Genomic DNA, 55,791 nt, shown 5'->3' with positions numbered 1-55,791 from the left:
GCCTGATGGGCAACCACGACTGGTACCTGTCGAGCAACACGCCCTGCCCACGCTCCAACAGTGCCAACGCCTGCCTGGACTACCAGAAGGGCATCCTCACGGCCGCCAACGCGGCATGGCTCGCGGCACTGCCCGCACGCGGCCGGCAACACGGCATCGAGCTGGTGCACGGCGGCTGGAACGACCCCATCGAAGAGTACCTGCGCCCCTCGCAGGCGTATTTCGAGGCGCTGCCGGGCACGCACTTCGCCTCGGGCCACACCCATGTGCAGATGCTCTGGCAGGGTCGCGGCAAGGTCTACTGCAACCCCGGATCGGTCGGCCAGCCACGCGACGGCGACCCGCGTGCGGCCTTCGCCACCTGGCACGCCGGCCAGTTCACCCTGCACCGTGTGGCCTACGACATCCCGCGCATGCAGCAGGCGATGAGCGACGCCGGGTTCACCGCGTACTTTTCCGACAACCTGCCCCTCGGCGCGCAGATCGGCGGCAGGATCAGCCACTATTAACTACGCGGGCATCCGGCCGATAGCCTGACGTCGGCCAGCGCTGCGTTGCCCTTGCACCGGCCGGCGCCTGGCGACAAGCTACGAGCCACCTGAACACCACCCGCTGCACCAAAGGCCATTCGACATGCGCATACTCATCACCGGCGGTGCCGGCTTCATCGGTTCGGCGCTGGTCCGCCACCTGATCGAGCACACCGACCACCACGTGCTCAACCTGGACAAGCTGACCTACGCCGGCAACCTGGAGTCGCTGCACAGCATCGCCAGCAACACCCGCTACGAGTTCGTGCAGGCCGATATCGTCGACCAGGCCACGGTGCGCGCGGTGCTGGAGCGCTTCCGGCCCCAGGCGATCATGCACCTGGCAGCCGAGTCGCATGTCGACCGCTCCATCGACGGGCCGGCGGCGTTCATCCAGACCAACATCGTCGGCACCTACAGCCTGCTCGAAGCCACCCGCGCCTACTGGGGCACGCTGCCGGCCGCCGAGCGCGAGGCGTTTCGCTTCCATCACGTGTCCACCGACGAGGTGTATGGCGACCTGCATGGGGTCGACGACCTGTTCACCGAAACCACCCCCTACGCACCCAGTTCGCCCTACTCGGCGAGCAAGGCCGCGTCCGACCACCTGGTGCGCGCCTGGCAGCGCACCTACGGGCTGCCGGTGCTGCTGACCAACTGCTCGAACAACTACGGGCCGTACCACTTCCCGGAAAAACTCATCCCGCTGGTGATCCTCAACGCCCTGGCGGGCAAGCCGCTGCCGGTGTACGGCAATGGCCAGCAGGTGCGCGACTGGCTGTTCGTCGAGGACCATGCCCGCGCCCTGCTCAAGGTGGTCACCGCAGGTGAGGTGGGCCAGACCTACAACATCGGCGGGCACAACGAGCAGACCAACCTCGAGGTGGTGCACGCCATCTGCGCACTGCTCGAAGAGCTGGCCCCCGCACACCCGGCGGGCGTGGCGCGCTATGCCGACCTGATCACCTTCGTGCAGGACCGCCCCGGCCACGACCTGCGCTACGCCATCGACGCCGGCAAGATCGAGCGCGAGCTGGGCTGGCGCCCTGAAGAAACCTTCGCCACCGGCCTGCGCAAGACCGTGCAGTGGTACCTGGATAACCTGGAATGGTGCCGCCATGTGCAGGACGGCAGCTACCAGGGCCAGCGCCTGGGCAACAGCGATTTCAAGGACCTGATTGCATGACCAAAGGCATCGTACTGGCAGGCGGCTCCGGCACGCGCCTGCACCCCATCACCCTGGGCATTTCCAAACAGCTGCTGCCGGTATACGACAAGCCGATGATCTACTACCCGATCTCGGTGCTGATGCTGGCCGGCATCCGCGAGATCCTGATCATCTCCACCCCTCACGACCTGCCACACTTTCGCCAGCTGCTGGGCGACGGCAGCCAGTTCGGGGTGCACTTCGAGTATGCAGAGCAGCCCTCGCCCGACGGCCTGGCCCAGGCGTTCCTGATCGGCGAATCGTTCATCTGTGACGACTCGGTGTGCCTGATCCTGGGCGACAACGTGTTCCACGGCCAGCGTTTCACCGAGCAACTGCTGCGCGCCGCCGCCCACTCCAGCGGCGCAACGGTGTTCGGCTACTGGGTCAAGGACCCGGAGCGTTTCGGCGTGATCGAGTTCGACGCGGCAGGCAACGCCCTGTCGATCGAAGAAAAGCCCGCGCAGCCCAGGTCCAGCTACGCGGTCACCGGCCTGTACTTCTACGACAACGACGTGGTGCGCATCGCCCGCGACATCAAGCCTTCGCCGCGTGGGGAGCTTGAGATCACCGATGTCAACAATGCCTACCTGCGCCGTGGCGACCTGCGCGTGGAGCGCTTCGGGCGTGGCTTCGCCTGGCTCGACACCGGCACCCACGACAGCCTGCTGGAGGCCTCGCAGTACGTGCAGACCATCGAGCATCGCCAGGGCCTGAAGGTCGCCTGCCTTGAAGAGATCGCCTTCCAGCAGGGCTGGATCTGCCAGGAGCGTCTGCTGGAGCGGGCCAAGGCCTTCGGCAAGACCGGCTACGGCCAGTACCTGTACGGCCTGACCGGAGACCAGCAATGGAAGTGATCGCCACCGCGCTACCGGACGTGCTGATCCTCGAACCCAGGGTGTTCGGCGATGACCGCGGGTTCTTCTACGAGAGCTTCAACGCCCAGGCCTTCAGGGCCGCAACCGGCATCGATGCACAGTTCGTGCAGGACAATCATTCGCGCTCGCTGCGCGGCGTGCTGCGCGGCCTGCACTATCAGGTGCACAACCCCCAGGGCAAGCTGGTGCGCGTGACCCAGGGCGAGGTGCTGGACGTGGCGGTGGATATCCGCCGCAGCTCGCCGACCTTCGGGCAATGGGTGGCGGTACACCTGTCGGCCGCCAACCACCGGCAGGTGTGGATCCCCCAGGGGTTTGCCCACGGTTTCCGGGTGCTCAGCGACAGCGCCGAGTTCCTGTACAAGACCACCGACTACTACAACCCGAGCGCCGAGCGCTGCATTCGCTGGGACGACCCGCAGCTGGCCATCGACTGGCAACTGGACGCACCGCCGCAGCTGTCGGCCAAGGATCAGGTCGGCCAGTTGCTCAAGGACGCCGACCTGTTCCCATGAAAATCCTCATCACCGGGCGCAATGGCCAGCTCGCCCAGGCCCTGCAGCAGCGCCTGGCCGGGTTGGGCCAGGTGCATGTACTGGGCCGCGAACAGCTCGACCTGGCCGAGCCCGAACGCATCCGCCAGGTAGTACGCGAGCTGAGCCCCGACCTGCTGGTGAACGCCGCCGCCTATACCGCAGTCGACCAGGCCGAAAACGAACCTGCGCTGGCCTTCGCCATCAACGCCACTGCACCCGGTGTACTTGCCGAGGAGGCCGCACGGCTGGGCGTACCGCTGCTGCACTACTCCACCGAGTACGTGTTCGACGGCAGCAAGGCCACGCCCTACACCGAAGACGACGCGCCCAACCCCCTGAGCGTGTACGGACGCAGCAAGCTGGCTGGCGAGCAGGCCATCCATGCCGTGGGCGGCGCGCACCTGACACTGCGCACCAGCTGGGTGTACTCGTTGCACGGGCGCAATTTTCTGCTGACCATGCAGCGTCTGCTGCAGGAAAAACCGCAGCTGCGCGTGGTCGCCGACCAGATCGGTGCACCGACCTGGGCCGGTAGCCTGGCCGCCAGCACCCTGGCGTTGATCCAGCGCTGGCAGGCCGGGCAGGCGGGTGCGTGGGGCACCTACCACATGACCGCGCAGGGCCAGACCTCCTGGTTCGGTTTCGCCCAGGCCATCGGCGAGCATCTGAAGGCTCAGGGCAGGCCCTGCGCGCAGCTGCTGCCGATCCCGTCCAGCGAGTACCCGACCCCGGCGCAGCGCCCACTGAACTCGCGCCTGGACTGCAGCCGCCTGCGCCAGCAGTGGCAGGTGGAGCAGCCAGACTGGCGTCAAGCGCTGATCGAGTGCCTGAAGTAGCGCATAATGCGCCCAACGTTTCTGCGCCCTTTGCGACGCCATCGCGGGTCAAGCCCGCTCCCACGGGATAATCAATGACCTTGTGGGAGCGGGCTTGACCCGCGATGGGCTGCAACGCGGCCCCCCACCAAAGCCCGGTTTGCGATGACCATGACCCCGACCCTCCCCCGCCGTCCGCGCTGGCGCAGCCTGGCCCTCCTGGCGCTGTGCCTGGCGCCGCTGCTGTGGCCGCTGCAACGTCTGGCCGAGCACTACTACCAGGAGGAACTGGCCAGCCAGAACCGCCAGACCCTGGACCTGTACGTGGCCAACCTGCTGGGCACCCTGCACCGCTACGAGACCCTGCCGCAGATCCTCGGTGACCTGCCGGCATTGCGTGCGGTGCTGGCCGACCCGATACGCCTCGAGACCCTGACCAACGCCAACCGCCTGCTCGACGACATCTGCGCGCAGACCGGCGCCGAGGTGATGTACCTGATGGACGTCAACGGCAACACCCTGGCGGCCTCCAACTGGAACAAGCACGACAACTTTGCCGGGCGCAACTTCTCGTTCCGCCCCTACTTCAGCGAAGCCATGCAGGGCCGGCTGGGGCGTTTCTTCGGCCAGGGCACCACCTCGGCCAAGCGCGGCTACTTCTTCGCCGCAGCAGTGCGCGACGGCGACCAGGTGATCGGCGTACTGGTGGCCAAGATCGACCTGGACCACACCGAAACCCTGTGGGGCAAGACCCCCGAGCAACTGCTGGTGACCGACCACAACGGCGTGGTGATCCTCACCTCGCGCCCCGACTGGCGCTTTCGCGCCACGCGCCCGCTCAGCGAGGCCGAGCGCGACGCGATCGTGGCGATCCAGCCCTACCCCACCACCACGCCCAAGCCCCTCAGGCTCAACCCCGATGCCTGGCTGACCCAGACCCAGGCCATCCCCGAGACCGGCTGGCAGGTCAGCATCCTGGCCCCGCGCACCCTGGTCGACCGCTCGGTGAGCACGGTGCTGTTCATCGGCGCCGCCACCCTGCTGGTGGTGATGCTGCTGCTCGGGCTGGTGATGCAGCGCCGGCGCAACTACATGGACCGCCTCGACTTCGAGGCCCGCGCCCGCCAGGAGCTGGAGCTGCGCGTAGCCGAACGCACCGCCGCCCTCGAAGGCCTCAACAGCCGCCTCAAGACCGAAGTGCTTGAGCGCGAGCAGGCCCAGCAGGAACTGGTGCGCGCCCAGGACGAGCTGGTGCAGGCCGGCAAGCTGTCGGTGCTGGGCACCATGTCGGCAAGCATCAGCCATGAGCTCAACCAGCCGCTGGCGGCGATCCGCAGCTACGCCGAGAACGCCGAGATCCTGCTCGACCACCAGCGCACCGACGATGCGCGCAGCAACCTCAAGCTGATCAGCGAACTGACCGGGCGCATGGCCTCGATCATCGCCCACCTGCGCGCCTTCGCCCGGCGTGACCGGCATGCGCCGGAAAGCGTGGCGCTGCAGCCGGCACTGGACGACGCCCTGGCCCTGCTGGCCAAGCGGCGCCGGGCGATGGCGGTGGAACTGGTGCGCGACCTGCCCGAGGCCACCCTGTGGGTGCAGGCCGGCGAAACCCGCCTGCGCCAGGTACTGGGCAACCTGCTGGCCAACGCCCTCGACGCGCTGACCGAAAAGGCCAACCCGCGCAAGCTCTGGCTAAGTGCCGAACGCCGCGAAGGCAGCGTCTACCTGACCATTCGCGACAACGGCCCGGGCTTCAGCAGCCAGGCCCTGCTGCGCGCACGCGAGCCGTTCTTCACCACCAAGACGCGCACCCAGGGCCTGGGCCTGGGCCTGGCGATCTGCGATACGCTGATCAACGCGCTGGGCGGTGAGCTGGTGCTGGCCAACCACCCGGAAGGCGGTGCGCTGCTGACCCTGCAACTGCGCGTGGCCACCCCCGGCGCCGCGCTTCAAACCTCGGAGGACTCCTCGGCATGACGACCGACACACTGATCGACAGCCGCACCCAGGTCGTCCTGGTCGATGACGACCCGCACCTGCGTCAGGCCCTGAGCCAGACCCTGGACCTCGCCGGCCTGCGCGTGCTGCCCCTGAGCGACGCCCAGGGCCTGGCCGCGCGCCTGGAAAGCGACTGGCCCGGGGTGGTGGTGAGCGATATCCGCATGCCCGGCATCGACGGCCTGCAACTGCTCGAACAACTGCATGCCCAGGACCCGGACCTGCCGGTGCTGCTGATCACCGGCCACGGCGACGTGCCGCTGGCGGTGCAGGCGATGCGCGCCGGGGCCTACGACTTTCTCGAAAAGCCCTTCGCCAGCGACGCCCTGCTCGACAGCGTGCGCCGCGGCCTGGCGCTGCGCCGCCTGGTGCTGGACAACCGCAGCCTGCGCCTGGCCCTGAGCGACCGCCAGCAACTGAGCACGCGCCTGGTGGGCCAGTCGACCCCGATGGCCAGGCTGCGCGAGCAGATCGGCGCGCTGGCCGGCACCCGCGCCGATGTACTGATACTGGGCGAGACCGGCGCCGGCAAGGAGGTGGTGGCGCGCGCGCTGCACGACCTGTCGAGCCGGCGCGACGGCCCGTTCGTGGCGATCAACGCCGGTGCCCTGGCCGAATCGGTGGTCGAGAGCGAGCTGTTCGGCCACGAGCCCGGCGCCTTTACCGGGGCGCAGAAGCGGCGCATCGGCAAGTTCGAATTCGCCAATGGCGGCACGCTGTTTCTCGATGAAATCGAGAGCATGAGCCTGGATGTACAGGTCAAGCTGCTGCGCCTGCTGCAGGAGCGGGTGGTCGAGCGCCTGGGCGGCAACCAGCTGATCCCGCTGGATATCCGCATCATCGCCGCCACCAAGGAAGACCTGCGCCAGGCCGCCGACCAGGGGCGTTTTCGCGCCGACCTGTATTACCGCCTAAACGTCGCGCCGCTGCGCATCCCCCCCCTGCGCGAGCGCGGCGACGATGTGCTGATGCTGTTCCAGCACTTTGCCGACGCCGCCAGCGAACGCCACGGCCTGCCCCCCCACGTGCTGCAACCGGCGCAACGTGCGACGCTGCTGCGCCATGCGTGGCCGGGCAACGTGCGCGAGCTGCAGAACGCCGCCGAGCGCTTCGCCCTGGGCCTGGAGCTGGCCCTGGACGGCGACAGCCCAGGCCCGGTCGATCAGGCGCAGGCAGCGCCGGGCAGCGGCAACCTCAGCGACCAGGTCGAGCAGTTCGAACGCTCGCTGATCGCCGCCGAACTGACCCGACCGCACAGCTCGATGCGCAGCCTGGCCGAAGCCCTCGGCGTGCCGCGCAAGACCCTGCACGACAAGCTGCGCAAACACGGCCTGAGCTTTGCCGACAGCAATGCCAGTGGCACCGACGACACCGAGGACAACCGCTGATGAACCCGAGCCATTACCTGCAGGACGTGCTGCACGCCGACATCCCGCTGACCCGCGAGATGGGCCTGCAGGTACTCGACTGGCAGCACCAGCGGCTGCGCCTGCAATTGCCGCTGGCGGCCAACGTCAACCACAAGAGCACCATGTTCGGCGGCAGCCTGTATTGCGCGGCCGTGCTGGCAGGCTGGGGCTGGATGCACCTGCGCCTGCGCGAGGCGGGCATCGGCGACGGGCATATCGTCATCCAGGAAGGCCAGATCAGCTACCCGCTGCCGGTCACCGGCGCCGGCGTGGCGGTGTGCGCGGCGCCCGAGGCCAAGGTCTGGGAGCGCTTCGTGGCCACCTACCAGCGCTACGGCCGCGCGCGCCTGACCCTGCACACCCAGGTGTTCAACGAAGGCAGTGAAACGCCCGCCGTGCAGTTCGGCGGGCAGTACGTGCTACACCGCTGAGGCGAGCGCCAGCAGGCTGGCGCGCCACGGCGCTGCGGCTGGCAGGGCAAGGAAGAAAGGATTGAGCAGGCTTTCGCGGGATGGGTAGGCGAACGGCTGACCGTCCAGGCCCAGCACTTCGCCGCCGGCGCCTTCGAGCACGCCCTGGGCGGCGGCGGTGTCCCACTGCGAGGTCGGCGCCAGGCGCGGGTAGCAGTCGGCGGCGCCTTCGGCGAGCAGACAGAACTTGAGCGAGCTGCCCACGGAGGTCAGCTCCAGCTCACCCACCGCCGCACTCAGGCCGGCCAGCAGGCGCTCCTGCTCGGGGCTGCTGTGGCGGCGGCTGGCGACCACGGTGAACGGGGTGCCGGCAGGCGGCGCCGCACGCACGCTGATCGGCGCTGCCGGCGCGTGCGGGTCTTCGTGCCAGGCGCCCAGGCCCTGGCCACCGTAGTAGCAACGCCCCGTGGTGGGCACCCCGACCACGCCGAATACCACCCGACCCTGTTCGACCAGGGCGATGTTGACGGTGAACTCTTCACTGCCGGCGATGAACTCCTTGGTGCCGTCCAGCGGGTCCACCAGCCACCAGCGCTGCCACTGTTGGCGCTCGGCCAGGCCGATGTCGCAGTCTTCCTCGGACAGCACCGGGATATGGGGCGCCAGCCGCTGCAGGCCAGCGGCGATCACGTCGTGGGCGGCGATATCGGCTGCGGTCACCGGCGAGGCATCGAGCTTGGTCTGCACGGCCACGTCCGCACGCCAGAACGGCAGGATGGCAGCGCCCGCCTGCCGGGTCAGCTGCACCACCTGCTGCATCAGTTCGCGGTCGTTCATGCGCCGAACACGCCGCGCTGGGTCAGCAGGTCACGCACCAGGTACAGCGCCGCCAGCGCCCGCCCTTCGGAGAACTGCGGATGCTGGGCCAGGGCCGAGAGCTCGCGCAGGTTGACCTTGTCGACACGCATCGGCTCGGGCTCGTCGCCCTCCAGGCGCTCTTCGAACAGGTCGGTGGCCAGCACCACCTGGATCTTCTGGCTCATGTAGCCGGGCGACAGCGACAGCTCGGTCAGGTGTTCCAGCTGCCGGGCGCCGAAGCCGGCCTCTTCCTTGAGTTCACGGTTGGCCGCCGCCAGCACGTCTTCACCGGGCTCGATCAGGCCCTTGGGCAGCGACAGCTCGTACTCGTCGGTGCCGCCGCAGTATTCCTCCACCAGCACCGCGTGCTCGGCATCGAGCATCGCCACGATCATCACCGCGCCATAGCCGTTGCCGCGCCCGACCAGGCGTTCATAGGTACGTTCGGTGCCGTTGCTGAAGCGCAGCTCGACCGCTTCGACACGGAACAGGCGGCTGCTTGCAACAATTTCGCGACTGAGGACAGTGGGTTTCTGGCGCATGAGGGGGCGGCTCCTTGGCGGTAACGGGGTACTATACCGTCCACCGAGTCTGGATCGAACGAGAATATTTCACATGCCCTCCCTGGCCTGGCACGACATCGATACCGTATTGCTGGATATGGACGGCACCCTGCTGGACCTGCACTACGACAACCACTTCTGGTTGGAGCACCTGCCCCAACGCTACGCCGAGCTGCATGGCATCAGCCGTGCGATGGCCGAGCTGGAAATGCAGCCGCTGTTCGAACGCCACGCCGGCTCGCTGAACTGGTACTGCCTGGATTTCTGGAGTGCCGAGCTGAAGCTGCCGGTGCGCGAGCTGAAACTGGAAACGGCCGACCTGATCGCGCTGCGCCCGGACGCCGACACCTTTCTGCAGGCGATCCGCCAGGCCGGCAAACGGGTGATCCTGATCACCAATGCCCATCGCGATTCGTTGTCGTTGAAGCTGGAGCGGGTGGCGCTGGCGCCCTATTTCGAGCGGCTGATCAGCTCCCATGACTATGGCTTCCCCAAGGAAGACCAGCAGTTCTGGAGCGCATTGCACGCGGATACCGGGTTCGACCCGGCACGCAGCCTGTTCATCGACGACACCCTGGCGATACTGCGCAGCGCGCGCGACTTTGGCGTGGCGCACCTGCTGGCAGTGCGCCAGCCGGACAGCCGCAAGGGGCCGCGGGATACGGCGGAGTTTGCCGCGCAGGAAGATTATCGGGACTTGTTGCAGGGGCTGTAGGCCGCTTCGCCGGCAACGCCGGCTCCTACACAAGGCACCTTACCTGTAGGAGCCGGCGTTGCCGGCGAAGACCGCACCACCAAGCTGGAGCCTTATTCCGGAATACGCAGCGTCTGCCCCGGGTAGATCTTGTCGGGATGGCTCAGCAACGGCTTGTTGGCCTCGAAGATCTTGTTGTACTGGTTGGCATTGCCATACACCGCCAACGAAATCGCACTCAGCGTGTCGCCCTTCTTCACCACCACGAAACGCGCCGCCGCCACGACCGGGCCGGTCACGGTGAGCTGGTCGTCCACCGACGCCACGCCGGCAATGTTGCCCAGCGCCAGCAGGATCTTCTCCTTCTCTTCCTGGCTGCCTACCTCGCCCTTGACCGTGACCTTGTCGCCGTCGACGGTGGTCTGGATGTTCGGGTTGCCCAGGCCGACCTTCTGCACGTGCTCCTTCAACTGGTCGTCAGCCTTGGCGTTGCCGGGGGTGAGCAGGTCGATCAGTTTTTCACCCGCTTCTTTCACGAAACTAAAAATGCTCATCCTGTGCTCCTTAGGTATCAATGACCGGAGCAGGCAGTCTAGGACAAGATAGAATGCTTCGCCTGCCAATGCCCCGGAACGACGATGGATATCAAACAACTCAAATTCCTCATCGCCCTGGATGAAACCCGCCACTTCGGCCAGGCCGCCGCGCGCTGCCACGTGACCCAGCCCACGCTGTCGATGCGCCTGCGCAACCTGGAGCGCGAACTGGGCCTGCCGCTGGTCAACCGCGGCCAGCGTTTCGAGGGCTTCACCGCCCAGGGCGAGCGCGTGCTGGCCTGGGCGCGCTCGGTACTCTCGGCCTACGACGGCCTGTACGCCGAGGCCGCCGCCTGTCGAGGGCACCTGGCCGGCACGCTGCGCCTGGGGGTGGTGCCGCTGTCGAGCTTCGACCCGCTGCCGCTGCTGCAGCGCCTGCACCGCCAGCACCCCGAGCTGCGTTTCGAGCTGAGCGCGTTGAGCTCCGAACAGATTCTCGACCAGCTGGCGAGCAACCGCCTGGACCTGGGCGTGTCGTACCTGGAGCGTCTCGACAGCGAGCGTTTCGAGGCCCTGCCCCTGGGCGACACACGCATGGGCCTGCTGTTCGACCCACGTCACTTCGCATTCGCCGAACAGCCGTTGAGCTGGGAGGCCGTGGCCGAGCTGCCGCTGGGCCTGCTGACCGCCGGCATGCACTTTCGCCAGTCCATCGACCACGCCTTCCACACCCGCGGCCTGGCCCCGCAGTTGCTGTTGCAGACCGACGCCGTTCATCAGCTGGTGCAAGCGGTGGAGGGTGGCCTGTGCTGCGCGGTAATGCCGCTGAACGCCGGGCTCGAAGCACTCACCGGGCACCTGCGCCTGCAACCGATAGACCAGGCCACCACGCTGGCGCCTCTGGGGCTGATCATGCGCCGCAGCGCGCCGCGCTCGGCCCTGGCCGAGGCCTGCATCGCCGAGTACCGCCTGTCGCTCGACCCGGCGTGATCGACGCGCTCTATCAATGCATCGGCAGTAGCGATTAGACGATACCCGAGTGCAGGCCTAGGCTTAAGGCTGACCTGCCTGCCGGTACCTGCCGATGACCATCAAACCCCCGGCCTGCGGGGCGTCCACGCCCCTGGCCGCGCCCGCTGCCAGCAACCGCTACGACTACCGCCAGCTTGACGACAACAGCCAGGGTGGCGCCGACCTCGCCGAAGAGGTGGCCCTGGCGATCGCCTACAACGGCATCAGCCAGGCGGTGATGCTGGTGAGCCCTACCGATCTGCACGACTTCATCGTCGGTTTCAGCATCGGCAGCGGCATCATCGCCTCCCCCGACGACATCTATGACGTGAGCTTCACGGCCAGCGGCTCGGCCATCCATGCCGAGGTGCAGATAGCCAGCCGCGCCTTCTGGAACCTCAAGAACCAGCGCCGCCAACTGGCCGGCACCAGCGGCTGCGGCCTGTGTGGCGTCGAGGCGGTGGAGCAGGCGCTGCCCGATCTGCAGGTGCTGCCCGGCGCGCCCCTGCCGCCGCCGCACTGGCTGGACGGCCTGCGCCAGCGCATCAGCGCCTTCCAGCCACTGGGCCAGCACTGCGGCGCGGTGCACGCGGCACTGTTCATGAACGATCAGGGCGAACTGCTGCTGGGCCGCGAAGACATCGGCCGGCACAACGCCCTGGACAAGCTGATCGGCGCCCTGGTGCGTCAGCACATCGCCCTCGACGGCGGCCTGGCGGTAGTCACCAGCCGCTGCAGCCTGGAGCTGATCCAGAAGGTGCTGCGCGCCGGCATCCAGACCCTGGTGAGCCTATCTGCGCCCACCGGCCTGGCGCTGCAATGGGCGCGCCGCCACCAGCTCAACCTTATCCACCTGCCGCACCACAGTGCGCCAAGGGTCTACAGCCCGGCGCAGGAGAGTCGCCCGTGAGCCTGCATCATCAAGCCGACCAGAAGCCGGTCCCCCGCTACAAGCCCTACCACGGCGCCGCCGGCGGCTGGGGCGCGCTGCGCAGTGTGGCGCAGGCCTGGATCGGCAGCGACAACGCGCTGAAGAACATCCGCGCCCTGCTCAAGACCAACCAGAACGGCGGCTTCGACTGCCCGGGCTGCGCCTGGGGCGACTCGCCGGAAAGCGGCATGGTCAAGTTCTGCGAGAACGGCGCCAAGGCGGTGAACTGGGAGGCCACCAAGCGCCGGGTCGATGCGGCCTTCTTCGCCCGCCACAGCGTCACCTCGCTGCTGGGCCAGAGCGACTACTGGCTGGAGTACCAGGGCCGTCTCACCGAGCCGATGGTGTACAACCCCTCCAACGACCGTTACCAGCCGATCAGCTGGGACAACGCCTTCGCCCTGATCGCGCGCCACCTCAACGGCCTGACCAGCCCCGACCAGGCGGAGTTCTATACCTCGGGCCGGGCCAGCAACGAGGCGGCCTACCTGTACCAGTTGTTCGTGCGCGCCTACGGCACCAACAACTTCCCGGACTGCTCGAACATGTGCCACGAAGCCAGCGGCGTGGCCCTGGGCCAGAGCGTCGGGGTCGGCAAGGGTACGGTGACCTTCGACGATTTCGAGCACGCCGACGCGATCTTCGTGTGGGGCCAGAACCCCGGTACCAACCACCCGCGCATGCTTGAACCGCTGCGCGAGGCGGTCAAGCGCGGTGCCCAGGTGGTGTGCGTGAACCCGCTCAAGGAGCGCGGCCTGGAGCGCTTCCAGCACCCGCAGCACCCGCTGGAGATGCTCACCAACGGTGATCGTCCGACCAACACCGCCTATTTTCGCCCCGCCCTGGGCGGCGACATGGCGCTGCTGCGCGGCATGGCCAAGTTCCTCCTGCAGTGGGAGCGCGAGGCGCAGGCAACAGGTGCGCCAGCGGTGTTCGACCATGCCTTCATCGCCGAACACACTGCGGCCGTGGAGGCCTACCTTGAAGTGGTCGAGGCCAGCAGCTGGGAGCAGATCGTGCAGCAGTCGGGCCTGGGCCTGGCCGATATCGAGCAGGCCGCACGCATGTATGCGCGGGCTGAAAAAGTCATCATGTGCTGGGCCATGGGCATCACCCAGCACCGTCACTCGGTGCCGACCATCCAGGAAATCGCCAACCTGATGCTGCTGCGCGGCAACCTTGGGGTGCCAGGGGCCGGGCTATGCCCCGTGCGCGGCCACAGCAACGTGCAGGGCGACCGTACCATGGGCATCAACGAACGCCCGCCGGTGGCGCTGCTGGATGCGCTGGAGCGCCGCTTCGGCTTTGCCGTGCCGCGCCACAACGGCCACAACACGGTGGAGGCGATTCGCGCCATGCTCGATGGCAAGGCGCGGGTGTTCATCGGGCTGGGCGGCAACTTCGCCCAGGCCACCCCAGACACCGAGCGCACTGCGCAGGCGCTGCGCAACTGCGAGCTGACGGTGCAGATCAGCACCAAACTCAACCGCAGCCACCTGATCCACGGGCAGCAGGCGCTGATTCTGCCGTGCCTGGGACGTACCGATATCGACCTGCAGGGCGAGGGCCCGCAGGCAGTGACGGTGGAGGACTCGTTCAGCATGGTGCATGCCTCCAACGGCCAGCTCAAACCGCTGTCGCGCCAGATGCGCTCGGAGCCGGCGGTGATCGCCGGAATCGCTGCCGCCACCCTGGGCAGCAAACCGGTGGACTGGCATTGGCTGGTGGCCGACTATGGGCGCATTCGCGAACTGATCGCCGACACCATTCCAGGGTTCGAGGGGTTCAACCAGCGCCTGCAGCACCCCGGTGGCTTCTACCTGGGCAACAGCGCCGGCCAGCGCCAGTGGAAGACACCCAGCGGGCGGGCCAACTTCAAGGCCAATGCGTTGCCCGACGACCTGCTGCACGAGAGCGTGCGCGCCAGCGGCCAGGTGCCGGACCTGATCATGCAGTCGATGCGTTCCCACGATCAGTACAACACCACCATCTACGGGTTGGATGACCGTTACCGTGGGGTCAAGGGGCAGCGCGACGTGCTGTTCGCCAACGAGGCGGATATCATCCGGCTGGGTTTCAACCCCGGTGACAAGGCCGATATCGTGTCGTTGTGGGGCGATGGCCGCGAGCGCCGGGTCAAGGGCTTCACCTTGCTGGCATTCGACATTCCGGCGGGGCAGGCGGCAGCGTACTACCCCGAGGTGAACCCGCTGGTGCCGCTGGAAAGCGTGGGCGATGGCAGCCATACGCCGACGTCGAAGTTCGTGGCTATCAGGATCGAGGCGGCCAGCGCCACGGCCAGGATCATCTAGGCCCCTTCGCCGGCAACGCCGGCTCCCACAGGGTCTTGCGGCGCATGCAGAACGCTGTGGGAGCTGGCTTGCCAGCGAAGAGGCCAGTTCGTTCAGCGCATAACTGCGGGCAAGAAAAAGGCCCTGGCATCACTGCCAGGGCCTTCGTCCCAAGTAAGCTCAGACCCGCAAAAACGCATTAAGTTTCACTGTAAAAACAGTAACTTATAAAATTGTATACACGTCGTGCCAATCGTCGGATTTGCGTTGCCAGCGCGTGTTGCAGAGCCTCAGGATCGCCTCGTCATCCCTTTGAGGCTCCCTTATGAAGTACTCCTCGATTCTGCTGTTGTCTCTCGGCCTGCTCAGTGGCGTTGCCTCGGCAGGTGGCTCCACCGAAGCCGGTATCGGCGGCGCATTGGGCGGGGTATTGGGTTCGGTGGTTGGCCAGTCGATCGGTGGCAGCACCGGTTCGGCCATCGGCGCCGGCCTGGGCGGTGCAGCCGGTAGCGCGGTAGGTGCCGACAAGCGCAGCCGCGGCGAGGCGGCCATCGGTGGCGCACTGGGTGCGGCCGGCGGCAACGTGGTGGGCCGCAGCGTGGGCGGCAACACCGGCAGCCTGATCGGCGCCGCAGCCGGCGGCGGTGCGGGCGGTGCACTGGGCAACTACATGGGCAACAAGAGCGACGACGAAGACCGCCGCTACAACAACCGCGGCCGCGGCTACGATGACCGCCGCCACTACCGCGATCGCGGCCACCACTACGGCCATCGCAAGCACGACAAACGCTGGCGTCACCGCTGAATTCCATCGACGCTGCCGGCCCCGCGCCGGCAGCGCCGCAGTTGTACCCGCAAACGTAGCAATCAAGCCATGTGCCATCACGCCATTGGCTTAAGCCATTCACCTAAGCCTTTCCCCGCCCCGCCCCCTGCGCGAAAACCTTCGAGCCTGTTGTTCGGCCAGCTTTCCAGCCTTTTATATTGACTGTCCGATCAACATCGGCAGGGGCCTGTTTGCGTCGGCTGTTTTGTGACTGACGGGTCGGCTTAAGGGGCGTCCCGATTTTGACGTCAAATAGCAATCGCTATGATCCGCCCCACCTTAAGCGACGCAGTGGGCGCACGGAATGCGGATGTACCTGGGAATATGGATCGGCACGGCCCTCGGCGCCTGCGGCCTGCTGCTCGACCTGCTGCCCCTGGGCCTGGCCGGGCTGTCGCTGGTGCTGCTTGCCAGCACCTTGCTGCGCCCGCGCCCCGTGGCACAGGTGGCTGCGGTCAGCGACGCGCCCATCGTGCTCGAACAGCCGCCACTGCACACCCTGCTGCCGGTGGTGGCGCCCAGCTGGATCGACAGCCTCCAACAGAGCCGAACCCTGCTGGGCGACAACATCAGCCAGTTGCTCGAACGCTTCGGCGCCATCAACCAACGCCTGGAACACAGCCTCAACGACGCCGACAACGTGCTGGCCAATGGCGGCGTGGGCGAGAACCTGCGCGAGGCCAACCAGCGCCTGCGCCGGGTCACCGAAAGCTTCGCCGCCAGCAGCCAGCGCCAGCATGAATTTCTGACCACCATCAATCATCTGGGCAGCTACGCCGGCCAGCTCCAGCAGATGGCCAAGCGCGTGCAGGAAGTTGCCAGCCAGACCAACCTGCTGGCNNTGGCGCTCAATGCCGCCATCGAAGCTGCCCGCGCCGGCGAGTTCGGCCGCGGCTTCTCGGTGGTCGCCGACGAGGTGCGCAAGCTCTCCAGCCTGTCGGCCGAGACCGGCCAGTCGATGGACGCCAAGGTGGGCGAGATCAACCAGTCGATCCAGTCCAGCATCGATGCCGCCACCGCGCTGGGCAGCGAAGAGCAGGCCAACCTGCGCGAGCTGGAGCAGGTACTCGACGAGGTGATCAGCGACCTGGGCGGTAACCTCGACGCCCTCGACGGCGCCTCGCGGGCGCTGCAACAGGATGCCCGCGCCACCCAGGCAGATATCCACGCGATCATGGTCAGCCTGCAGTTCCAGGATCGCGCCGACCAGATGCTCGACCACCTGCAGGCCGACCTGCTGCAACTGCTCGATGCCCTGGCGCACGACGACCCGCGCCTGCACGACCCGCAAGGCTGGCTGCAGCAATTGCGCCAGCGCTTCACCACCAGCGAGGAACGGGCTGGCCACAGCCAGTCGGCATCCAGCAGCGACGTGACCTTTTTCTAACTCCGGAAGCCCTGAACATGGCCAAGACCATCCTGATCGTGGACGACTCCGCCTCGATGCGCCAACTCGTGAAAATCAGCCTGGCCAGCGCCGGCCACCAGGTCATCGAAGCCTGTGACGGGCGCGACGCGCTGAACAAGCTCACCGGGCAGAAGATCAACCTGGTGATCAGCGACGTGAACATGCCCAACCTGGACGGCATCGGCCTGGTCAAGGCGCTCAAGGCGCGCAACGAATACCGCTTCACCCCGATCATGATGCTCACCACCGAAAGCGAGCAGGCCAAGAAGGCCGAGGGCCAGGCGGCCGGAGCGCGGGCCTGGATCGTCAAGCCGTTCCAGCCCCAGCAGTTGCTGGCGGCTGTCGAAAAGCTGATTGGCTGACGCGCATGTTCACACTCGCCGCAGCCACCGCCGACACCCCCGCACGGCTACGCCTGGACGGCGACCTGACCATCTATGAGGTGCGCGCCGCACGCGAGCAGCTGCTGGCCCTGTTGCCCGCTCAGCCAGTGCCCTGGCAACTGGACCTGGGCGGCCTGGGCGAGCTCGACAGTGCCGGCGTGCAACTGCTGCTGAGCCTGCACAAGACCCTCTGCGCAAATGGCCACGACGCCGAGGTGATCGCCCTGCCGGGCAACGCCCGGGCGTTGCTGGAGCTGCTGCGCCTGCCCGCATTGTGCCCGGCCGGTAGCCCCGTGCCGTGCGAGGAGTGAGCATGTTCGACGCCGAGCAATGGAGCCAGCTGCTGCAGGGCTTTCTCGAAGAGGCCCGCGACCTGCTCAAGGAAGCCGAAGACAGCCTGCTGCGCCTGGAAGCCCGCCCCGATGACGACGCGGCGATCAACGCGCTGTTTCGCGCCGTGCACACGCTCAAGGGCTCGGCGGGGATCTTCTCCCTCGACCCACTGGTGGCGCTGGCGCACCAGCTGGAAAACCTGCTGATGGGGGTACGCGACGGTGCGCGGGTGCTGGACGCTCCGCTCACCTCGTTGATGCTGCAGTGCATGGACGAACTGGGGGTGATGCTCGACAGCATCGACCCGCAGCAGGTCAGCATGCCAGCGCACACGCCACGCCAGGCCGCCCTGCTGACGGCATTGCAGGCACATCAGGGCGAGCTGCCCGCGTCTGTGGACAACCCGCTGGCAGCCCCGCACGGTGCGCCCCGCTTGCGTACCTGGCACCTGTCGATCCGCTTTGCCAGCGAGCTGCTGAGCAACGGCTTCGACCCGGCGGCGTTCATCCGCTACCTGGCGCGGCTGGGCGACATCCTCAGCCTGCAGACCCTCACCTGGGCCGTGCCGGAGCTCGACAGCCTCGACCCGGAGGCCTGCTACCTGGGCTTCGAAGTGAGCCTGCACAGCGACGCCAGCCGCGAGCAGCTCGAAGACGTGTTCGCCCTGGTGCAGGACTTCTGCACCCTGCGCCTGCAGGCCCAGGAGCCGACCGATACCGCCTTGCCGGCCGAACCCCGCGCACCGGCGCAAACGTTGGCGCCTGCAACCGCCACACCCTTGCCATCGATGCCCGCCGGCGAGCCGCGCACTGCCTCCAGCAGCCAGGTCAAGGTGGCTGCGCAAAAGCTCGACGAGCTGATCAACCTGGTCGGCGAGCTGGTCATCGCCACCGCCGGCGCCCAGATGCAGGCCCTGCGCAGTACCCACGCCGCCTGCATCGAAAGCGTGCAGGCGGTGCAGCAGCATGTGGAGCAGATCCGCGAGCGGGCGCTGAAACTGCGCATGGTCGAAGTGGGCGAGACCTTCAACCGCTTCCACCGCGTGGTGCGCGATGTGAGTCAGGCGCTGGACAAGCAGATTGCGCTGACCATCAGCGGCGGCGACACCGAGCTGGACAAGACCCTGATCGACCGCATCGCCGACCCGCTGGTGCACCTGGTGCGCAACGCCATCGACCACGGCATCGAGGCCCCTGCCGAGCGCCGCGCTGCCGGCAAGCCCGAGCAGGGTCAGCTGCGCCTGAACGCCTACCACGACTCGGGCATGATCGTGCTCGAGATCCAGGATGACGGGCGCGGCCTGAACACCACGAAGATCCGCGAGAAGGCCATCGCCCGCGGCATGCTCGACAGCGATTCGCCGATGAGCGAACAGGACATCCACCTGCTGATCTTCGAAGCGGGTTTTTCCACCGCCGAGCAGGTGTCCAACCTGTCCGGACGCGGGGTGGGCATGGACGTGGTGCGCAGCGCCATCGACCAGTTGCGCGGGGTCATCGAGATCGACTCCAGGGCCGGCCATGGCTGCACCTTCCGCATCCGCCTGCCGCTGACCCTGGCGATCATCGACGGGTTTCTGGTGAGCGTGGGCGAGGAGCACTTCGTGATCCCGCTGGACATGGTCACCGAATGCATGGAGGCCCCCACCAACCAGGCCGAGCAGGGCCACCTGAACCTGCGCGGGCGGCCGCTGCCGTGCATCGACCTGCAACCGCATTTCGGCCTGCCGCGCAGCGCCTGCGTGCGCCGCAACATCGTGGTGGTCAGCCAGGGCCGGCAGCATGCCGGGCTGATCGTCGACCAGTTGCACGGCGAACTGCAGACCGTGATCAAGCCCTTGGGGCAACTGTTCCAACACCTCAGTGGCATCAGCGGCTCGACCATCCTCGGCTCTGGCCAGGTGGCGCTGATACTCGATATCCCCAGCCTGTTCCGCCAGTCGCAGCAACGCGCCGAAGGCGAGACGCCGCACCTGTTGCCAAGCCCTTCCGGAGAATAGACATGCAGTTGATCAGCAATATGAAGATAGGCGTGCGCCTGACCCTGGGCTTTCTGCTGGTGGTGGCGCTGACCGCGCTCATCGGAGTCATCGGCCTGCGCAACCTGGAGCAGGTCAACGGCCTGTCGGACCGCATGTACGAGTTGGACGTGGCCGGCCTGAGCACCTTGCAGCAAGCCAACATCCAGCTGCTGATGGCCAACCGCGCCGTGCGCCAGAGCCTGCTCTCCACCACCGCCCAGGAGCGCGACCAGTCGGCCGCCACCGCCCGCGCGGCGATGGAAAGGACCCGCGAACTGCTGATCAAGGCGCGCGAGCACTTCATCACCAAGGAAGGCCGCGCCCAGGTGGAAAGAATCGACGCGCCGCTGCAGGCCTACATCAGCGTGGCCAACCAGTTGCTGGGGGTGCACCAGCAGTCGGGCGACCTGCAGATTGCTTCCGAAGCGCTGGCGTTGATGCCGCAGAACGTCGCGGCGGCCAACGTGGTCGACCAGTTGCTGGGTGAGGCCAGCGCTGCCAAGCAGGCGCGCGCCGGCGAGGCGAACGCCGAGATCAGCGTCATCTACGAACGCTCGCGGGTGCAGATGATCGCCCTGGTCGGCGCCGCAACCCTGATCGGCATGCTGATCGGCGTGCTGGTCACCCGCAGCATCACCCGGCCGCTGGCAGGCGCAGTGCAGGCCGCCGACCGCATGGCCGCCGGCGATCTGAGCCAGGACCTGGTAGTGACCCACAAGGACGAGACCGGGCAGTTGCTGGGCTCGATGCAGAACATGACCCTGCGCCTGCGCAGCATCCTGGGCGATGTACGCAGCGCCGCCGATGCGCTGTCGTCGGCCTCCGAACAGGTCAGTTCGACCTCGCAATCGCTGAGCCAGGCGGCCAACGAGCAAGCCGCCAGCGTCGAGCAGACCAGCGCTTCGGTCGAGCAGATGTCGGCCTCGATCGCGCAGAACACCGAAAGCGCCAAGGTCACCGACGGCATCGCCGGCAAGGCGGCCAACGACGCGGTGCAGGGCGGCGGCGCAGTGGGCGACACGGTGCTGGCGATGAAGCAGATCGCCGAGAAGATCGGCATCATCGACGACATTGCCTACCAGACCAACCTGCTGGCGCTCAACGCCGCCATCGAGGCCGCCCGTGCCGGCGATCACGGCAAGGGCTTTGCCGTGGTGGCCGCCGAGGTGCGCAAGCTGGCCGAACGCAGCCAGGTGGCGGCGCAGGAAATCGGCCAGGTGGCCTCCAGCAGCGTGCAACTGGCCGAACAGGCCGGCAGCCTGCTCAGCGAGATCGTGCCCAACATCCAGAAGACCTCGGACCTGGTGCAGGAAATCACCGCCGCCTCGCAGGAGCAGAGCAGCGCCGCCGGGCAGATCAACATCGCCATGGGCCAGATGAACCAGATCACCCAGCAGAACGCCTCGGCTTCCGAAGAGCTGGCCGCCACCGCCGAAGAGATGAACGCCCAGGCCGGCCAGTTGCAGGAGCTGATCGGCTTCTTCCGCTTCGAGGCCGGCAGCACTGCGCGTGCCCTGCCCCGGGTGGGCGAACCGCAAGTCGGCGCCTACAAGCCCACCCACAAGGCGCTGATCGATGAAGGCCAGTTCGTCAGCTTCACTTGACCGAGGCGTACCCATGCACACCCTAGAGTCTGCGGCGCCCGCGCCGCACCTGCCCACCAGTGTCCAGCACCTGACCTTTCGCGTGCGTGAGGCCGGCTATGCACTGCCCATCGAACTGGTGCGCGAGATCATCGAGTACGCCGAGATCACCCGCGTGCCGATGATGCCCGCCTACATTCACGGCGTGCTCAACCTGCGCGGCAACGTGGTGCCGGTACTGGACCTGGCAGCACGCTTCGGCATGGAACTGACCGAGGCCGGCAAGCGCACCTGCATCGTGATCATCGCCCTGCCCCTCGAGGACGGCGTGCAGCGCATCGGCCTGGTGGTGGATGCGGTGGACGCGGTACTCGACATCGACCCGCACGGGGTGGTGCCGGCGCCGCCGTTCGGCACCGGCATCCGTGCCGACTTCATTGCCGGCATGGCCCAGCAGGAGCAGGGCTTTTTGATCATCCTGAACATGCCCCAGGTGCTGTCGCTGGAAGATATCCGCTACCTCAGCCAGGCGGCGAAGGGCTCCTGAATGCCCTCGACCTTCAAACTGCCGGTGCTGGGCGAACAGGAGTTCAGCCGCCTGCAGACGCTGATGAGCAGCGCCTCGGGCATCCACCTGGCCAGCAACAAGCGCTCGCTGGTGGCCGGGCGCCTGATGAAACGCCTGCGTCACTACCACCTGGACAACTACCGCGACTACCTGCACCTGATCGAGCGCCCGACCCACAGCCGCGAGCGGCGCCTGGTGATCGACCTGCTGACCACCAACGAGACCTACTTCTTTCGCGAGTTCCCGCACTTCGAATTCCTTGGCCAGTGGCTGGGCCGGCGCAAGGGGCCGCTGCGGCTGTGGAGCGCGGCCTGCTCGTCGGGCGAGGAGCCCTACAGCCTGGCCATGACCGTGGCCGAGCACGCCACCGGCAGCGACTGGTCGATCCTGGCCAGCGACCTCAGCCAGAGCATGCTGACGCTGGCCGAGCAAGGCATCTACGACATCGCCCAGGCGCGCTACTTTCCCGATGGCTGGATGCAGCGCCACTGCTTGTGCGGGGTCGGCGACATGCACGGGCGCCTGCGCGTGCAGGCGCACCTGCGAGCGCGGGTGAGCCTGCGCGAGATCAACCTGGTGCAGCCGCTGCCCGAAGGCCTGGGGCCGTTCGACGTGATATTCCTGCGCAACATCCTGATCTACTTCGACACCCCGCAGAAACAGCTGATCGTGCAGCGCCTGGTCAACCAGCTGCGCCCCGGCGGGCTGCTGTTCATCGGGCACGCCGAAAGCATCCACGGCTTCGAGCTGCCGCTCAGGCTGGTGCACCCCTCGGTGTTCGAGCGCGTATGACCGAGCGTGCGGCGGCGCCGGTGCGGGTGTTCATCGTCGACGACTCGGCGCTGGTGCGCCAGGTGCTCAACCAGTGCCTGAACGACCACCCGCGCATCCGCGTGATCGGCATGGCCGCCGACCCGCTGTATGCCATCGAGAAGATGCGCCGGGACTGGCCCGATGTGCTGGTGCTGGACATCGAGATGCCGCGCATGGACGGCCTGACCTTTCTGCGCCAGATCATGGCCGAGCGCCCCACGCCGACCATCATCTGCTCGACCCTCACCGAAGCCGGCACCGACCTCAATCTCCAGGCCCTGGCCGCCGGGGCGGTCGGCGTGTTCACCAAGGCCCGGCTGGGCCTGCGCCAGAGCCTGGAAAACCTCGCCAGCGGGCTGATCCGCAGCATCGAGGAAGCGGCCCGCACCCGCCCGGTATTGTTACCTCTGTCGCAGGCGAAAGAAAAAACCAGTGCACTGCCTGCAACCCCAAGCAAAACCACCGAGCGAATCGTTACACTTGGCTGCTCGACCGGCGGCACCCAGGCGCTGGAGTTCATCCTGCGTCAGCTGCCGCGCGATTGCCCGGGCATCGTGATCGTGCAGCACATGCCGGCCAGGTTCACTGCCGACTTCGCCAGGCGCCTGAACAGCCTCTGTCAGATCGAGGTGCGCGAGGCCAGGCATCTGGACCGTGTCCACAGCGGCCTGGCACTGCTGGCCCCGGGGGGCCTGCACATGCAGCTCAAACGCAGTGGTGCGCACTACCTGGTGGAGGTGCTCGACGGTCCCGCCGTCAATCGGCACAAACCCTCGGTCGATGTCCTGTTTCGCTCCGCCGCCCGGCATGCCGGGGGCAATGCCCTTGGCATCATCATGACCGGGATGGGCGATGACGGTGCCCGAGGCCTGCTGAGCATGCGTGAGCAAGGCGCCGCCACCGTGGCACAGGACGAGGCCAGTTGCATCGTGTTCGGCATGCCCAAGGAAGCCATACGGCTGGGTGCGGCCCAGGCGGTGGAACCGCTGACACGGTTGCCGGCGCTGATCGCCCAGTTCAGCGACAACCCACGTGCCAGCTGAGCCATACACCGCCCCTTACCTTGCGACACAGGCCTACCTATGCTTTGCCGAATACTCCTTGCAGACGAGTCGCCCCTGTTCAGAGCGGGGCTGCGCGCGCTGCTCGAACAAAAACAAGATTACGCAGTGGTGGGTGAAACCGGTGACGGCGTGAGCGCCGTCGAGCTCGCCGAACAGCTCAAGCCCGACATCATCATGCTGGACATGGCGCTGGATGCGCTGGAGAGCGAAGAGATCCTGCGCGAGCTGTGCCTGCGCGTGCCGGCAAGCATGGTGCTGATGCTGTCGGCGCGCTCGGAGCTGGAGTTCGTGATGAAGTGCCTGCAGCAGGGTGCCCACGGCTTTCTGCTCAAGACTGCCACCGTGCTGGAACTGGAGCTGGCGTTGCAGGCGTTGAAGAACGGCGGCCAGTACCTGTCGTCGGCGGTGTTGCCGCTGGTGATCGGGCAGGCGGTCAAGCACAGCCGCAAACGCCATGCCGGCAGCAGCACCATGCAACTGACCACCCGCCAGCTGGAGATCCTGCGCCTGATTGCACGAGGCGAGTCGACCCGCTCGATTGCCGATGGCCTGGGCCTGAGCGTGAAGACGGTGGAGGCGCACCGCTCGCAGATCATGCACCGCCTGCAGATACACGACATACCGGGCCTGGTGCTGTTTGCGGTGCGCGAAGGCATCATCCGCATCAACGACTGACCGCGCCGGGTTTCAGCCTTGCAGGGCTACCAGGGCGCCTTGCAGGGCCGTCGGCAAGCTGGCGGGCTGGCCGGTGGCACGCTCGACGAACACCTGCACCATGCGCCCGGCGGCGCAGGGCTGAGCTTCACCGACCTTGAACAGGGCCAGTTGGTACTCCACCGAACTGCCGGCCACCCGCACCGCGCGCAGGCCGACTTCCAGGCATTCGGGGAAGGCGGCCGAGGCAAAGAAGTCGCACCCCGAACTGACCACGAACCCCACCACCTCGCCATCCTGCGGGTCGAGCCCGGCATGCTCGATCAGGTAGGCCTGCACGGCGCTGTCGAAGAAGGCGTAGACCGTGGCGCTGGCGATGTGGCCGTTGACGTCGTTGTCCTGCCAGCGGGTCGGCAGGGGGTGGACGTGGGGGTAGTGGTGGCGTTCGGGGAGGTGGGTCATGGGTGGCCTGTACCGGGCGGAAAAGGTAGAGAAGCTTCCCACACTTGTGATTCAACTGCTCACAGCGATCTGCTGTCGAGCCAACAAGGCTGACAACGCCGATCTATCAGGCCGTGGTGCGTTGCAGCAGATGTAGGAGCGGGCCTTGCCCCGCGATGCGCCGCGCGGGCGGCGCTCGGTCTGGAGTGCACTGGTGAAATCAAGGCATGCGCTTTCAGCACCCTGATGCACTTTCAAGGCAAGTAGCTGTGATCTCCTTCAATTAGGTCCGGCCGAGGATCTCGGTGGCGCCTATGTGCCCGGCAATGCATTTCTAGCGCACTGGGTATTGAGCGCCGCCCGCGGCGCTTCGCCGGCAAGGCCGGCTCCTACATCTGCTGCAACGCACCATGGCCTGACAGATAAGCGCTGCAAACCTTCATTGCTGGTACAAACGAAAAAGCCGCCCATTCGGGCGGCTTTTTCTCAGCTGGCGAGCAGCAACTTACAGTTGCGGACCCGCTGCCTTGATGGCGTCGGAAACGTCGAACTTCTTGAAGTTCTCGATGAACAGCGAAGCCAGGCCCTTGGCCGCTTCGTCGTAGGCAGCGCTGTCAGCCCAGGTGTTGCGCGGGTTGAGCAGTACGGTTTCAACACCCGGTACCAGTTTCGGCACGTCCAGGTTGATGATGTCCAGGTGCTCGGTTTCAGCACCGACCAGTGCGCCGCTCTGGATGGCCGCGATCACCGCACGGGTGGTCGGGATGTTGAAGCGCTTGCCCACGCCGTAGCCACCACCGGTCCAGCCGGTGTTGACCAGGTACACCTTGGAACCGAAACCACGGATACGCTTGATCAGCAGTTCAGCGTATTCGCCAGCCGGACGCGGGAAGAACGGCGCGCCGAAGCAGGTGGAGAAGGTCGACTTGATGCCGCTGCCCGAACCCATTTCGGTGGAGCCCACCAGCGCGGTGTAACCGGACAGGAAGTGGTAGGCCGCCTGCTCTTCGCTGAGGATCGATACCGGTGGCAGTACGCCGGTCAGGTCGCAGGTCAGGAAGATCACTGCGTTGGGCTCGCCACCCAGGTTCTTCTCGGAACGCTTGGCAACGTGCTCGAGCGGGTAGGCCGCACGGCTGTTCTGGGTCAGGCTGACATCGGAGTAGTCAGCGTGCTTGGCGTCGTCGATGACGACGTTTTCCAGCACGGCGCCATGCTTGATGGCTTTCCAGATGACCGGCTCGTTCTTCTCCGACAGGTCGATGCACTTGGCATAGCAACCGCCTTCGATGTTGAACACCACGCCCTCGCCCCAGCCGTGCTCGTCGTCACCGATCAGGTAACGGCTTTCGTCGGCCGACAGGGTGGTCTTGCCGGTGCCCGACAGGCCGAAGAACAGGGTCACGTCGCCTGCTTCGCCGATGTTGGCGGCGCAGTGCATCGGCAGCACGTCGGCAGCCGGCAGCAGGAAGTTCTGCACCGAGAACATGGCTTTCTTCATCTCGCCGGCGTAACGCATGCCAGCGATCAGTACCTTCTTCTGGGCGAAGTTGAGGATCACGCAACCGTCGGAGTTGGTGCCGTCACGCTCGGGCACGCATTCGAAGTTGGCGACATTGAGCACTTGCCACTCATCACGACCGGCCGGGTTGTACTGCGCCGGGTTGATGAACAGGCAACGGCCGAACAGGTTCTGCCAGGCAGTCTGGGTGGTCATGCGTACCGGCAGGTAGTGCTCGGCGGCCGCACCTACGTGCACGTGGGAAACGAAATGATCCTGGGCGTTGTTGAACGCCTCGACGCGGTCCCACAGGGCATCGAACTTGTCGGCCGGGAACTTGCGGTTGATCGGGCCCCAGGCGATGGCAGACGAGGTGGACGGCTCGTCGACGATGAAACGGTCGACCGGCGAACGACCGGTGCGGTGACCAGTTTTCACGACCAGCGCGCCCGTATCGGCCAGCTCGCCTTCACCGCGGTTCAGCGCTTCTTTTACCAGTTCATCGACGCTCAGGTCGGTGTACACGGTGTTGTTGGCTTGCGTCATGAGATTCCCCATCCGGCCTGCGGCCGAGTGCTCCGAACGTTTTGTAGTAGAGCTTTTAAAACTACTACAGCGAAAAAAGTGGCGGGATTATGCCAGAAACGCCCAAAAAAAGTAGGGCCCTCCTGTCAGAACGGCGTGTTTCCGGCGTTCGACAGGAGATTTACCTGAGCTTAAACGTTTTAGTGACGAGTATCTGACGGTGCGTCAACACCCCCGCCGGCGAACAATTGTGCGATTTCGGTTTCATCGAACAGGTAGCGCTGGTTGCAGAACTGGCAGTCGATTTCGATCGCCCCGCCATGCTCGGCCGCCAGGGCCAGGGCATCGTCCTGGCCGAGGCTGACCAGCGCGTTGCCCGAGCGCTCACGCGAGCAGCTGCAGCGGAACTGCAGCGGCTGGATATCGAACAGGCGCACGGCATCTTCGTGGTACAGACGGTGCAGCACGGTCTCGTTGTCCAGGCCCAGTTGCTCTTCGGCCTTCAGCGTATTGGCCAGGGCCGTGACGTGCTTCCAGCTGTCTTCGCGATCGTCCTCGTCCTTCTGGCGGTCGGCCGGCAACTGCTGCAGCAGCAGGCCGCGGGCGCGCTGGCCATCGGCGTTGAGCCAGAAGCGCGTGCCCACCTGCTGGGACATCACGAAGTAGTTGGTGAAGCACTCCGAGAGGTTCTCGCCATCCAGGTCGACAATGCCCTGGTAGCGCTGGCCCTGCGCCGGGTCGATGGTCAGCGCCAGCTGGCCATCGGGCATCAGGTCGCCCAGGGTGGCATCGGGGGCGATCTGCTCGGCGTGGTAGCGCGCCAGGCCACGGATGTCGCGCTCGCTGGAGCACTCGATCATCAGCAGCGGGATCGGCCCTTCGGAGCGTGCCTGCAGGATCAGCAGGCCGTCGAACTTGAGCGCGCCCACCAGCAGCGCCGCCGCGGCCATCAGCTCACCGAGCAGTTGCGCCACCGGCTGCGGGTAGGGGTGCTTGGCCAGGACTTCGGCGTAGCTGCGCTCGAGCGAAACCAGTTCGCCGCGTACGTCGCGCTCGTCGAAGATGAAGCGTTGGGTGAAGTCGGTATCTGGCAAATCGGACATGGTTTCTGGCTTTCTGAAAGATGACAAAATAATTTCAAGGGCCTATAAAGCCCCGTTTAGAGCACCAGAATGGTGCGAACGATAGCGCTGTAAAAGAGGTAGTTTATGGACAATCCACCCCTGTTCCAAGCCAGGTGGGCTTGGGGCCCCCTGTGTCTGGCTACGTTGATTCCCGTTGCACTACTGTGTTTCTGGTTATGGCCCGTTGGCCAGGCCCTTTGCATGGCGCTCGACGAATGGCTGTTCCACGCCCTCAATCGCCCACTGGCCGACAACACCCTGTGGCGCAGCATCTGGACCCTGGGCAGCCTGCGCCCGTTCGACATCGTGGTCGGGCTCATCATGCTGATGCTGCTGATTCGCGGCGACTGGGTATTCAAGGCCGTCGAGGTGCGCCGGGCTTTTTTCGGCTTCCTGGTGACCCTGCTGGTGCTGGTGGTGATCCGCGCCCTGTTCTCCAAGCTGGTACGCCTGATGGGCTGGCAGCACCATAGCCCGTCGATGGTGTTCAGTGACGCCATCATGCTCAGCGACTACTACCCGGCGCTCGAAGCGCGCTGGGAGCTCAAGGACCGTTCCAGCCAGAGCTTCCCCGGCGACCACGCCTCGGTGCTGCTGCTGTGGGCACTGTTCATGAGCCTGTTCAGCCGCCGCCTGATGCAGCATGTGCTGATCTGGGCACTGGCGGTGCTGTTCATGCTGCCACGCCTGGTGGCGGGTGCCCACTGGGGCCAGGACGACTATATCGGCGGCCTGGGCATGGCCATCCTGGCGCTGGGCTGGAGTTACTATACGCCGTTTGCTGCCCGGACCAGCGCCGGCCTGGTGCGTGCCACCGCGCCCTTGTTCGGTTGGCTGGCACGGCTGCCGCTGCTCGGCCGCCTGAGCGTGATCGGCGCGCGGGGCTAACCGGCGCTGTCGTGCAACTGATGTAGCTGGCGGCGCTGCTTCTTGGTGGGCCGCCCGTCGGTGCTTACCCCAAGGGCGCCGGCCTTGCGCAGCGCCGCGGCCTGCTCGCGGCGTGCCAGGCTCTGTGCGGTCTCCTCGTACAGCGCCTGTGCCTCGGGTGCGCCGCGGCGCACCACCGACAGCGCCGTGACTACCACGGTACGTTCGTCGAAACCGGTACGCAGCACGAACTCGTCACCCACCCGCGGCTCCTTGCCCGGCTTGCAACGCTCGCCCCGACAATGCACCTTGCCGCTCTCGATCGCCGCCTTGGCCAGGGCGCGGGTCTTGTAGAAGCGCGCCGCCCACAACCATTTGTCCAGGCGAACCTTGTCGTCCTCTTCCGGCTTTTGTGCCATGGCATTTCCCCGATTCATTTGTTTCATGGAACTGTACTACCGTAACTGGCGGATGCAAAAAATACGCGGCGTGCTTACAGTTCACCGACTTTTACCCAGGTTGTGCATCTTGAAGACATTTGACCATTTGAGCGTGATCGGCCTGCGCGAGTGGGTGGCCTTGCCCGACCTCGGCGTGGCAGGCCTGCGCGCCAAGATCGATACCGGCGCCAGCACCTCCAGCCTGCACGCCACCGAAGTGGAAACCTTCGAACGCGATGGTGAAACCTGGGTCCGCTTCAACGCGCACCTGGGTTCGGTGGTACAACTGCGTCACCGGCGCTGCGAAGCGCCGCTGGTGACGATGAAGACCATCAAGAGCTCCAATGGCCATGCCCAGACCCGCTACGTGATCCGCACGCCCCTGGCGCTCGGCGACCGGGTGTGGGAAGTGGAGTTCACCCTGGCCTGCCGCAAGGCCATGCGCTATCGCCTGCTGCTCGGCTCCAAGGCCCTGGTACACGGCCAGCTGGTGGTCAACCCGGGCCTCAAATACGTACAGGACAAGCCGGCCTCTCCGGCCACCATTACCCCCTCCACAGGTGTTGCATGAAGATCGCTGTGCTGTCGCGGAACCCGCGTCTGTATTCCACTCGTCGTCTGGTCGAAGCCGGTACGCAACGAGGCCATGAAATGGTTGTGATCGATACCCTGCGCGCCTACATGAACATCGCCAGCCACAAGCCGCAGATCCACTATCGCGGCAAGCCGCTGGAAGGGTTCGACGCCGTCATCCCGCGCATCGGCGCGTCGGTGACCTTCTATGGCTGCGCGGTGCTGCGCCAGTTCGAGATGATGGGCGTGTTCCCGCTCAACGAATCGGTGGCCATCGCCCGCTCGCGGGACAAGCTGCGCTCGCTGCAACTGCTGTCGCGCCGTGGCATCGGCCTGCCAGTCACCGGCTTTGCCCATTCGCCCGACGACATTCCCGACCTGATCCAGATGGTCAACGGCGCCCCCCTGGTGATCAAGGTGCTCGAGGGCACCCAGGGCATCGGCGTGGTGCTGTGCGAAACCACCAAGGCGGCCGAGTCGGTGATCGAGGCCTTCATGGGTCTGAAGCAGAACATCATGGTGCAGGAGTACATCAAGGAGGCCGGTGGCGCCGACATTCGCTGCTTTGTGGTGGGCGACAAGGTGATCGCCTCGATGAAGCGCCAGGCCAAGCCCGGCGAGTTCCGCTCCAACCTGCACCGGGGCGGCACCGCCAGCCTGATCAAGGTCACCCCGGAAGAGCGCATGACCGCCATCCGCGCTGCCAAGGTCATGGGCCTGAGCGTGGCCGGCGTGGATATCCTGCGCTCCAATCACGGCCCGCTGGTGATGGAGGTCAACTCCTCGCCGGGCCTGGAAGGCATCGAGGTCACCACCAGCAAGGACGTGGCCGGGATGATCATCGAACACCTGGAGAAGAACGGCGGGCCGAACCTGACCCGCACCAAGGGCAAGGGCTGAGCCCTTGCGTCCCTAGACCGCGTCGCGTGGCAGCAGCAGGCCCAGGGGCAAGCGTACCCGCGCCTCGATGCCGCCACCGGAACGGTTGCGCAGCTCCACATTGCCGCCGTGCTGGGCGGCAATGCGCTTGACGATCGCCAGGCCCAGGCCGGTGCCCTTGCCGCTGCGGGCGCGATCACCGCGAATGAACGGATTGAAGATCGCCTCCAGCTCACCCGGATCGATGCCGGCGCCGCGGTCGAGCACGCTCAGCACCACGTAGGGCGCGCTGGTGTCACCCGAGACATAGGCCGCCACTTCCACGCCCTGCCCGGCGTGATGCAGCGCATTGCCGATCAGGTTGTTGAGCAGGCGCTTGATCGATACCCGGCGCAGCGGAAACGGCGGTATCGGCTCCAGGCACAGCCGCACTTGCTCTTCGGGCTGGTTGAACGGCGCGACCACCTCGCGAACCAGGTCGCTGAGGTCCACCTCCTCGACCGGCTCGTCGCGGCCATCGCGGATGAACGCCAGGAACTGGTCGAGAATCGCGTCCATGTCCTCGATGTCGCGCACCATGTCGTCGGTCAGGTCGCTTTCGTTGGCCAGCAGCGACAGCGACAGGCGCAGGCGCGTCAGCGGCGTGCGCAGGTCATGGGACACCCCGGCCAGCATCAGCTCACGCTCGCGCCCCGCCTGCTCGACATCCTCTGCCATCTGGTTGAAGGCCCGGTAGACCTCGGTCATCTCGCTGGGCGTGTCGCTGATCGGCAGGCGCACGCTGCGCCCCTGGCCCAGTTGCCGGGCGGCGAACACCAGGCGCTTGAGCGGCTGGTTGAGCTGGCGCACGAAGATCCAGGCCGAAGCCGTGGACAACAGGCCGATGGCCAGGAACCAGCCCAGCACGTTCCAGATCTTCTGGCCGCGCAACGGGTGCGGGTACAGCGGCACCTTCAGCCAGCCATCGCCCAGGCTCGGGGCCTGTACCCACAGCGCCGGCGGCGCATGGATGCGCAGGCGCACCTCGGTGTCCTCGCCCAGTTCGGCCTGCATCTGGCGCTGGTAGATCTCGCTGTAGGGCCAGTGCTGCTCACCCTCGGGCACACCGGTGCCGACCACCCGCTTCAAGCCGGCGGCTTCGGCAATCTTCTCGCGGTTTTCCTCATCGGCCGCCCAGTAGGCGCGCAGCGTCAGTGCGACGCCGTGGCTGTACTGGCGGTCCACCAGCACGTCCTCGTTCATCAGCAGGTACACCAGCGTCAGTGCCTTGGAGAACAGCACCACGGCCAGCACCAGCCACAGCGTGCGGGCGAAGAAGCTTTGGGGGAACCACAATGGCGTTTTCATGGGCGACGGCTACACAGTTGGCAGGAGCGAGCGCGGCTCGCAGGCGTTGCGGATTTCGGCACAGGCAAAAACAGGGCAACCCGAGGGGCGCCCTGCCTATGCTGACCTGCTCCTGTACAAGGCTTCACTTGCCGGCATTGCCATCCGGCACGAAGACATAGCCCACACCCCAGACGGTCTGGATATAGCGTGGCTTGGAAGGGTCGGGTTCGATCATGCGGCGCAAACGCGAGATCTGCACATCGATGGAGCGCTCCAGGGCGTCCCACTCGCGACCGCGCGCCAGGTTCATCAGCTTGTCGCGGGTCAGCGGCTCGCGGGCATGCATCACCAGCGCCTTGAGCACCGCGAATTCGCCGGTGGTGAGCATGTGCACTTCGTCGCCGCGCTTGAGTTCGCGGGTGGCCAGCGACAGCGCGTAGTCGCCGAAGGTGACGGTTTCGTCCTCGCTGCCTGGTGCGCCCGGTACCACCGGGGCCTGGCGACGCAGCACGGCCTTGACCCGCGCCATCAGCTCGTCGGGGTTGAACGGCTTGGCCAGGTAGTCGTCGGCACCCAGTTCCAGGCCCTTGATGCGGCTGAGTTCGTCACCCTTGGCGGTGAGCATGATGATCGGCACCTGGTTGTTTGCCCCGCGCAGGCGCTTGCAGGCGGTCAGGCCGTCTTCGCCGGGAAGCATCAGGTCGAGCACGATCAGGTTGAACACTTCACGCGCCAGCAGGCGGTCCATCTGTTCGGTGTTGGGTACGGCGCGGGCACGGTAACCCTTGCTGGTGAAGAAACGCTCCAGCAGGCTGCTCAGGCCCGGGTCGTCATCGACGATGAGGATTTTCTCGCCTTCGGCGGGTTGTGCAGTGCTGCTCATGGGTAGCTCCTTTAATCTCGGCGGGCATTATGGCTTAGGCGCCATTTGAGCGTGCCGTGTGCATTGTTAGCAGATTTTTCCCAAGTCGCCAGCGGCATGCCCCGACAGGCTGGCGCGCCGCGATCCCCGCAAGCCCGGATCGCTGGGTATAATGCGCCGCTTTGATCCAGCGTCGCCCTGCTCGAGCGCGCCCCGTGGCGCCGGCCTGCGGCCTTTGCATTCACGAATTGTCAGGTGGTTTTATGGACAGCATCAACAGCCGCATCGCCGAGGAACTCGGTGTCCGCCCGCAACAGGTCGAAGCGGCCGTGGCTCTACTTGATGAAGGCTCCACGGTGCCCTTTATCGCCCGTTACCGTAAAGAAGTGACCGGCAGCCTGGACGACACCCAACTGCGCAACCTGGAAGAGCGCCTGCGCTACCTGCGCGAACTCGACGACCGCCGCGCCAGCATCCTGGCCAGCATCGAGGAGCAGGGCAAGCTGACCCCGGAGCTGGCCCGCGAGATCAAGCTGGCCGACACCAAGACCCGCCTCGAAGACCTTTACCTGCCGTACAAGCAGAAGCGCCGCACCAAGGGCCAGATCGCCCTGGAAGCCGGCCTGGGCGAGCTGGCCGACGGCCTGTTCAACGACCCGCAGCTGAACCCGGAAACCGAAGCGGCGCGCTTCGTCGACGCCGAAAAAGGCGTGGCCGACGTCAAGGCGGCCCTCGAAGGCGCCAAGTACATCCTCATGGAGCGCTTCGCCGAAGACGCCAGCCTGCTGGCCAAGCTGCGCAACTTCCTCAAGCAGGAATCGGTGCTCAGCGCTCGCCTGGTGGCCGGCAAGGAAGAGGAAGGGGCAAAGTTTCGCGACTACTTCGAACACGACGAGCCGCTCAAGAGCGCGCCCTCGCACCGCGCCCTGGCGATCTTCCGCGGGCGCAACGAAGGCGTGCTGTCGGCCAGCCTCAAGGTCAGCGAAGAGCTGCCCGGCACCCTGCACCCCTGCGAAATGATGATCGGCGAGCACTTCGGCGTGAAAAACCAGAACCGCCCAGCCGACAAGTGGCTGGGCGAAGTGGTGCGCTGGACCTGGAAGGTCAAGCTCTACACGCACCTGGAAACCGACCTGTTCGGCGAGCTGCGCGACAACGCCGAGAGCGAGGCGATCAACGTGTTCGCCCACAACCTGCATGACCTGCTGCTGGCCGCCCCGGCCGGCCCGCGCACCACCCTGGGCCTGGACCCGGGCCTGCGCACCGGCTGCAAGGTGGCGGTGGTGGATGCTACCGGCAAACTGCTCGACACCGCCACGGTGTACCCGCACGTACCCAAGAACCAGTGGGACCAGACCATCGCCGTGCTCGCCGCCCTGTGCGCCAGGCACAAGGTCGAGCTGATCGCCATCGGCAACGGCACCGCCAGCCGTGAAACCGACAAGCTGGCCGCCGAGCTGATCAAGAAATACCCAGCCTTGAAGATGACCAAGATCATGGTCTCCGAAGCCGGCGCCTCGGTGTACTCGGCCTCCGAGCTGGCGGCCAAGGAATTCCCCGACCTGGACGTGTCGATCCGCGGCGCGGTGTCGATTGCCCGTCGCCTGCAGGACCCGCTGGCCGAACTGGTCAAGATCGACCCCAAATCCATCGGTGTGGGCCAGTACCAGCACGACGTGTCGCAACTCAAGCTGGCCCGTGGCCTGGATGCGGTGGTCGAGGACTGCGTGAACGCCGTGGGCGTGGACGTCAACACCGCCTCGGTGGCGCTGCTGGCACGCATCTCGGGCCTCAACAGCACCCTGGCGCAGAACATCGTGGCACACCGCGATGCCAACGGTGCCTTCAAGACCCGCGCCGCGCTGAAAAAGGTCAGCCGCCTGGGCGAGAAGACCTTCGAGCAGGCCGCAGGCTTCTTGCGCGTGATGAACGGCGACAACCCGCTGGACGCCTCGGCGGTGCACCCTGAAGCCTACCCGCTGGTACAGCGCATCGCCGCAGACACCGACCGCGACATCCGCTCGCTGATCGGCGACAGCGGCTTTCTCAAGCGCCTGGACCCGAAAAAATTCACCGACGAAACCTTCGGCCTGCCGACCGTCACCGACATCCTGCAAGAGCTGGACAAGCCCGGCCGCGACCCGCGCCCCGAGTTCAAGACCGCCGAGTTCCAGGAAGGCGTCGAAGACCTCAAGGACCTGCAACTGGGCATGATCCTCGAAGGCGTGGTCACCAACGTGACCAACTTCGGCGCCTTCGTCGACATCGGCGTGCACCAGGACGGCCTGGTACACATCTCGGCGCTGTCGGAGAAGTTCATCAAGGACCCGCGTGAAGCGGTCAAGGCCGGCGACGTGGTCAAGGTCAAGGTCATGGAAGTGGACATTCCGCGCAAGCGCGTGGGCCTGTCGATGCGCATGGGCGACACCCCGGGCGAGAAAATCGACGGCGCCCGCGGCAGCCGCCCGGGCTCGGCACCGCGCCAGCAGCAGCCGACACGCGCCAAGGAGACCCCGGCCCCGGCCAACAACGCCATGGCTTCGCTGTTCGCCAACGCCAAGCAGTTGAAGAAGAAGTGACCGACCTGCCCGAAGAGCAGGTGCGCAGCGCATTCAGCCAACTGCTCGGCTGTCGCCTGCAACGCCTCGACCAGGGCGTTGCCGAGGTGGCCCTGGCCCTTGAGCCGCACCTGCGCAACCGCGGCGGCAAGCTGCATGGCGGGGCGATCTTCAGCCTGGTCGACATCGCCATGGGCCTGGCCTGCTCCAGCGCCCATGGCTTCGACAAGCAGAGCGTCACCGTGGAATGCAAGATCAACTACCTGCGTCCGGTCAGCGAGGGCGAGGTGCTGTGCGTGGCCCGCGTGCTGCAGGCCGGGCGGCGCATCCTGGTGGTCGATGCCGACGTGCTGCAAGGCGAAAAACTGATGGCCAGGGCCCAGGGCACCTTCACCGTGCTCTAGCCGCAAACGCCCAATGTGCGGTACTTTCGGCAGTGCGCGGGCACTGCCGGAACCCTGCGAAAACCAGGCGACCACGCCAGTTCCTCTGTCCACCCTTGTAGACCGTCGTTTCCACCCCCATATTGGGGCGACTGACGCGTGAAGGAATCCATCTTGAGCGAACTTCTCAACCGCCGCCTGAGCCTGCTCGGCCAGGGCGACAACCTCTCCCTGCTCAAGCAGTGCCTGCACGGCATCGAGCGTGAATGCCTGCGCGTGACCGAGGACGGTCGTCTGGCCCAGACCCCGCACCCCGAAGCCCTGGGCGCGGCCCTGACCCACGAGCAGATCACCACCGACTATTCCGAGTCGCTGCTGGAGTTCATCACCCCTGCCCTGGCCGACCCTGCCCAGACCCTCGAAAGCCTCGAGAACATCCATCGCTTCGCCTACAGCAAGCTCGGTAACGAGTACCTGTGGAGCCCGTCGATGCCCTGCCCGCTGCCAGCCGAGGAAGACATCCCGATCGCCTGGTACGGCACCTCGAACATCGGTCAGCTCAAGTACGTGTACCGCAAGGGCCTGGCCCTGCGCTACGGGCGCACCATGCAATGCATTGCCGGCATCCACTACAATTTTTCGCTGCCAGAACAGATCTGGCCGCTGCTGCGCCAGGCCGAAGGCCAGGCGGGCGACGACCGCGACTACCAGTCGTCGGCGTACATCGCACTGATCCGCAACTTCCGTCGCTACAGCTGGCTGCTGATGTACCTGTTCGGCGCCTCCCCGGCGCTGGACGCAGGCTTCCTGCGCGGCCGCGCGCACCAGCTCGAACAATTCGATGCCGACACCCTGTACCTGCCCTACGCCACCAGCCTGCGCATGAGCGACCTGGGTTACCAGAGCAACGCCCAGGCCGGCCTGACGCCGTGCTACAACAACCTGGCAAGCTACACCGACAGCCTGCGCAAGGCCGTCGCCACGCCCTATGCGCCGTATGTCGAGATCGGCACGCACAAGGATGGCGAGTGGGTGCAGCTGAACACCAACATCCTGCAGATCGAAAACGAGTACTACTCCAACATCCGCCCCAAGCGCGTGACCTACAGCGGCGAGCGGCCGATCCAGGCGCTGATGGCCCGCGGCATCCAGTACATCGAAGTGCGCTGCCTGGACATCAATCCGTTCCTGCCCACCGGCATCGACCTCACCGAAGCGCGCTTCCTCGACGCCTTCCTGCTGTTCTGCGCACTGGAGCAGAGCCCGCTGCTGGACAATGGCGAGTGCGGCCAGTGCACCAGCAACTTCCTCAGCGTGGTCAAGCAGGGCCGCAAGCCTGGCCTGGAACTGCAACGTGACGGCCAGCCGGTCGCGCTCAAGCAGTGGGCCGACGAGCTGCTGCAACGTATCGCCCCGCTGGCCGAACTGCTCGACCGCAGCCACGCCAGCGACGAGCACGCCAAGGCCCTGGCCGCGCAGGCGGCCAAGGTCAGCGACCCGTCGCTGACGCCGTCGGCCCAGGTGCTGGCGAGCATGACCGAGCACAAGGAGAGCTTCAGCCGCTTCTCCCTGCGCCAGAGCCAGGCGCATGCCGACTACTTGCGCGGCACGCCGCTGAGCAGCGAGGCGCAGCAGCGTTTCGAGGCCCTGGCGCGTGAATCGCTGGAGGCCCAGGCCACCCTGGAGCGCGAAGAGGACGTGGTCGATTTCGACCTGTTCGTGGGCGCCTACCAGGCCAGCATCCTGGCGATCAGCAACTGACATGAGCCGTGCAGCCACGCCCCGCAAACCGCGCGCTGCCAGCCAGGCCCGGATCGACTCGATCCTGGCCGCCGCACGCGACCTGCTGGCCAGCGAAGGCGTGGCCAGCCTGTCGATCTATGCAGTGGCCGAACGCGCACAGATCCCGCCCTCGTCGGTGTACCACTTCTTCGCCAGTGTGCCGGCGCTGCTCGAAGCCTTGACGGCGGATGTGCACAGCGCCTTTCGCGCCTGCCTGCAGGCGCCGATCGAGCCTGGCAGCCTGCAGCACTGGGGCGACCTGTCGCGCCTGGTGGAGCAGCGCATGCTGAGCATCTACAACCAGGATGCGGCGGCGCGCCAGCTGATTCTGGCGCAGCATGGGCTGAGCGAAGTGACCCAGGCCGACCGCCAGCACGATATCGAGCTGGGCGACCTGATGCACAAGCTGTTTGCCGAGCACTTCCGGCTGCCGGCGTTGCCGGACGATGTGGATGTGTTTGCCCTGGCGATGGAGCTGGGAGACCGGGTGTATGCCCGCTCGGTGCAGCTGCACGGGCAGATCACCCCGCGCATGGCGGAGGAAGGAATGCGGGTGTTCGATGCGTACCTGGGGTTGTATCTGCCGCCCTTTCTGCCCAAACGCTGACGGCCTCATCGCGGGTCAAGCCCGCTCCCACAAGGTAATCGCCGTCCTTGAGAACGGCGGGAAACCTGTGGGAGCGGGCTTGACCCGCGATGCAGACGGCGCGGTCTCAGAGCTTGGCGATCGACACTTCAGTCGACTTCACGAACGCAATCACCTCACTGCCCACCACCAGTTCCAGCTCCTTGACCGAACGGGTGGTGATCACCGAGGTGACGATGCCCGATGCCGTCTGCACGTCGATTTCCGACAGTACTGGGCCTTCCAGGATTTCTTTCACAGTGCCTTTGAACTGGTTACGTACGTTGATCGCTTTGATGGTCATGTGCAGGTTTCCTTTTAAAGACGAAAGATCAATGGGCCCAACGCAGCTGCGTGGGCAAAGGTGCTACAGGTTCAGGCTCGGGCGGGGTGCCCGGCACCGACAGGACACGGTTCAGCACTTCGGTTTCCAGCGCCGCCAGGCGATGCGAGCCGCGTGCCCGCGGACGCGGCAGGTCGACCAGCAGGTCCAGGCCGATCTCGCCGTCCTCGATCAGGATCACCCGATCGGCCACCGCCACCGCTTCGCTGACGTCATGGGTCACCAGCAACACGGTGAAGCCGTGCTTGCGCCACAGGTTCTCGATCAGTTGCTGCATCTCGATCCGGGTCAGCGCATCCAGTGCGCCCAGCGGCTCGTCCAGCAGCAGCAGGCGCGGCTGGTGAATCAGCGCACGGGCCAGGGCCACGCGCTGCTTCTGCCCACCGGACAACGCCGCCGGCCACTCGTTGGCCCGGTCTGCCAGGCCCACTGCCTCCAGCGCCTGCAACGCACGCTCGCGCCAGTTGCCGGTCAGCCCCAGGCCGACGTTGTCGATGACTTTCTTCCAGGGCAGCAGGCGCGCCTCCTGGAACATCAGCCGGGTGTCCTCGCGGGCATCGCTGAGCGCCGCAGAACCGGCCAGCAGCTCGCCGGCACTGGGCTGGTCGAGCCCGGCCAGCAGACGCAGCAGGGTGCTCTTGCCGCAGCCGCTACGGCCGACGATGGCAACGAACTGGCCCGCCGGGATGTGCAAGTCGATATCGCGCAGCACCTGGCGTTGGCCAAAGGTCTTTTGCAGCTTGTGCACGGCCAGCGGTATTCCGCGCAGCAGCCGTGGCGGTTGTTCCTTGAGCACGGTCATGCGCCGTCTCCCTTGCTGACTTGATAGGCCGGGTGCCAGCGCAGCCATACACGCTCCAGGCCACGGGCGGCCAGGTCGGCGAGCTTGCCGAGCACGGCGTACAGCACGATCGCCAGCACCACCACGTCGGTTTGCAGAAATTCGCGGGCGTTCATCGCCAGGTAGCCGATGCCGGCGTTGGCCGAGATGGTTTCGGCCACGATCAGGGTCAGCCACATGAAGCCCAGCGCGAAGCGCACGCCCACCAGGATCGAGGGCAGCGCACCGGGCAGGATCACCTGGCGAAACAGCGCAAAACCGCTCAGGCCATAGCTGCGGGCCATTTCCACCAGCGCCGGGTCGACGTTGCGGATGCCGTGGTAGGTGTTCAGGTAGATCGGGAACAGGGTGCCCAGGGCCACCAGGAAGATCTTCGCCGACTCGTCGATGCCGAACCACAGGATCACCAGCGGGATCAGCGCCAGGTGCGGCACGTTGCGGATCATCTGCACCGAGCTGTCGAGCAGGCGTTCGCCCCACTTCGACAGGCCGGTGATGAAGCCCAGCGCCAGGCCGATGCTGCCGCCGATCACGAAGCCGACCGCGGCGCGCCAGCCGCTGATGGCCAGGTGGGTCCAGATTTCGCCGCTGCGCACCAACTCTACGCCGGCACTGAGCACCGCGCTCGGCGCCGGCAGGATGCGCGTCGACAGCCAACCGGCACTGACCGCCAGCTGCCACACCGCCAGCAGCAGCACGGGCAGGGCCCACGGCGCCAGGCGATGCGACAAGGGAATGGAGGATCGTTTCATGCTTCGATCCTCACGCCTTGGCCGCGGCTTTGGGCAGGATGTCGTTGGCGACCATCTCACCGAACGGGCTTACGTAGTTGGCACCGGCCGGGGCCTCGGGGCGCTGGATGTCCAGGTGCGGGAACAGCAGTTCGGCAACGCGGTAGGACTCTTCCAGGTGCGGGTAGCCGGAGAAGATGAAGGTGTCGATACCCAGGTCGGCGTATTCCTTGACCCGTGCAGCCACGGTCGGGCCATCGCCGACCAGCGCGGTGCCGGCACCGCCACGCACCAGGCCGACCCCGGCCCACAGGTTGGGGCTGACCTCCAGGTTGTCGCGGTTGCCGCCATGCAGCGCAGCCATGCGTTGCTGGCCCACCGAGTCGAAGCGCGCCAGCGAGGCCTGGGCACGGGCAATGGTGTCGTCGTCCAGGTGCGAGATCAGGCGCTCGGCCGCTTGCCAGGCCTCGGCGTTGGTCTCGCGCACGATCACGTGCAGGCGGATACCGAAACGAACGCTACGGCCCTGCTGGGCGGCCTTGGCGCGCACCTGTTCGATTTTCTCGGCCACGGCGGCCGGTGGCTCGCCCCAGGTCAGGTACAGCTCGACCTGTTCGGCGGCGAGGTCTTGCGCCGCTTCCGACGAGCCACCGAAGTACAGCGGCGGGCGTGGCTGCTGCACCGGCGGGTAGAGCAGCTTGGCGCCTTTTACCTTGATGTGCTGACCATCGTAGTCGACGGTTTCGCCTTCCAGCACGCGGCGCCAGATGCGGGTGAATTCCACCGAGGCCTGGTAGCGCTCTTCGTGGCTGAGGAACAGGCCGTCGCCGGACAGCTCTTCCGGGTCGCCACCGGTCACCAGGTTGAACAGCGCACGGCCATTGGACAGGCGGTCGAGGGTCGCGGCCTGGCGTGCCGCCACGGTCGGCGAGATGATTCCCGGGCGCAGGGCCACCAGGAACTTCAGGCGCTGGGTCACCGGAATCAGCGACGCGGCCACCAGCCAGGAGTCTTCGCACGAGCGGCCGGTAGGGATCAGCACGCCACCGAAGCCCAGACGGTCGGCGGCCTGGGCGATCTGTTGCAGGTAACCATGATCGACAGCGCGAGCACCTTCGGCGGTGCCAAGGTAATGACCGTCGCCGTGGGTTGGCAGAAACCAGAAAACATTGAGGCTCATTGGAGTTGTCTCCTAAGGGGTGGCGCAAGCCGGGGCGGCGCCCCGGTGCGGTCGAACGTCAAGGCGCGGTGGCGACCTTGGCCGGTGGCGTCCAGATCACATCCTTGATGCTCAGCGGCTTGGGAATCAGCTTCAGGGTATGGAAGGTGTCGGCGATCTTCTGCTGGGCGGTGACCACGTCCGGGGTCAGGAAATGCGCACCGTAGCCCTGGCGCTTGACCGAGGTCAGGGTGATGTCGGCCGGCAGGCCCAGCAGCGGCGCCACCTGGTCGGTGACCTCCTGCGGGTTGGCCTTGGACCACTCGCCCACCGCGCGCACCTCGTCCACCAGCGCGGCAATCACTTCAGGGTGCTGCTGCGCATAGGGCCGGGTGGCCAGATAGAACTGGTGGTTGTCGACGATGCCACTGCCATCGCGCAGGGTGCGTGCCTGCAACTGCTGCTCGGCGGCGGCCTGGTACGGGTCCCAGATGACCCAGGCGTCGACGCTGCCACGCTCGAACGCGGCGCGGGCATCGGCTGGCGGCAGGAATACCGGCGTGATGTCGGTGTACTTGAGGCCGGCGTCTTCCAGGGCGCGCACCAGCAGGTAATGCACGTTGGAGCCCTTGTTCAGGGCGACCTTCTTGCCCTTGAGTTCCTTCACCGACTGGATCGGCGAACCCTTGGGCACCAGGATCGCCTCGCTGGTGGGGGCCGGCGGCTCGTAGGCCACGTAGAGCAGGTCGGCACCGGCGGCCTGGGCAAACACGGGCGGGGTTTCGCCGGTCACGCCAAAGTCGATCGAGCCCACGTTGAGGCCCTCGAGCAGCTGCGGGCCGCCGGGGAATTCAGTCCACTGCACCTGCACGCCCTGGGCAGCCAGGCGCTTTTCAAGGGAGCCCTTGGCCTTGAGCAGCACCAGGGTGCCGTACTTCTGGTAACCGATGCGCAGGCTCTCGGCCTGGGCTTGAGTGATGGCGCCGAAGGACACAGCCGCAGCAAACAGAGCGACCAGACCGCGACGCAAAACGACAGTGCGCATAGCGCTCTCCTTTTTGCTGTGGGGGTTCAGGCTGCACCTGCTTGCCCGTTGGCGGGCGAGTAAGGTGGGGTAAGACGGTAAAGCCGGTGTAGCGCTTCAGATGCTCCAGCGAGCACTGAGCAGACGTTCGTTGAGCAGGCCCGGGGCCACCGGCTTGGGGCGGCGCGCCAGGGCGCTGTGAAACAGTTCCAGCGATTCGTTGAGACGCTGCTCAAGCACCGGCGCCAATTGGGCGGCGGCGCTGCCTTCGCCGTAGGCGATCTGGCTGTCGTCGGCGAAGATCCCCTGCAGGGTCTCCTGGGCCTTGAGCGCCGAGAGCACCGGCTTGAGCGCGTAGTCCACCGCCAGCATGTGGGCGATGCTGCCACCGGTGGCGATGGGCAGAACCACCTTGTGTTCCAGCGCACGCTCGGGCAGCAGGTCGAGCAGGGTCTTCAGCGCACCGGCGAAGGACGCCTTGTATACCGGGGTGGCAACCACCAGGCCGTCGGCCTGGGCTACCAGTTGCAGGAAGTGCTGCACCGTGGGGCTGTCGAAACGTGCGTGCAGCAGGTCTTCGGCGGGGAAATCACGCACCTGGAAGCTCACCACTTCCACGCCCTGGCTGTTCAGCCATTGCCGCGCGCGGTCGAGCAGGACGCCGGAGCGCGAACGCAGACTGGGACTACCGCCGAGAGAAACAACCAGCATTGGAGCACTTCCTTGATCGTGTTCTAGAGGGCCGCGAGATTGGATCTCGCTGGAGTGGAGTGACCATAACAGCTCGGCATATATACCAATAAATCATATTTTTTCATTTGTTTATTCTATCTGGAACTATAAGAGCTTCGCCGGCAAGGCCGGCTCCTACAGGGGGCAGTGCAACCTTGCAGGAGCCGGCCCTGCCGGCGAAAGAGGCCCGCGCGGACATAAAAAAAGGGCCGTCGAAACGGCCCCGAAATGCCCTGCTGTGGCTACATCAAAACATTCAACGGTTAGGCTGCGGGGTCAGGCGCAGGTACGGCTTGACCGCCCGGTAGCCCTTCGGAAAGCGCCGCTTGATTTCCTCTTCGTCCTTGAGCGACGGCACGATCACCACCTCGTCACCGTCCTGCCAGTTGGCCGGGGTGGCGACCTTGTGGTTGTCGGTGAGCTGCAACGAATCGATCACCCGCAAAATCTCGTTGAAGTTGCGGCCGGTGCTGGCCGGGTAGGTGATGGTCAGGCGGATCTTCTTGTTCGGGTCGATCACGAACAGGGAGCGTACCGTCAGGGTGTCGCTGGCGTTGGGGTGGATCAGGTCGTACAGGTCCGACACCTTGCGGTCGGCGTCGGCCAGGATCGGGAAGTTGACGAGGGTGTTCTGGGTTTCATTGATGTCTTCGATCCAGCGGTGGTGCGAGTCCACCGGGTCGACCGACAGCGCGATGGCCTTGACCCCGCGCTCGGCGAACTGGTCCTTGAGCTTGGCGGTAAAGCCCAGTTCCGTGGTGCACACCGGGGTGAAGTCGGCGGGGTGCGAGAACAGCACGCCCCAGCTGTCGCCCAGCCACTCGTGGAAGCGGATCTTGCCCGCGCTGGAATCCTGTTCGAAATCGGGGGCGATATCGCCGAGTCTGAGGCTCATGGTGCGGCTCCTTGGCTGGGTTGTTTATGACCTCACTGTAGCCTGCCTGTGCATAAGGTTAAAAAGAATAAATATCGATTTATTTATAACTGAAAAGCCTATCAATTCACGGGCAAAAAAAACCCCGCACACGGCGGGGCTTTTCGTTCAGCCAGGCCTTACAGGAAGCTGTAGGTGTAGCTGAGGATCAGACGGTTTTCGTCCTGGTCGCGCTGGTTCGTCACGCCGGTGCGCAGAGAGGCATTTCGCCAGGCCAAACCCAGGCCCTTGAGAGTGCCTTCCGGTACGACGTAGCCCAGGGTGAAGTCACGCTCCCACTCGGAACGATCACTACCTGCAGAGTTGATGTTATCGCCCTTGAGGTAGATCACGGAGGTGGTCAGGCCAGGCACGCCGATGGCAGCGAAGTCATAGGCGTACTGCGCCAGCCAGGTGCGCTCGCCGGCACGCTGGAACTTGCCGATCTGCACGTCGGTGATCAGGTAGCTGGTCGCACCGTCGCCCTGGTTCAGGAACGGGAAGTCGCTAGTACCGTTGACGCGCTGGTAGCCGGCACTCAAGGCATGGCCTTGCAGGCTGTAGGTGAACTTGGCGCTCCAGGTACGGTTGTCGACTTCACCGTTGTTCTGGTAGCCGGAGGCACGGTAGCCGGCCAGGCGGCCTTCGGTGCTGCCGTTCTTGCCGTCCGAATCACTGTAGAAGTAGCGCAGGTCGGACTTCAGGCTACCCACGGGCAGTGCCAGGGTGTGGGTCAGGCCCAGGAAGTGCTGCTTGTAGAAGTCGTCCAGGTTGCCGTAGTAGTACTGCGCCAGCAGGTCCTTGGTGACCTTGTAGTCGGCACCGGCGTAGTAGAAGCCGTTGCTGCGCTTGCCTCCGCTGGCGGCGTTGGAGCCGGCGATGCTCAACGACTCGTTGTTGGTCGAGTTACGGCCCTTGGCATGTTCCAGCTTGCCGCCGATCAGGGTCAGGTTGTCGATTTCGTTCGAGGTGATCTGGCCACCTTCGAAGGTCTGCGGCAGCAGACGACCGTCGTTGTAGGTCACGACCGGCAGTTTTGGCTGCAGGGTGCCCAGCTGAGCGACGGTTTTCGAGATCTTGACCTTACCGGTCAGGCCCACGCTGCTGAATTCGTTGACCGCACGGCCGTCGCCGTCGGTTGGGAACACCAGGCCGCCCTTGGCAGAGCTGGTTGGGTTGTAGTGGGTGCCTTTACCCGAGTCCAGGCGGAAACCGGCCAGGCCGATGGCGTCGACACCAAAGCCGACTGTGCCTTCGGTGAAGCCCGAGCTGAAGTTGAAGATGAAACCTTGGCCCCATTCTTCCTGTTTGGAAGGTTTGCCATCGCCATTACGGTTGTCTTGGTTGATGTAGAAGTTGCGCGCAGTGATGCTCGCCTTGCTGTCTTCCACAAAACCGGCTGCACCCGCTTGCTGGGCCAGTACCCCTACGGCCACGGCAAGTGCCAGGCTGGACTTGTTCATGCATCACTCCTTTCGATTCTAATTTTTGTGTGTCGCTTGATGGGCAGACTCTGTCGTTCCGCTCCAAAGACGATTGGCGATTAGCACCAAAGCGTGACTGATAAGTCAATCGTAACCAGTCGTTTCACTACTTTGGTCTAAGGCGCCGGCCTTGGGTGCGAAGGATAATGACAATCCTATAAATCAAAAAAGACAATTTTGTGAATTTTTCAGATTATTACGGAATATAGTCCGATTATTTCAGCGTTTTGCAGGATAGCCCATAAGCTAATTCCCATATCTTCTTAAAAAGATATTTTTTATACCGATCATCTTCCTCATTGCCCCGGCAGCCCGCGATTGTTCACCACCCTGGCAGCGACCACCTTGACTCGGGTCATCCAGCCAATGACTCCTAAGCTAATGCCAAAAAGTTATTTATTTCGCCATTCTTAGATCAACTAGTCTTCTCGTCATCCACACCGCCTACCCGCCTGACGAGGAGTTTTCCATGACCCTGCCTGCCCCGCTGCGCCTGTTCACCGCCCTGGCCCTGGCCGGTGCCGCCTTCTTCGTCCAGGCCGCCGACCTGACCGTGGCCTACCAGACCACCGTCGATCCGGCCAAGGTGGCCCAGGTCGATGGCACCTATGAAAAGACCAGCAAGGCCAGCATCGACTGGCGCAAGTTCGACAGCGGCGCCGACGTGATCACCGCCGTCGCCTCCGGTGACGTACAGATCGGCTACCTGGGCTCCAGCCCCCTGGCCGCCGCCGCCACCCGCAAGCTGCCGGTGGAAACCTTCCTGATCGCCACCCAGATCGGCGCCGCCGAGGCACTGGTGGCTCGCGAGGGCAGCGGCATCAACTCGCCGCAGGACCTGATCGGCAAGAAGATCGCCGTACCGTTCGTGTCCACCGGCCACTACAGCCTGCTGGCCGCACTCAAACAGTGGAACATCGACCCGTCCAAGGTGCAGATCCTCAACCTCGCGCCACCGGCGATCATCGCCGCCTGGAAGCGCGGCGACATCGACGCCACCTACGTATGGGACCCAGCCCTGGGCGTGGCCAAGGAAAACGGCAAGGTGCTGATCACCTCCGGCGAGCTGGCCGAAAAAGGCGCACCGACCTTCGACGCCTGGATCGTGCGCAAGGACTTCGCCGCCAAGCACCCCGAGATCGTCAAGGCCTTCGCCAAGGTCACCCTCGACGCCTACGCCGACTACCGCAAAAACCCGCAAGCCTGGCTGGCCGACAAGGCCAACGTCGACAAGCTGGTCAAGCTTTCCGGCGCCAAGGCCGCGGACATTCCGGGCCTGCTGCAGGGCAACGTGTTCCCGCTGGCCGCCGACCAGGTCGCGGCCCTGGGCGCACCGACCACCAAGGCCATCACCGACACCGCCACCTTCCTCAAGGAACAAGGCAAGGTCGACGCGGTACTGCCGGACTACGCGCCCTATGTCAGCGCCCAGTTCATCACCAACTGACACCGGAGCCCCTTCATGGCCCTGCTACAACTGGAGCGCATCAGCGCACAGTACCCCGGCGCTGCCGAACCCGTACTGGCCGACATCTCACTGAGCCTGGGCCCGCAGCAGCTGCTGGTGGCCCTGGGCCCTTCCGGCAGCGGCAAGACTTCGCTGCTCAACCTGATCGCCGGCTTCGTCACCCCCAGCGCCGGGCGCATCACCCTCGATGGCCAAGCGGTGCAGGGCCCCGGCGCCGACCGTGGCGTGGTGTTCCAGGACGACGCCCTGCTGCCCTGGCAGGACGTACTGGCCAACGTCGGCTTCGGCCTGGAACTGGCCGGCGTACCCCGTGCACAACGTGAAGCCAGGGCCCGCGAAATGCTCGCCCTGGTGGACCTGGCCGACTTCGGCAGCCGGCGTATCTGGCAGTTGTCGGGCGGGCAGAAGCAGCGTGTGGGCCTGGCCCGTGCACTGGCTGCCGACCCGCGCATCCTGCTGATGGACGAGCCGTTCGGCGCCCTGGATGCATTCACCCGCGAACAGATGCAGGAACTGCTGCTGCAGGTGTGGCAACGCACCGCCAAACCGGTGTTCCTGATTACCCACGACATCGAGGAGGCGGTGTTCCTGGCCACCGAACTGGTGCTGCTGGCGCCCAACCCGGGGCAGATCGTCGAGCGCCTGCAACTGGACTTCGGCCAGCGCTACGCCGCAGGCGAATCGGCACGCGCGATCAAGTCCGACCCACGCTTCATCGAAACCCGCGAGCACGTACTGTCGCGGGTGTTCTCCCAACGCAGCGCCACCCCGCGCAAGGAGCTCGCATGAGCAGCCTCGACCTGCCGGTAACGGCCAAACCTGCCGCTGCTGCAGCGGTGCCCGTGAAGGCGCGGCGCAGCCTGAGCACACGCTGGATCAGCGTACTGACCCTGGCCACGCTGTTGCTGGCCTGGTGGGCGGTGACCGCCGCCGAATGGATCGAGCCGCTGTTCCTGCCCTCGCCCGAGGCGGTGCTGGGCAAGGCCTGGCTACTGATGACCCAGGGCTACATGGAATCGACCCTGTGGCAGCACCTGGGCGCGAGCCTGCAGCGTATCGGCCTGGCCCTGGGCGCGGCGATCCTGACCGCAATCCCGATCGGCATCGCCATCGGCCACAACCGTATTGCCCGCGGCATCTTCGACCCGCTGATCGAGTTCTACCGGCCGATCCCGCCGCTGGCCTACCTGCCGTTGATCGTGATCTGGTGCGGCATCGGCGAGTTGTCCAAGGTGCTGCTGATCTACCTGGCGATATTCGCCCCGATCGCCATCGCCACTGCCACCGGCGTACGTACCGTCGACCCGGCCAGGCTGCGCGCCGCGCAGTCGCTGGGGGCCACCCGGGCACAACTGATTCGCCACGTGATCCTGCCCAGCGCGCTGCCCGACATTCTTACCGGCGTGCGCATCGGCCTGGGTGTGGGCTGGTCGACCCTGGTAGCCGCCGAACTGATTGCCGCCACCAGCGGGCTGGGCTTCATGGTGCAGTCAGCCGCGCAGTTCCTGGTGACCGATGTGGTGGTGCTGGGCATTCTGGTGATTGCCCTGATCGCCTTCGCATTGGAAATGAGCTTGCGCGCCCTGCAGCGCAAGCTGGTGCCCTGGCATGGCCAGAGCCATTGAGACTTGCACAAAGAGACCGACATGAGCCTGACCATTACCCCGCTGAGCCCCGCGCTCGGCGCCCAGATCAGCGGCATCGACCTGACCCGCGAGATCAGCCGTGAACACCGCGACGCCGTGGAGCAGGCGCTGCTCCAGCACCAGGTGCTGTTCTTTCGCGAGCAGCCGCTGACCCCGCAGCAGCAGGCCAGTTTTGCCGCGCGTTTCGGCGATCTGCACATTCACCCCATCTACCCCAACGTGCCCGAAACGCCACAGGTGCTGGTGCTCGACACGGCCGTCACCGATGTACGCGACAACGCCATCTGGCATACCGACGTGACCTTTCTGCCCACCCCAGCGCTGGGTGCGGTGCTCAGCGCCAAGCAGTTGCCGGCCTATGGTGGCGACACCCTGTGGGCCAGCGGCATTGCCGCCTATGAGGCACTGTCAGCGCCGCTGCGCCAGCTGCTCGACGGGCTGACCGCCACCCACGACTTCACCAAGTCGTTTCCGCTGGAGCGCTTTGGCAACACCGCCGAAGACCTGGCGCGCTGGGAAGCGGCGCGGCGCAACAACCCGCCGCTGTCGCACCCGGTGATCCGCACGCACCCGGTGAGCGGGCGCAAATCGCTGTTCGTGAGCGAAGGCTTCACTACCCGCATCAACGAACTGGGCGAGGCCGAGAGCGAGGCGATCCTGAAACTGCTGTTCGCCCACGCCACGCGCCCGGAGTTCACCATCCGCTGGCGTTGGCAGGAAAACGACGTGGCGTTCTGGGACAACCGCGTAACGCAGCATTACGCGGTGGACGATTACCGACCGCAGCGGCGGGTAATGCATCGGGCGACTATTCTGGGCGACAAGCCGTTTTGAGGCGGTGCGCCGCGGCCATTGATTACGTACTACGTGGTACGAATCAAGGTATGAAAATACCCCGTTGGGCGTAGCTGGCAAGAGGGAGGCATTCGCCGGCAAATCCGGCTCCTGTAGGAGCCGGCCGTGCCGGCGAAGGAGCCGGCAGCCCTAACGCACCATGTGCAAAAACTGCAGGTGACGCTCGTACTGGTCGAGGATGTCGTTGATGATCTGCTCCTTGCTGTAGCCCACCAGGTCGTAATCCTGGCTGCCTTCGCTCAGGTGCACCTCGGCGCGGTAGTAGCGCCGGTTCTTCAACTCCTGCGTGCCCAGCCCTGCCAGTGCGAACGATGGCGTGAAGTACCCGCGCATCTGCACCTGGTAGATGAACGGCTGCTCTTCGCCATGGCCGATCTTCAGGCTCACGTTGTCGTGGCTCGGGTCTTCCTGGGTGATGACATTCAGGCCCTTCTCGGCAAACACGTCGGTCACCTCGGCAATCGCCGGGCGCACCACATCATCCATGAACCGGTACACCTCGTCCCGCGAGGGGAAGTGCACCGCCTGGCTCAGGCGATGCCGCCAGCCGCCACGCCCACGCCGCGAGTTGGCGAACGGTGCCAGCGAGTGCATCTGCGCGATCTGACGCTGCGACTCCAGGTAGAACGCCTTGTGCAGGCCCCACATCATCGCCAGCAGGATCACCGAGAACGGCAGCGAGGTCAGCACCACCGCCGACTTGAGCGAGTCGATGCTGCCGGCAAACAGCAGCCCGCTGGTCACCAGCGCCGTCATCGCACCCCAGAACACCCGCAGCCAGTTGGGGCCGTCCTCGTCCGGGCTGCCGTCACGGGCCGACAGGGTCGAGAGCACCACCGTGCCCGAGTCGGCCGAAGTGACGAAGAACACGAAGCTGATGAACACCGTGACCGCGATCACCACCTTGCTCCACGGGTAGGTTTCCAGCAGCAGGTACAGGCTCATCGAGGGGTTTTCCAGCGCCGACTGCCCCAGCGCCGTAGCGCCATTGAGCACCTGCAGGATCGCGCTGTTACCGAAGATGGACATCCACGCCAGGGTGAAGCCCAGCGGAATCAGCAGCACGCCGAACACGAACTCGCGGATGGTGCGCCCGCGGGAAATCCGTGCGATGAACAACCCGACGAACGGCGCCCAGGCAATCCACCAGGCCCAGTAGAACACCGTCCAGCCGCCCAGCCAGTCGCTCGGTTCGTTGTAGGCGTACACGTCGAAACTCTTGCGCGGCAGCGCGCCCAGGTAGTCGCCCAGGTTCTGGATCAGGGTGTTGAACAGGTGCTGGGTAGGCCCGGCGAACAGTACGAACAGCAGCAGTGCGCAGGCCAGCACCATGTTGATGTCGGACATCACCCGCACGCCCTTGTCGACCCCGGCGATGGCCACCACCACCGCGGCCCCCATCATCAGGCTGATCAGGATCACCTGCACCCACTGGGTGTGCGGGATGCCGAACAGGTAGTCCAGGCCCGAGTTCAGGTGCAGCACGCCAAAGCCCATGTCGGCGCCCAGGCCGAACACCGTGGCGATGATGCCGAAGCCGTCCACCGCGTAGCCGATGGGGCCGTTGATGCGCTTGCCGATCAGCGGGTACAGCGCCGAACGCAGCGCCAGCGGCAGGTTGTGGCGGTAGGCGAAGTAGGCCAGCGCCATGCCCACGAAGGCGAACACGCCCCAGCCATGCAGGCCCCAGTGCAGAAACAGCAGCTGCATCGCCTGGCGCCCGGCCTCGGCGGTGCCGGCTTCGCCCTGGGGCGGCTGCAGCAGGTGGGTCAGGGGTTCGGAGACGCAGAAGAAGAACAGCGTGATGCTGATGCCGGCGGCGAACAGCATGCCGGCCCACGACAGGTAGCTGAACTCGGGTTCGTCGTGGTCGGCACCGAGCTTGATCTTGCCGTAGCCGGACAAGGCGGTGACCACCACGAAGACCAGGTACAGGGTCATCGCCAGCATGTAGTACCAGCCCACGGTGTTGGCGGCCCAGTTCTGCGCCGCCAGCAGCCATTCACCGGCCACCTGCGGGTTGCTGATCACGGCCAGGCCGAACAGCAGGATGAAGCTGGCGGCAAAATAGAACACCGGGGGGTTCATGCGGATAGTGCTGGGGGTATTCGAAGACGGTGCACTCATTGCGTGTGCACCTCGCGGGGGTGTGTGAGGGTTGAGTTGTACGGGTTCAGCAAAGGGTTTCCTCCTGTTGAACACCGGCAGCGGACCACCGTTTAAGTTGAACGAGCGTTCAAGTTAAACATGGATGGGGGTTACGGTGCGACCCATCGCGGGTCAAGCCCGCTCCCACAACAACAGCGGTGATCGTTGTGGGAGCGGGCTCGGCCCGCGATGAGGCCTTCAAAAACACTGAAGATCTACTTCTGCGTCCCATCATCATGCTGCAGATTGGCCTGGGTCAGGTTGCTGCCTGCCGCCACACTGCGGGTCAGCCACACATTGCCGCCGATGGTCGAGCCCTTGCCGATGGTGATACGCCCCAGAATAGTCGCGCCGGCGTAAATCACCACGTCGTCCTCGACGATCGGGTGGCGCGGCTGGCCCTTCTGCAACTGCCCCGACTCGTCCGCCGGGAACCGCTTGGCGCCCAGGGTCACCGCCTGGTAGATACGCACCCGCTCGCCAATGATCGCCGTCTCGCCGATCACCACACCGGTGCCATGGTCGATGAAGAAGCTCGGGCCGATCTGCGCGCCGGGGTGAATGTCGATGCCGGTGGCCGAATGCGCCAGCTCCGAACTGATGCGCGCCAGCAGCGGCAGCCCGGCGCGGTACAGGTGATGCGCCAGGCGGTGGTGGATCACTGCCAGCACGCCGGGGTAGCACAGCAGCACCTCGTCCACGCTGCGCGCCGCCGGGTCGCCGTGATAGGCCGCCAGTACATCGGTATCGAGCAACGTGCGCAGGCCCGGCAGGGCGGCGGCGAAATCCTGGATCAGGCGCAGTGCCTGGGCGTCAATCTCCAGCGACTCGGCCTTGCCCTGGCGCGCGGCGTAGCGCAGCTCAAGGCGCGCCTGGGCCAGCAATGCGGTCAGCGCCGCGTCCAGGGTGTTGCCCACATAGAAGTCTTCGCTCTCTTCGCGCAGGTCCACCGGGCCCAGGCGCATGGGGAACAGCGCGCCGCACAGCTGCTCGAGAATCTGGCGCATCGCCTCGCGCGAGGGCAGCTCGCGCCCGCCCTGCTCGCCACTGCTGCGGCCATTGCGGCTGCGCCATTGGTCACGGGCTGAACGCAGCTGGCTGACGAGGGTTTGCAACTGCCAATGGCCTGTTTGCGCGTTGTCGCTCACGGTTGTCTCTCCTGACGCGGCGGCGGCTTGTGGAGGGGGTGGCCGCCTTGTTGCGGATCACTTTACGGCAAATGGCCACGGCGGAAAAAATATCCCTTTATGCACTTTGGCTATAAATCCGGCATAAGCCGGCCCAGTGGAAGAGACGCCCACGGCTGCCTATAGTCGAAGTTTCCCCAGTCAGCCCGATGCCATGATCGAACACCAGCTCGAACGCTTCAAACGCCTGCCCTTGCTCGATGCACCCACCCCGCTGCACCGGCTCGAACGCCTGTCGGCCTGGGCCGGGCGCGACATCTACATCAAGCGCGACGACCTCACCCCGCTGGCCCTGGGCGGCAACAAGCTGCGCAAGCTCGAGTACCTGGCCGCCGACGCGCTGGCCAGCGGTGCCGATACGCTGATCACCGCCGGCGCCATCCAGTCCAACCACGTGCGCCAGACCGCAGCACTGGCCGCGCAACTGGGCCTGGGCTGCGTGGCCCTGCTGGAAAACCCCATCGGCACCGATTCCCCCGCCTACCAGCACAACGGCAACCGCCTGCTGCTGGAGCTGTTCGACGCCAGGGTCGAGCTTGTGGATAACCTCGACGATGCCGATGACCAGTTGCAGGCGCTGGCCGTGCGCCTGCATGCCAGCGGACGCAAGCCCTACATCGTGCCGATTGGCGGTTCCAATGCGCGTGGCGCCCTGGGCTATGTGCGCGCCGGGCTGGAGCTGGCCGAGCAGATCACCCGCAGCGGGCAGACCTTCGCCGGGGTGGTGCTGGCCTCCGGCAGTGCGGGCACCCACAGCGGCCTGGGCCTGGCGCTGGCCCAAGCGCTGCCGCAACTGCCGCTGATCGGCGTGACCGTGTCGCGCAGCGACGAGGCCCAGCGTCCCAAGGTGCAGGGCCTGGCCGAACGCACCGCCGAGCTGCTGGGTATCGACCTGCCTGACGCCTTCAAGGTCGAACTGTGGGACGAGTACTTCGCGCCGCGCTACGGCGAACCGAATGCCGGCACCCTGGCCGCCATCCGCCTGCTGGCCAGCCACGAGGGCCTGCTGCTGGACCCGGTGTACACCGGCAAGGCCATGGCCGGGCTGCTCGACGGCATCGCGCGCCAGCGTTTCGACGACGGCCCGCTGATTTTTCTGCATACCGGTGGGGCTCCTGCATTATTCGCCTACCCTGAGGTCTGGAGCAGTCAACCAATAACGGCTTAATTGATATCAGCGGGGCCAGTCATGACGATTTCCGTATTCGGTAAACAGTTGCTGGGCACAGGGGCTGCCCTGGTACTTGGCCTGGGCCTGCTTGGCCAGGCGGTCGCCGGCGAGCAATTGCAGAAGATCAAGGACAGCGGCAGCATCAGTGTCGGCCTGGAGGGTACCTACCCGCCATTCAGCTTCGTCGACACCGACGGCAAGCTGACCGGCTTCGAGGTCGAGCTGTCCGAGGCCCTGGCCAAGGAGCTGGGGGTCAAGGCCAGGCTGCAGCCGACCAAGTGGGACGGCATCCTCGCCGCCCTTGAATCCAAGCGTCTGGACATCGTGGTCAACCAGGTGACCATCTCCGACGAGCGCAAGAAGAAATACGACTTCTCCGAGCCCTACACCGTTTCCGGCATCCAGGCCCTGGTGCTGACCAAGAACAAGGACACCATCAAGACCGCCCAGGACCTGGCCGGCAAGAAGGTGGGCGTGGGCCTGGGCACCAACTACGAGCAATGGCTCAAGGACAACGTGCCCAAGGCCATCATCAAGACCTACGACGATGACCCGAGCAAGTTCCAGGACCTGCGCGTGGGCCGCATCGACGCCATCCTGATCGACCGCCTGGCGGCACTGGAATACGCCAGAAAAGCCAAGGACACCATCGCCGCCGGCGACGCCTTCTCGCGCCAGGAAGCCGGCGTGGCCCTGCGCAAGGGCGAGCCGGAACTGCTCGACGCGATCAACAAGGCCCTCGACAAACTGCGCGCCGACGGCACGCTGAAAAAGCTTTCCGAGAAGTATTTCAGTGCTGACGTGACGCAATGATCGAAGAGAGCCTGCAGCTGGCCCTGGACAGCGCGCCCTTTCTGCTCAAGGGCGCCTACTTCACGGTGTTCCTGAGCCTGGGCGGGATGTTCTTCGGCCTGTTGATCGGCTTCGGCCTGGCGCTGATGCGCCTGTCTGCGATCAAGCTGCTGAGCTGGACGGCACGGGTCTATGTATCGTTCTTTCGCGGCACGCCGCTGCTGGTGCAGCTGTTCATGATCTATTACGGCCTGCCGCAGCTGGGCATCGAGCTGGACCCGCTGCCTGCGGCGCTGATCGGGTTTTCGCTGAACATGGCCGCCTATGCCTGTGAAATCCTGCGCGCCGCGATCAGCTCCATCGACCGCGGCCAGTGGGAGGCCGCCGCCAGCATCGGCATGACCCGCGGCCAGGCGATGCGCCGCGCGATCCTGCCGCAGGCCGCGCGCACCGCCCTGCCGCCGCTGGGCAACAGTTTCATCTCGCTGGTCAAGGACACCGCGCTGGCCGCCACCATCCAGGTGCCGGAGCTGTTCCGCCAGGCCCAGCTGATTACCGCACGCACCTTCGAGATCTTCACCATGTACCTGGCCGCCGCCCTGATCTACTGGGTGCTGGCCAGCGCGCTGGCCCACCTGCAGAACCGTCTGGAAGCGCGGGTCAACCGCCATGACCTGGAGCCCTGAGGCATGATCGAAGTCACCCGCCTGAGCAAGCAGTTCAACGGCCTGACCGTGCTCGACGACATCAGCCTGACGGTCGAGGCCGGTGAAGTGATCGCCATCATCGGCCCCAGCGGCTCGGGCAAGACCACCTTCCTGCGCTGCCTGAACCTGCTGGAGACCCCCAGCAGCGGACGCATTCGTGTGGCCGACATCGAGATCGACGGCGACCGCCCGCTGGCCAAGCAGGCCACGTTGATTCGCCACCTGCGCCAGCAGGTCGGTTTCGTGTTCCAGAACTTCAACCTGTTCCCGCACCGCACCGCCCTGGAGAACGTCATCGAGGGGCCGCTGGTGGTCAAGAAGGCCCCCCGCGAAAAGGCCCTGGCCCTGGGCCGTGCGCTGCTGGCCAAGGTCGGCCTGG

At 65.7% G+C, this 55,791-nt stretch carries 56 protein-coding genes (1 of these 56 cut by a window edge); 37 read left to right on the top strand and 19 right to left on the bottom strand.

The window, feature by feature from the left end; genetic code table 11:
- From B4I46_RS09190 to B4I46_RS09155, 8 genes are all read left to right on the top strand, one after another.
- A protein-coding gene (locus B4I46_RS09190; RefSeq protein ID WP_043861653.1) for a metallophosphoesterase family protein crosses the window boundary here: on the top strand, positions 1-509 show its 3' portion. Its footprint begins 169 nt before the window's first position; the window shows 509 of its 678 coding nt (coding positions 170-678); its start codon lies beyond the left edge, outside the window; its stop codon occupies positions 507-509.
- Between the two features lie 124 nt (positions 510-633).
- Entirely contained in the window at positions 634-1,716 is a 1,083-nt protein-coding gene (gene rfbB / locus B4I46_RS09185; protein WP_286899807.1) for a dTDP-glucose 4,6-dehydratase, read from the top strand.
- The gene (gene rfbA, locus B4I46_RS09180) at positions 1,713-2,594 is read left to right on the top strand and encodes a glucose-1-phosphate thymidylyltransferase RfbA (protein WP_286899805.1); all 882 of its coding nucleotides are present in this window, start codon (positions 1,713-1,715) and stop codon (positions 2,592-2,594) included. Before rfbB ends, rfbA begins: the two co-directional genes overlap by 4 nt.
- Positions 2,585-3,130, top strand: coding sequence for a dTDP-4-dehydrorhamnose 3,5-epimerase (gene rfbC, locus B4I46_RS09175; RefSeq protein WP_043861650.1), 546 nt, complete (start codon positions 2,585-2,587; stop codon positions 3,128-3,130). Before rfbA ends, rfbC begins: the two co-directional genes overlap by 10 nt.
- Positions 3,127-3,987 carry a dTDP-4-dehydrorhamnose reductase gene (gene rfbD / locus B4I46_RS09170; RefSeq protein ID WP_286899802.1) on the top strand — a complete coding sequence of 287 codons (861 nt, stop codon included), beginning with the start codon at positions 3,127-3,129 and terminating at the stop codon, positions 3,985-3,987. Before rfbC ends, rfbD begins: the two co-directional genes overlap by 4 nt.
- A 144-nt stretch (positions 3,988-4,131) precedes the next feature.
- On the top strand, positions 4,132-5,946 hold the full coding sequence (locus B4I46_RS09165) for a sensor histidine kinase (RefSeq protein WP_081315192.1): 1,815 nt from the start codon (positions 4,132-4,134) through the stop codon (positions 5,944-5,946).
- On the top strand, positions 5,943-7,355 hold the full coding sequence (locus tag B4I46_RS09160; protein ID WP_043861648.1) for a sigma-54-dependent transcriptional regulator: 1,413 nt from the start codon (positions 5,943-5,945) through the stop codon (positions 7,353-7,355). Before B4I46_RS09165 ends, B4I46_RS09160 begins: the two co-directional genes overlap by 4 nt.
- Entirely contained in the window at positions 7,355-7,807 is a 453-nt protein-coding gene (locus B4I46_RS09155) for a YiiD C-terminal domain-containing protein (protein ID WP_286899799.1), read from the top strand. Before B4I46_RS09160 ends, B4I46_RS09155 begins: the two co-directional genes overlap by 1 nt.
- Here B4I46_RS09155 and cysQ read toward each other — a convergent pair.
- The gene (gene cysQ, locus B4I46_RS09150; protein WP_078481599.1) at positions 7,796-8,623 is read right to left on the bottom strand and encodes a 3'(2'),5'-bisphosphate nucleotidase CysQ; all 828 of its coding nucleotides are present in this window, start codon (positions 8,621-8,623) and stop codon (positions 7,796-7,798) included. The genes B4I46_RS09155 and cysQ overlap by 12 nt on opposite strands.
- Positions 8,620-9,186: an ADP compounds hydrolase NudE gene (gene nudE, locus B4I46_RS09145; RefSeq protein ID WP_043861645.1), complete on the bottom strand. Its 567-nt coding sequence runs from the start codon at positions 9,184-9,186 to the stop codon at positions 8,620-8,622. The genes cysQ and nudE overlap by 4 nt, the downstream gene beginning before the upstream one ends.
- Positions 9,187-9,259: 73 nt before the next feature.
- Here nudE and yrfG point away from each other — a divergent pair, with 73 nt between their 5' ends.
- A complete protein-coding gene (gene yrfG / locus B4I46_RS09140; RefSeq protein ID WP_043861644.1) occupies positions 9,260-9,922 on the top strand; it encodes a GMP/IMP nucleotidase in 663 nt (220 codons plus the stop codon).
- A gap of 92 nt (positions 9,923-10,014) precedes the next feature.
- Here yrfG and lysM read toward each other — a convergent pair whose 3' ends face one another.
- Positions 10,015-10,455, bottom strand: a complete 441-nt coding sequence (gene lysM / locus B4I46_RS09135) for a peptidoglycan-binding protein LysM (RefSeq protein ID WP_058541679.1) — start codon at positions 10,453-10,455, stop codon at positions 10,015-10,017.
- 84 nt (positions 10,456-10,539) lie between these two features.
- On the opposite strand from lysM, the gene B4I46_RS09130 reads away from it, so the two are divergent.
- From B4I46_RS09130 to B4I46_RS09070, 13 genes are all read left to right on the top strand, one after another.
- Positions 10,540-11,427: a LysR family transcriptional regulator gene (locus B4I46_RS09130; protein ID WP_054915921.1), complete on the top strand. Its 888-nt coding sequence runs from the start codon at positions 10,540-10,542 to the stop codon at positions 11,425-11,427.
- Positions 11,428-11,521: 94 nt separating this feature from the next.
- Complete coding sequence (gene fdhD / locus B4I46_RS09125) at positions 11,522-12,358, top strand: formate dehydrogenase accessory sulfurtransferase FdhD (RefSeq protein ID WP_054915920.1); 837 nt, start codon at positions 11,522-11,524, stop codon at positions 12,356-12,358.
- Complete coding sequence (locus B4I46_RS09120) at positions 12,355-14,691, top strand: FdhF/YdeP family oxidoreductase (RefSeq protein WP_054915919.1); 2,337 nt, start codon at positions 12,355-12,357, stop codon at positions 14,689-14,691. Before fdhD ends, B4I46_RS09120 begins: the two co-directional genes overlap by 4 nt.
- A gap of 304 nt (positions 14,692-14,995) precedes the next feature.
- Entirely contained in the window at positions 14,996-15,475 is a 480-nt protein-coding gene (locus tag B4I46_RS09115; RefSeq protein WP_043861639.1) for a glycine zipper domain-containing protein, read from the top strand.
- 325 nt (positions 15,476-15,800) lie between these two features.
- A complete protein-coding gene (locus B4I46_RS09110) occupies positions 15,801-16,883 on the top strand; it encodes a methyl-accepting chemotaxis protein (protein ID WP_414708927.1) in 1,083 nt (360 codons plus the stop codon).
- Between the two features lie 17 nt (positions 16,884-16,900).
- A complete protein-coding gene (locus B4I46_RS09105; RefSeq protein WP_043861637.1) occupies positions 16,901-17,266 on the top strand; it encodes a response regulator in 366 nt (121 codons plus the stop codon).
- A 5-nt stretch (positions 17,267-17,271) separates the two neighbouring features.
- Complete coding sequence (locus B4I46_RS09100; protein ID WP_058541680.1) at positions 17,272-17,598, top strand: STAS domain-containing protein; 327 nt, start codon at positions 17,272-17,274, stop codon at positions 17,596-17,598.
- A 2-nt stretch (positions 17,599-17,600) separates the two neighbouring features.
- Positions 17,601-19,619 carry a chemotaxis protein CheA gene (locus B4I46_RS09095; RefSeq protein ID WP_286899793.1) on the top strand — a complete coding sequence of 673 codons (2,019 nt, stop codon included), beginning with the start codon at positions 17,601-17,603 and terminating at the stop codon, positions 19,617-19,619.
- 2 nt (positions 19,620-19,621) lie between these two features.
- Positions 19,622-21,244, top strand: a complete 1,623-nt coding sequence (locus B4I46_RS09090; RefSeq protein ID WP_286899791.1) for a methyl-accepting chemotaxis protein — start codon at positions 19,622-19,624, stop codon at positions 21,242-21,244.
- A 13-nt stretch (positions 21,245-21,257) separates the two neighbouring features.
- Entirely contained in the window at positions 21,258-21,770 is a 513-nt protein-coding gene (locus B4I46_RS09085; RefSeq protein ID WP_043861633.1) for a chemotaxis protein CheW, read from the top strand.
- Positions 21,771-22,583: a CheR family methyltransferase gene (locus tag B4I46_RS09080; protein WP_043861632.1), complete on the top strand. Its 813-nt coding sequence runs from the start codon at positions 21,771-21,773 to the stop codon at positions 22,581-22,583.
- Positions 22,580-23,647: a protein-glutamate methylesterase/protein-glutamine glutaminase gene (locus tag B4I46_RS09075; RefSeq protein ID WP_054915916.1), complete on the top strand. Its 1,068-nt coding sequence runs from the start codon at positions 22,580-22,582 to the stop codon at positions 23,645-23,647. The genes B4I46_RS09080 and B4I46_RS09075 overlap by 4 nt, the downstream gene beginning before the upstream one ends.
- A 39-nt stretch (positions 23,648-23,686) precedes the next feature.
- On the top strand, positions 23,687-24,343 hold the full coding sequence (locus B4I46_RS09070; RefSeq protein ID WP_043861630.1) for a response regulator: 657 nt from the start codon (positions 23,687-23,689) through the stop codon (positions 24,341-24,343).
- A 12-nt stretch (positions 24,344-24,355) separates the two neighbouring features.
- Here B4I46_RS09070 and B4I46_RS09065 read toward each other — a convergent pair whose 3' ends face one another.
- From B4I46_RS09065 to hslO, 3 genes are all read right to left on the bottom strand, one after another.
- Complete coding sequence (locus B4I46_RS09065) at positions 24,356-24,784, bottom strand: acyl-CoA thioesterase (RefSeq protein ID WP_078481606.1); 429 nt, start codon at positions 24,782-24,784, stop codon at positions 24,356-24,358.
- A gap of 484 nt (positions 24,785-25,268) precedes the next feature.
- The gene (locus B4I46_RS09060; protein ID WP_043861627.1) at positions 25,269-26,810 is read right to left on the bottom strand and encodes a phosphoenolpyruvate carboxykinase; all 1,542 of its coding nucleotides are present in this window, start codon (positions 26,808-26,810) and stop codon (positions 25,269-25,271) included.
- A gap of 179 nt (positions 26,811-26,989) precedes the next feature.
- Complete coding sequence (gene hslO, locus B4I46_RS09055; RefSeq protein ID WP_043861626.1) at positions 26,990-27,892, bottom strand: Hsp33 family molecular chaperone HslO; 903 nt, start codon at positions 27,890-27,892, stop codon at positions 26,990-26,992.
- A 105-nt stretch (positions 27,893-27,997) separates the two neighbouring features.
- Between hslO and B4I46_RS09050 the strand changes: the two genes are divergently transcribed.
- Positions 27,998-28,801 carry a phosphatase PAP2 family protein gene (locus B4I46_RS09050; RefSeq protein WP_058541684.1) on the top strand — a complete coding sequence of 268 codons (804 nt, stop codon included), beginning with the start codon at positions 27,998-28,000 and terminating at the stop codon, positions 28,799-28,801.
- Here B4I46_RS09050 and B4I46_RS09045 read toward each other — a convergent pair.
- The gene (locus tag B4I46_RS09045; RefSeq protein ID WP_043861624.1) at positions 28,798-29,199 is read right to left on the bottom strand and encodes an RNA-binding S4 domain-containing protein; all 402 of its coding nucleotides are present in this window, start codon (positions 29,197-29,199) and stop codon (positions 28,798-28,800) included. The genes B4I46_RS09050 and B4I46_RS09045 overlap by 4 nt on opposite strands.
- Positions 29,200-29,308: 109 nt before the next feature.
- Here B4I46_RS09045 and B4I46_RS09040 point away from each other — a divergent pair, with 109 nt between their 5' ends.
- Together B4I46_RS09040 and rimK are read left to right on the top strand one after the other, a co-directional pair.
- Entirely contained in the window at positions 29,309-29,791 is a 483-nt protein-coding gene (locus B4I46_RS09040) for an ATP-dependent zinc protease (protein ID WP_054915912.1), read from the top strand.
- Positions 29,788-30,693, top strand: a complete 906-nt coding sequence (gene rimK / locus B4I46_RS09035) for a 30S ribosomal protein S6--L-glutamate ligase (protein WP_286899784.1) — start codon at positions 29,788-29,790, stop codon at positions 30,691-30,693. Before B4I46_RS09040 ends, rimK begins: the two co-directional genes overlap by 4 nt.
- A 12-nt stretch (positions 30,694-30,705) precedes the next feature.
- Here the strand turns inward: rimK and B4I46_RS09030 are convergent, their stop codons facing one another.
- Positions 30,706-32,019 (bottom strand): ATP-binding protein, encoded by a 1,314-nt coding sequence (locus tag B4I46_RS09030; RefSeq protein ID WP_043861621.1) that lies wholly within the window; start codon positions 32,017-32,019, stop codon positions 30,706-30,708.
- 124 nt (positions 32,020-32,143) lie between these two features.
- On the bottom strand, positions 32,144-32,884 hold the full coding sequence (gene ompR, locus B4I46_RS09025; RefSeq protein ID WP_043861620.1) for a two-component system response regulator OmpR: 741 nt from the start codon (positions 32,882-32,884) through the stop codon (positions 32,144-32,146).
- A 242-nt stretch (positions 32,885-33,126) separates the two neighbouring features.
- On the opposite strand from ompR, the gene B4I46_RS09020 reads away from it, so the two are divergent.
- The 4 genes from B4I46_RS09020 to B4I46_RS09005 all read left to right on the top strand — a co-directional run bounded on the left by B4I46_RS09020 (position 33,127) and on the right by B4I46_RS09005 (position 38,193).
- Positions 33,127-35,442: a Tex family protein gene (locus B4I46_RS09020; RefSeq protein WP_286899778.1), complete on the top strand. Its 2,316-nt coding sequence runs from the start codon at positions 33,127-33,129 to the stop codon at positions 35,440-35,442.
- Positions 35,439-35,825 (top strand): PaaI family thioesterase, encoded by a 387-nt coding sequence (locus B4I46_RS09015; RefSeq protein ID WP_052504261.1) that lies wholly within the window; start codon positions 35,439-35,441, stop codon positions 35,823-35,825. Before B4I46_RS09020 ends, B4I46_RS09015 begins: the two co-directional genes overlap by 4 nt.
- Before the next feature lie 153 nt (positions 35,826-35,978).
- A complete protein-coding gene (gshA, locus tag B4I46_RS09010) occupies positions 35,979-37,565 on the top strand; it encodes a glutamate--cysteine ligase (protein ID WP_043861618.1) in 1,587 nt (528 codons plus the stop codon).
- Position 37,566: 1 nt separating this feature from the next.
- The gene (locus tag B4I46_RS09005; protein ID WP_043861617.1) at positions 37,567-38,193 is read left to right on the top strand and encodes a TetR/AcrR family transcriptional regulator; all 627 of its coding nucleotides are present in this window, start codon (positions 37,567-37,569) and stop codon (positions 38,191-38,193) included.
- Positions 38,194-38,299: 106 nt separating this feature from the next.
- Here the strand turns inward: B4I46_RS09005 and B4I46_RS09000 are convergent, their stop codons facing one another.
- The 8 genes from B4I46_RS09000 to B4I46_RS08965 all read right to left on the bottom strand — a co-directional run bounded on the left by B4I46_RS09000 (position 38,300) and on the right by B4I46_RS08965 (position 45,417).
- Entirely contained in the window at positions 38,300-38,515 is a 216-nt protein-coding gene (locus tag B4I46_RS09000; RefSeq protein ID WP_043861616.1) for a TOBE domain-containing protein, read from the bottom strand.
- A 28-nt stretch (positions 38,516-38,543) separates the two neighbouring features.
- Positions 38,544-39,356 (bottom strand): aliphatic sulfonates ABC transporter ATP-binding protein, encoded by an 813-nt coding sequence (gene ssuB, locus B4I46_RS08995; protein ID WP_043861615.1) that lies wholly within the window; start codon positions 39,354-39,356, stop codon positions 38,544-38,546.
- On the bottom strand, positions 39,353-40,147 hold the full coding sequence (gene ssuC, locus B4I46_RS08990) for an aliphatic sulfonate ABC transporter permease SsuC (protein WP_043861614.1): 795 nt from the start codon (positions 40,145-40,147) through the stop codon (positions 39,353-39,355). Before ssuC ends, ssuB begins: the two co-directional genes overlap by 4 nt.
- 10 nt (positions 40,148-40,157) lie before the next feature.
- On the bottom strand, positions 40,158-41,306 hold the full coding sequence (gene ssuD / locus B4I46_RS08985; RefSeq protein WP_078481609.1) for an FMNH2-dependent alkanesulfonate monooxygenase: 1,149 nt from the start codon (positions 41,304-41,306) through the stop codon (positions 40,158-40,160).
- 58 nt (positions 41,307-41,364) lie between these two features.
- Positions 41,365-42,330 carry a sulfonate ABC transporter substrate-binding protein gene (locus tag B4I46_RS08980; RefSeq protein ID WP_054915910.1) on the bottom strand — a complete coding sequence of 322 codons (966 nt, stop codon included), beginning with the start codon at positions 42,328-42,330 and terminating at the stop codon, positions 41,365-41,367.
- Positions 42,331-42,426: 96 nt separating this feature from the next.
- On the bottom strand, positions 42,427-43,020 hold the full coding sequence (ssuE, locus tag B4I46_RS08975) for an NADPH-dependent FMN reductase (RefSeq protein ID WP_043861611.1): 594 nt from the start codon (positions 43,018-43,020) through the stop codon (positions 42,427-42,429).
- 277 nt (positions 43,021-43,297) lie between these two features.
- Positions 43,298-43,936 (bottom strand): peroxiredoxin, encoded by a 639-nt coding sequence (locus tag B4I46_RS08970; protein WP_054915909.1) that lies wholly within the window; start codon positions 43,934-43,936, stop codon positions 43,298-43,300.
- Between the two features lie 158 nt (positions 43,937-44,094).
- Complete coding sequence (locus tag B4I46_RS08965; protein WP_286899768.1) at positions 44,095-45,417, bottom strand: OprD family porin; 1,323 nt, start codon at positions 45,415-45,417, stop codon at positions 44,095-44,097.
- A gap of 490 nt (positions 45,418-45,907) precedes the next feature.
- On the opposite strand from B4I46_RS08965, the gene tauA reads away from it, so the two are divergent.
- From tauA to tauD, 4 genes are read left to right on the top strand one after another with little or no spacing between them, the layout of a single operon-like run.
- Positions 45,908-46,885, top strand: coding sequence for a taurine ABC transporter substrate-binding protein (gene tauA, locus B4I46_RS08960; protein ID WP_043861608.1), 978 nt, complete (start codon positions 45,908-45,910; stop codon positions 46,883-46,885).
- Positions 46,886-46,900: 15 nt separating this feature from the next.
- On the top strand, positions 46,901-47,695 hold the full coding sequence (gene tauB / locus B4I46_RS08955; RefSeq protein WP_043861607.1) for a taurine ABC transporter ATP-binding subunit: 795 nt from the start codon (positions 46,901-46,903) through the stop codon (positions 47,693-47,695).
- The gene (tauC, locus tag B4I46_RS08950; RefSeq protein WP_088514105.1) at positions 47,692-48,531 is read left to right on the top strand and encodes a taurine ABC transporter permease TauC; all 840 of its coding nucleotides are present in this window, start codon (positions 47,692-47,694) and stop codon (positions 48,529-48,531) included. Before tauB ends, tauC begins: the two co-directional genes overlap by 4 nt.
- Positions 48,532-48,552: 21 nt before the next feature.
- The gene (gene tauD / locus B4I46_RS08945) at positions 48,553-49,386 is read left to right on the top strand and encodes a taurine dioxygenase (protein WP_054915908.1); all 834 of its coding nucleotides are present in this window, start codon (positions 48,553-48,555) and stop codon (positions 49,384-49,386) included.
- 150 nt (positions 49,387-49,536) lie between these two features.
- On the opposite strand, the gene betT is transcribed toward tauD, so the two are convergent.
- Complete coding sequence (gene betT, locus B4I46_RS08940) at positions 49,537-51,534, bottom strand: choline transporter BetT (protein WP_054915907.1); 1,998 nt, start codon at positions 51,532-51,534, stop codon at positions 49,537-49,539.
- 236 nt (positions 51,535-51,770) lie between these two features.
- Positions 51,771-52,703 (bottom strand): serine O-acetyltransferase EpsC, encoded by a 933-nt coding sequence (gene epsC / locus B4I46_RS08935; RefSeq protein ID WP_043861603.1) that lies wholly within the window; start codon positions 52,701-52,703, stop codon positions 51,771-51,773.
- Positions 52,704-52,896: 193 nt separating this feature from the next.
- Between epsC and B4I46_RS08930 the strand changes: the two genes are divergently transcribed.
- From B4I46_RS08930 to B4I46_RS08915, 4 genes are all read left to right on the top strand, one after another.
- The gene (locus tag B4I46_RS08930; RefSeq protein ID WP_088514102.1) at positions 52,897-53,910 is read left to right on the top strand and encodes a D-cysteine desulfhydrase; all 1,014 of its coding nucleotides are present in this window, start codon (positions 52,897-52,899) and stop codon (positions 53,908-53,910) included.
- A 21-nt stretch (positions 53,911-53,931) separates the two neighbouring features.
- Positions 53,932-54,726: a cystine ABC transporter substrate-binding protein gene (tcyJ, locus tag B4I46_RS08925; RefSeq protein WP_043861601.1), complete on the top strand. Its 795-nt coding sequence runs from the start codon at positions 53,932-53,934 to the stop codon at positions 54,724-54,726.
- On the top strand, positions 54,723-55,391 hold the full coding sequence (gene tcyL, locus B4I46_RS08920; RefSeq protein WP_088514101.1) for a cystine ABC transporter permease: 669 nt from the start codon (positions 54,723-54,725) through the stop codon (positions 55,389-55,391). The genes tcyJ and tcyL overlap by 4 nt, the downstream gene beginning before the upstream one ends.
- Before the next feature lie 3 nt (positions 55,392-55,394).
- Positions 55,395-55,791 (top strand): ATP-binding cassette domain-containing protein (locus B4I46_RS08915; protein WP_414708926.1); only part of this gene is annotated, 397 nt, incomplete at its 3' end.

The organism is Pseudomonas sp. UBA7500, assembly GCF_002478435.1.
GTDB lineage: Bacteria > Pseudomonadota > Gammaproteobacteria > Pseudomonadales > Pseudomonadaceae > Aquipseudomonas > Aquipseudomonas palmensis.
This window is presented reverse-complemented; position numbering and strand designations above follow the sequence as displayed.

Excerpts from the sequence above, each read along its gene's own strand:
- B4I46_RS09050 (WP_058541684.1), top strand. The coding sequence starts at position 27,998 with ATGGACAATCCACCCCTGTTCCAAGCCAGGTGGGCTTGGGGCCCCCTG.
- B4I46_RS08980 (WP_054915910.1), bottom strand. The coding sequence starts at position 42,330 with ATGCGCACTGTCGTTTTGCGTCGCGGTCTGGTCGCTCTGTTTGCTGCG.
- B4I46_RS09100 (WP_058541680.1), top strand. The coding sequence starts at position 17,272 with ATGTTCACACTCGCCGCAGCCACCGCCGACACCCCCGCACGGCTACGC.
- ssuC (WP_043861614.1), bottom strand. The coding sequence starts at position 40,147 with ATGAAACGATCCTCCATTCCCTTGTCGCATCGCCTGGCGCCGTGGGCC.
- yrfG (WP_043861644.1), top strand. The coding sequence starts at position 9,260 with ATGCCCTCCCTGGCCTGGCACGACATCGATACCGTATTGCTGGATATG.
- betT (WP_054915907.1), bottom strand. The coding sequence starts at position 51,534 with ATGAGTGCACCGTCTTCGAATACCCCCAGCACTATCCGCATGAACCCC.
- B4I46_RS09080 (WP_043861632.1), top strand. The coding sequence starts at position 21,771 with ATGCCCTCGACCTTCAAACTGCCGGTGCTGGGCGAACAGGAGTTCAGC.
- B4I46_RS09105 (WP_043861637.1), top strand. The coding sequence starts at position 16,901 with ATGGCCAAGACCATCCTGATCGTGGACGACTCCGCCTCGATGCGCCAA.
- lysM (WP_058541679.1), bottom strand. The coding sequence starts at position 10,455 with ATGAGCATTTTTAGTTTCGTGAAAGAAGCGGGTGAAAAACTGATCGAC.
- hslO (WP_043861626.1), bottom strand. The coding sequence starts at position 27,892 with ATGTCCGATTTGCCAGATACCGACTTCACCCAACGCTTCATCTTCGAC.
- B4I46_RS09030 (WP_043861621.1), bottom strand. The coding sequence starts at position 32,019 with ATGAAAACGCCATTGTGGTTCCCCCAAAGCTTCTTCGCCCGCACGCTG.
- B4I46_RS09165 (WP_081315192.1), top strand. The coding sequence starts at position 4,132 with ATGACCATGACCCCGACCCTCCCCCGCCGTCCGCGCTGGCGCAGCCTG.
- B4I46_RS09045 (WP_043861624.1), bottom strand. The coding sequence starts at position 29,199 with ATGGCACAAAAGCCGGAAGAGGACGACAAGGTTCGCCTGGACAAATGG.
- rfbC (WP_043861650.1), top strand. The coding sequence starts at position 2,585 with ATGGAAGTGATCGCCACCGCGCTACCGGACGTGCTGATCCTCGAACCC.
- B4I46_RS09020 (WP_286899778.1), top strand. The coding sequence starts at position 33,127 with ATGGACAGCATCAACAGCCGCATCGCCGAGGAACTCGGTGTCCGCCCG.
- rfbA (WP_286899805.1), top strand. The coding sequence starts at position 1,713 with ATGACCAAAGGCATCGTACTGGCAGGCGGCTCCGGCACGCGCCTGCAC.
- ssuE (WP_043861611.1), bottom strand. The coding sequence starts at position 43,020 with ATGCTGGTTGTTTCTCTCGGCGGTAGTCCCAGTCTGCGTTCGCGCTCC.
- B4I46_RS09060 (WP_043861627.1), bottom strand. The coding sequence starts at position 26,810 with ATGACGCAAGCCAACAACACCGTGTACACCGACCTGAGCGTCGATGAA.
- cysQ (WP_078481599.1), bottom strand. The coding sequence starts at position 8,623 with ATGAACGACCGCGAACTGATGCAGCAGGTGGTGCAGCTGACCCGGCAG.
- B4I46_RS09000 (WP_043861616.1), bottom strand. The coding sequence starts at position 38,515 with ATGACCATCAAAGCGATCAACGTACGTAACCAGTTCAAAGGCACTGTG.
- B4I46_RS09130 (WP_054915921.1), top strand. The coding sequence starts at position 10,540 with ATGGATATCAAACAACTCAAATTCCTCATCGCCCTGGATGAAACCCGC.
- tauB (WP_043861607.1), top strand. The coding sequence starts at position 46,901 with ATGGCCCTGCTACAACTGGAGCGCATCAGCGCACAGTACCCCGGCGCT.
- ssuB (WP_043861615.1), bottom strand. The coding sequence starts at position 39,356 with ATGACCGTGCTCAAGGAACAACCGCCACGGCTGCTGCGCGGAATACCG.
- rimK (WP_286899784.1), top strand. The coding sequence starts at position 29,788 with ATGAAGATCGCTGTGCTGTCGCGGAACCCGCGTCTGTATTCCACTCGT.
- ssuD (WP_078481609.1), bottom strand. The coding sequence starts at position 41,306 with ATGAGCCTCAATGTTTTCTGGTTTCTGCCAACCCACGGCGACGGTCAT.
- B4I46_RS09065 (WP_078481606.1), bottom strand. The coding sequence starts at position 24,784 with ATGACCCACCTCCCCGAACGCCACCACTACCCCCACGTCCACCCCCTG.
- fdhD (WP_054915920.1), top strand. The coding sequence starts at position 11,522 with ATGACCATCAAACCCCCGGCCTGCGGGGCGTCCACGCCCCTGGCCGCG.
- tcyL (WP_088514101.1), top strand. The coding sequence starts at position 54,723 with ATGATCGAAGAGAGCCTGCAGCTGGCCCTGGACAGCGCGCCCTTTCTG.
- B4I46_RS08965 (WP_286899768.1), bottom strand. The coding sequence starts at position 45,417 with ATGAACAAGTCCAGCCTGGCACTTGCCGTGGCCGTAGGGGTACTGGCC.
- tauA (WP_043861608.1), top strand. The coding sequence starts at position 45,908 with ATGACCCTGCCTGCCCCGCTGCGCCTGTTCACCGCCCTGGCCCTGGCC.
- B4I46_RS09075 (WP_054915916.1), top strand. The coding sequence starts at position 22,580 with ATGACCGAGCGTGCGGCGGCGCCGGTGCGGGTGTTCATCGTCGACGAC.
- B4I46_RS09090 (WP_286899791.1), top strand. The coding sequence starts at position 19,622 with ATGCAGTTGATCAGCAATATGAAGATAGGCGTGCGCCTGACCCTGGGC.
- ompR (WP_043861620.1), bottom strand. The coding sequence starts at position 32,884 with ATGAGCAGCACTGCACAACCCGCCGAAGGCGAGAAAATCCTCATCGTC.
- tauC (WP_088514105.1), top strand. The coding sequence starts at position 47,692 with ATGAGCAGCCTCGACCTGCCGGTAACGGCCAAACCTGCCGCTGCTGCA.
- B4I46_RS09070 (WP_043861630.1), top strand. The coding sequence starts at position 23,687 with ATGCTTTGCCGAATACTCCTTGCAGACGAGTCGCCCCTGTTCAGAGCG.
- B4I46_RS09160 (WP_043861648.1), top strand. The coding sequence starts at position 5,943 with ATGACGACCGACACACTGATCGACAGCCGCACCCAGGTCGTCCTGGTC.
- B4I46_RS08930 (WP_088514102.1), top strand. The coding sequence starts at position 52,897 with ATGATCGAACACCAGCTCGAACGCTTCAAACGCCTGCCCTTGCTCGAT.
- B4I46_RS09095 (WP_286899793.1), top strand. The coding sequence starts at position 17,601 with ATGTTCGACGCCGAGCAATGGAGCCAGCTGCTGCAGGGCTTTCTCGAA.
- rfbD (WP_286899802.1), top strand. The coding sequence starts at position 3,127 with ATGAAAATCCTCATCACCGGGCGCAATGGCCAGCTCGCCCAGGCCCTG.
- tcyJ (WP_043861601.1), top strand. The coding sequence starts at position 53,932 with ATGACGATTTCCGTATTCGGTAAACAGTTGCTGGGCACAGGGGCTGCC.
- B4I46_RS09155 (WP_286899799.1), top strand. The coding sequence starts at position 7,355 with ATGAACCCGAGCCATTACCTGCAGGACGTGCTGCACGCCGACATCCCG.
- B4I46_RS09005 (WP_043861617.1), top strand. The coding sequence starts at position 37,567 with ATGAGCCGTGCAGCCACGCCCCGCAAACCGCGCGCTGCCAGCCAGGCC.
- tauD (WP_054915908.1), top strand. The coding sequence starts at position 48,553 with ATGAGCCTGACCATTACCCCGCTGAGCCCCGCGCTCGGCGCCCAGATC.
- nudE (WP_043861645.1), bottom strand. The coding sequence starts at position 9,186 with ATGCGCCAGAAACCCACTGTCCTCAGTCGCGAAATTGTTGCAAGCAGC.
- rfbB (WP_286899807.1), top strand. The coding sequence starts at position 634 with ATGCGCATACTCATCACCGGCGGTGCCGGCTTCATCGGTTCGGCGCTG.
- B4I46_RS09085 (WP_043861633.1), top strand. The coding sequence starts at position 21,258 with ATGCACACCCTAGAGTCTGCGGCGCCCGCGCCGCACCTGCCCACCAGT.
- B4I46_RS09115 (WP_043861639.1), top strand. The coding sequence starts at position 14,996 with ATGAAGTACTCCTCGATTCTGCTGTTGTCTCTCGGCCTGCTCAGTGGC.
- B4I46_RS08970 (WP_054915909.1), bottom strand. The coding sequence starts at position 43,936 with ATGAGCCTCAGACTCGGCGATATCGCCCCCGATTTCGAACAGGATTCC.